Origin of the sequence: Vitiosangium sp. GDMCC 1.1324 (genome assembly GCF_003044305.1) — a bacterium.
In the GTDB taxonomy this organism is placed as follows: Bacteria; Myxococcota; Myxococcia; order Myxococcales; family Myxococcaceae; genus Archangium.
On record NZ_PZOX01000016.1, the window covers coordinates 227,140 to 283,832 of the forward strand.

49 protein-coding genes (2 of these 49 only partly in view) are annotated in these 56,693 nt (G+C 67.1%); 29 read left to right on the forward strand and 20 right to left on the reverse strand.

Annotated features, from left to right (window positions below; genetic code table 11):
• A protein-coding gene (locus tag DAT35_RS37680; RefSeq protein ID WP_146210060.1) for a Calx-beta domain-containing protein crosses the window boundary here: on the reverse strand, positions 1–3,113 show its 5' portion. The gene continues 613 nt to the left of window position 1, outside the view; the window shows 3,113 of its 3,726 coding nt (coding positions 1–3,113); it begins with the start codon at positions 3,111–3,113; its stop codon lies off the left edge, out of view.
• Between the two features lie 365 nt (positions 3,114–3,478).
• Between DAT35_RS37680 and DAT35_RS37685 the strand changes: the two genes are divergently transcribed.
• Both DAT35_RS37685 and DAT35_RS37690 read left to right on the forward strand, forming a co-directional pair.
• The gene (locus DAT35_RS37685) at positions 3,479–4,345 is read left to right on the forward strand and encodes a DUF3455 domain-containing protein (RefSeq protein WP_108074108.1); all 867 of its coding nucleotides are present in this window, start codon (positions 3,479–3,481) and stop codon (positions 4,343–4,345) included.
• A gap of 190 nt (positions 4,346–4,535) precedes the next feature.
• Positions 4,536–4,901: a VOC family protein gene (locus tag DAT35_RS37690; RefSeq protein ID WP_108074109.1), complete on the forward strand. Its 366-nt coding sequence runs from the start codon at positions 4,536–4,538 to the stop codon at positions 4,899–4,901.
• Positions 4,902–4,914: 13 nt separating this feature from the next.
• Here the strand turns inward: DAT35_RS37690 and DAT35_RS37695 are convergent, their stop codons facing one another.
• Together DAT35_RS37695 and DAT35_RS37700 are read right to left on the reverse strand one after the other, a co-directional pair.
• A complete protein-coding gene (locus tag DAT35_RS37695) occupies positions 4,915–5,790 on the reverse strand; it encodes an NAD-dependent epimerase/dehydratase family protein (protein ID WP_108074110.1) in 876 nt (291 codons plus the stop codon).
• Positions 5,791–5,829: 39 nt separating this feature from the next.
• Entirely contained in the window at positions 5,830–6,417 is a 588-nt protein-coding gene (locus DAT35_RS37700; RefSeq protein WP_108074111.1) for a luciferase family protein, read from the reverse strand.
• A 114-nt stretch (positions 6,418–6,531) separates the two neighbouring features.
• Between DAT35_RS37700 and DAT35_RS37705 the strand changes: the two genes are divergently transcribed.
• Positions 6,532–7,428 (forward strand): LysR family transcriptional regulator, encoded by an 897-nt coding sequence (locus DAT35_RS37705; protein WP_108074112.1) that lies wholly within the window; start codon positions 6,532–6,534, stop codon positions 7,426–7,428.
• 58 nt (positions 7,429–7,486) lie between these two features.
• Positions 7,487–8,485: a quinone oxidoreductase gene (locus DAT35_RS37710; protein WP_199243112.1), complete on the forward strand. Its 999-nt coding sequence runs from the start codon at positions 7,487–7,489 to the stop codon at positions 8,483–8,485.
• Here DAT35_RS37710 and DAT35_RS37715 read toward each other — a convergent pair.
• A complete protein-coding gene (locus DAT35_RS37715; protein ID WP_108074113.1) occupies positions 8,482–9,765 on the reverse strand; it encodes a hypothetical protein in 1,284 nt (427 codons plus the stop codon). The genes DAT35_RS37710 and DAT35_RS37715 overlap by 4 nt on opposite strands.
• A 148-nt stretch (positions 9,766–9,913) precedes the next feature.
• Between DAT35_RS37715 and DAT35_RS37720 the strand changes: the two genes are divergently transcribed.
• The gene (locus tag DAT35_RS37720; RefSeq protein WP_108074114.1) at positions 9,914–10,102 is read left to right on the forward strand and encodes a hypothetical protein; all 189 of its coding nucleotides are present in this window, start codon (positions 9,914–9,916) and stop codon (positions 10,100–10,102) included.
• Between the two features lie 20 nt (positions 10,103–10,122).
• A complete protein-coding gene (locus tag DAT35_RS37725) occupies positions 10,123–11,388 on the forward strand; it encodes a trans-acting enoyl reductase family protein (protein ID WP_108074115.1) in 1,266 nt (421 codons plus the stop codon).
• Positions 11,389–11,460: 72 nt separating this feature from the next.
• Here DAT35_RS37725 and DAT35_RS37730 read toward each other — a convergent pair whose 3' ends face one another.
• Entirely contained in the window at positions 11,461–12,444 is a 984-nt protein-coding gene (locus tag DAT35_RS37730) for an MBL fold metallo-hydrolase (RefSeq protein ID WP_233261954.1), read from the reverse strand.
• Positions 12,445–12,695: 251 nt separating this feature from the next.
• Here DAT35_RS37730 and DAT35_RS37735 point away from each other — a divergent pair, with 251 nt between their 5' ends.
• Positions 12,696–13,199 (forward strand): gamma-glutamylcyclotransferase, encoded by a 504-nt coding sequence (locus tag DAT35_RS37735; RefSeq protein WP_108074116.1) that lies wholly within the window; start codon positions 12,696–12,698, stop codon positions 13,197–13,199.
• Here the strand turns inward: DAT35_RS37735 and DAT35_RS37740 are convergent, their stop codons facing one another.
• On the reverse strand, positions 13,200–13,802 hold the full coding sequence (locus DAT35_RS37740; RefSeq protein ID WP_108074117.1) for a hypothetical protein: 603 nt from the start codon (positions 13,800–13,802) through the stop codon (positions 13,200–13,202). It lies immediately after the preceding gene.
• A gap of 258 nt (positions 13,803–14,060) precedes the next feature.
• A complete protein-coding gene (locus tag DAT35_RS37745) occupies positions 14,061–14,747 on the reverse strand; it encodes a M35 family metallo-endopeptidase (protein WP_158502075.1) in 687 nt (228 codons plus the stop codon).
• 229 nt (positions 14,748–14,976) lie between these two features.
• On the opposite strand from DAT35_RS37745, the gene DAT35_RS37750 reads away from it, so the two are divergent.
• A complete protein-coding gene (locus DAT35_RS37750; RefSeq protein ID WP_108074119.1) occupies positions 14,977–16,392 on the forward strand; it encodes an amidase family protein in 1,416 nt (471 codons plus the stop codon).
• Positions 16,392–17,030, forward strand: a complete 639-nt coding sequence (locus DAT35_RS37755; RefSeq protein WP_108074120.1) for a TetR/AcrR family transcriptional regulator — start codon at positions 16,392–16,394, stop codon at positions 17,028–17,030. Before DAT35_RS37750 ends, DAT35_RS37755 begins: the two co-directional genes overlap by 1 nt.
• Here DAT35_RS37755 and DAT35_RS37760 read toward each other — a convergent pair.
• The gene (locus DAT35_RS37760) at positions 17,006–17,761 is read right to left on the reverse strand and encodes a hypothetical protein (protein WP_108074121.1); all 756 of its coding nucleotides are present in this window, start codon (positions 17,759–17,761) and stop codon (positions 17,006–17,008) included. The genes DAT35_RS37755 and DAT35_RS37760 overlap by 25 nt on opposite strands.
• A 199-nt stretch (positions 17,762–17,960) precedes the next feature.
• Complete coding sequence (locus DAT35_RS37765; RefSeq protein WP_108074122.1) at positions 17,961–19,997, reverse strand: secreted glycosyl hydrolase; 2,037 nt, start codon at positions 19,995–19,997, stop codon at positions 17,961–17,963.
• Positions 19,998–20,439: 442 nt separating this feature from the next.
• Between DAT35_RS37765 and DAT35_RS37775 the strand changes: the two genes are divergently transcribed.
• On the forward strand, positions 20,440–21,219 hold the full coding sequence (locus DAT35_RS37775) for a hypothetical protein (RefSeq protein ID WP_108074124.1): 780 nt from the start codon (positions 20,440–20,442) through the stop codon (positions 21,217–21,219).
• 87 nt (positions 21,220–21,306) lie between these two features.
• Here DAT35_RS37775 and DAT35_RS37780 read toward each other — a convergent pair whose 3' ends face one another.
• On the reverse strand, positions 21,307–21,846 hold the full coding sequence (locus DAT35_RS37780) for a hypothetical protein (RefSeq protein WP_108074125.1): 540 nt from the start codon (positions 21,844–21,846) through the stop codon (positions 21,307–21,309).
• Positions 21,847–22,037: 191 nt separating this feature from the next.
• Between DAT35_RS37780 and DAT35_RS37785 the strand changes: the two genes are divergently transcribed.
• On the forward strand, positions 22,038–22,301 hold the full coding sequence (locus DAT35_RS37785; RefSeq protein WP_108074126.1) for a hypothetical protein: 264 nt from the start codon (positions 22,038–22,040) through the stop codon (positions 22,299–22,301).
• Positions 22,302–22,466: 165 nt separating this feature from the next.
• Here the strand turns inward: DAT35_RS37785 and DAT35_RS37790 are convergent, their stop codons facing one another.
• Positions 22,467–24,395: a hypothetical protein gene (locus DAT35_RS37790; protein WP_158502076.1), complete on the reverse strand. Its 1,929-nt coding sequence runs from the start codon at positions 24,393–24,395 to the stop codon at positions 22,467–22,469.
• Between the two features lie 494 nt (positions 24,396–24,889).
• Positions 24,890–25,102, reverse strand: a complete 213-nt coding sequence (locus tag DAT35_RS37800) for a hypothetical protein (protein ID WP_108074129.1) — start codon at positions 25,100–25,102, stop codon at positions 24,890–24,892.
• A 134-nt stretch (positions 25,103–25,236) separates the two neighbouring features.
• On the opposite strand from DAT35_RS37800, the gene DAT35_RS59445 reads away from it, so the two are divergent.
• Entirely contained in the window at positions 25,237–25,419 is a 183-nt protein-coding gene (locus DAT35_RS59445; protein ID WP_108074130.1) for a hypothetical protein, read from the forward strand.
• A 133-nt stretch (positions 25,420–25,552) separates the two neighbouring features.
• On the opposite strand, the gene DAT35_RS37810 is transcribed toward DAT35_RS59445, so the two are convergent.
• Both DAT35_RS37810 and DAT35_RS37815 read right to left on the reverse strand, forming a co-directional pair.
• Positions 25,553–26,881: a cytochrome P450 gene (locus tag DAT35_RS37810; protein ID WP_108074209.1), complete on the reverse strand. Its 1,329-nt coding sequence runs from the start codon at positions 26,879–26,881 to the stop codon at positions 25,553–25,555.
• 15 nt (positions 26,882–26,896) lie between these two features.
• Positions 26,897–27,475 carry a MarR family winged helix-turn-helix transcriptional regulator gene (locus DAT35_RS37815; protein ID WP_108074131.1) on the reverse strand — a complete coding sequence of 193 codons (579 nt, stop codon included), beginning with the start codon at positions 27,473–27,475 and terminating at the stop codon, positions 26,897–26,899.
• 439 nt (positions 27,476–27,914) lie between these two features.
• Here DAT35_RS37815 and DAT35_RS37820 point away from each other — a divergent pair, with 439 nt between their 5' ends.
• The gene (locus DAT35_RS37820) at positions 27,915–28,367 is read left to right on the forward strand and encodes an SRPBCC family protein (protein ID WP_108074132.1); all 453 of its coding nucleotides are present in this window, start codon (positions 27,915–27,917) and stop codon (positions 28,365–28,367) included.
• 333 nt (positions 28,368–28,700) lie between these two features.
• On the opposite strand, the gene DAT35_RS37825 is transcribed toward DAT35_RS37820, so the two are convergent.
• Entirely contained in the window at positions 28,701–29,297 is a 597-nt protein-coding gene (locus DAT35_RS37825) for a hypothetical protein (RefSeq protein WP_108074133.1), read from the reverse strand.
• A gap of 240 nt (positions 29,298–29,537) precedes the next feature.
• On the reverse strand, positions 29,538–31,292 hold the full coding sequence (locus tag DAT35_RS37830; RefSeq protein WP_108074134.1) for a M1 family metallopeptidase: 1,755 nt from the start codon (positions 31,290–31,292) through the stop codon (positions 29,538–29,540).
• A 120-nt stretch (positions 31,293–31,412) separates the two neighbouring features.
• Between DAT35_RS37830 and DAT35_RS37835 the strand changes: the two genes are divergently transcribed.
• From DAT35_RS37835 to DAT35_RS37855, 5 genes are all read left to right on the forward strand, one after another.
• Positions 31,413–33,803 carry a 3-hydroxyacyl-CoA dehydrogenase/enoyl-CoA hydratase family protein gene (locus DAT35_RS37835; RefSeq protein ID WP_108074135.1) on the forward strand — a complete coding sequence of 797 codons (2,391 nt, stop codon included), beginning with the start codon at positions 31,413–31,415 and terminating at the stop codon, positions 33,801–33,803.
• Between the two features lie 88 nt (positions 33,804–33,891).
• Positions 33,892–35,064: a thiolase family protein gene (locus DAT35_RS37840; protein ID WP_108074136.1), complete on the forward strand. Its 1,173-nt coding sequence runs from the start codon at positions 33,892–33,894 to the stop codon at positions 35,062–35,064.
• Positions 35,065–35,202: 138 nt separating this feature from the next.
• A complete protein-coding gene (locus DAT35_RS37845; RefSeq protein WP_108074137.1) occupies positions 35,203–36,495 on the forward strand; it encodes a P1 family peptidase in 1,293 nt (430 codons plus the stop codon).
• 73 nt (positions 36,496–36,568) lie between these two features.
• On the forward strand, positions 36,569–38,254 hold the full coding sequence (locus DAT35_RS37850; protein WP_108074138.1) for an amidase: 1,686 nt from the start codon (positions 36,569–36,571) through the stop codon (positions 38,252–38,254).
• Positions 38,255–38,317: 63 nt separating this feature from the next.
• Positions 38,318–40,726 carry an ATP-binding protein gene (locus DAT35_RS37855; RefSeq protein ID WP_108074139.1) on the forward strand — a complete coding sequence of 803 codons (2,409 nt, stop codon included), beginning with the start codon at positions 38,318–38,320 and terminating at the stop codon, positions 40,724–40,726.
• Between the two features lie 19 nt (positions 40,727–40,745).
• Here the strand turns inward: DAT35_RS37855 and DAT35_RS37860 are convergent, their stop codons facing one another.
• The 4 genes from DAT35_RS37860 to DAT35_RS37875 form a co-directional block, all read right to left on the reverse strand.
• Positions 40,746–42,596 carry a DNA mismatch repair protein MutS gene (locus tag DAT35_RS37860; protein WP_199243113.1) on the reverse strand — a complete coding sequence of 617 codons (1,851 nt, stop codon included), beginning with the start codon at positions 42,594–42,596 and terminating at the stop codon, positions 40,746–40,748.
• A 248-nt stretch (positions 42,597–42,844) separates the two neighbouring features.
• Positions 42,845–43,591, reverse strand: a complete 747-nt coding sequence (mrpC, locus tag DAT35_RS37865; protein WP_108074140.1) for a Crp/Fnr family transcriptional regulator MrpC — start codon at positions 43,589–43,591, stop codon at positions 42,845–42,847.
• A 274-nt stretch (positions 43,592–43,865) separates the two neighbouring features.
• Positions 43,866–45,335 carry a sigma-54 dependent transcriptional regulator gene (locus DAT35_RS37870; RefSeq protein ID WP_108074141.1) on the reverse strand — a complete coding sequence of 490 codons (1,470 nt, stop codon included), beginning with the start codon at positions 45,333–45,335 and terminating at the stop codon, positions 43,866–43,868.
• 5 nt (positions 45,336–45,340) lie between these two features.
• A complete protein-coding gene (locus DAT35_RS37875; RefSeq protein WP_233261955.1) occupies positions 45,341–46,345 on the reverse strand; it encodes a sensor histidine kinase KdpD in 1,005 nt (334 codons plus the stop codon).
• A gap of 270 nt (positions 46,346–46,615) precedes the next feature.
• Here DAT35_RS37875 and DAT35_RS37880 point away from each other — a divergent pair, with 270 nt between their 5' ends.
• The 11 genes from DAT35_RS37880 to DAT35_RS37935 form a co-directional block, all read left to right on the forward strand.
• A complete protein-coding gene (locus tag DAT35_RS37880) occupies positions 46,616–46,876 on the forward strand; it encodes a hypothetical protein (protein WP_108074143.1) in 261 nt (86 codons plus the stop codon).
• A 146-nt stretch (positions 46,877–47,022) separates the two neighbouring features.
• Positions 47,023–47,253, forward strand: a complete 231-nt coding sequence (locus tag DAT35_RS37885) for a hypothetical protein (RefSeq protein ID WP_108074144.1) — start codon at positions 47,023–47,025, stop codon at positions 47,251–47,253.
• Between the two features lie 117 nt (positions 47,254–47,370).
• Positions 47,371–47,958 carry an HdeD family acid-resistance protein gene (locus DAT35_RS37890; RefSeq protein WP_108074145.1) on the forward strand — a complete coding sequence of 196 codons (588 nt, stop codon included), beginning with the start codon at positions 47,371–47,373 and terminating at the stop codon, positions 47,956–47,958.
• A 52-nt stretch (positions 47,959–48,010) separates the two neighbouring features.
• Positions 48,011–48,667 carry an isochorismatase family cysteine hydrolase gene (locus DAT35_RS37895; RefSeq protein ID WP_108074146.1) on the forward strand — a complete coding sequence of 219 codons (657 nt, stop codon included), beginning with the start codon at positions 48,011–48,013 and terminating at the stop codon, positions 48,665–48,667.
• An 88-nt stretch (positions 48,668–48,755) separates the two neighbouring features.
• Positions 48,756–49,430 carry a VOC family protein gene (locus DAT35_RS37900; RefSeq protein WP_108074147.1) on the forward strand — a complete coding sequence of 225 codons (675 nt, stop codon included), beginning with the start codon at positions 48,756–48,758 and terminating at the stop codon, positions 49,428–49,430.
• Between the two features lie 286 nt (positions 49,431–49,716).
• Positions 49,717–50,286: a 2Fe-2S iron-sulfur cluster-binding protein gene (locus DAT35_RS37905; protein WP_108074148.1), complete on the forward strand. Its 570-nt coding sequence runs from the start codon at positions 49,717–49,719 to the stop codon at positions 50,284–50,286.
• Positions 50,283–51,266 (forward strand): xanthine dehydrogenase family protein subunit M, encoded by a 984-nt coding sequence (locus tag DAT35_RS37910; protein ID WP_108074149.1) that lies wholly within the window; start codon positions 50,283–50,285, stop codon positions 51,264–51,266. The genes DAT35_RS37905 and DAT35_RS37910 overlap by 4 nt, the downstream gene beginning before the upstream one ends.
• Positions 51,267–51,275: 9 nt before the next feature.
• The gene (locus DAT35_RS37915; RefSeq protein ID WP_199243114.1) at positions 51,276–53,510 is read left to right on the forward strand and encodes a xanthine dehydrogenase family protein molybdopterin-binding subunit; all 2,235 of its coding nucleotides are present in this window, start codon (positions 51,276–51,278) and stop codon (positions 53,508–53,510) included.
• Positions 53,511–53,874: 364 nt separating this feature from the next.
• Entirely contained in the window at positions 53,875–54,276 is a 402-nt protein-coding gene (locus tag DAT35_RS37925) for a cupin domain-containing protein (protein ID WP_108074151.1), read from the forward strand.
• Between the two features lie 93 nt (positions 54,277–54,369).
• Positions 54,370–56,004, forward strand: coding sequence for a GMC family oxidoreductase (locus tag DAT35_RS37930; protein ID WP_108074152.1), 1,635 nt, complete (start codon positions 54,370–54,372; stop codon positions 56,002–56,004).
• Positions 56,005–56,278: 274 nt separating this feature from the next.
• Positions 56,279–56,693, forward strand: partial view of an epoxide hydrolase family protein gene (locus DAT35_RS37935; protein WP_108074153.1) — the 5' end (the start) only. 968 nt of this gene lie beyond the right edge of the window; the window shows 415 of its 1,383 coding nt (coding positions 1–415); it begins with the start codon at positions 56,279–56,281; the stop codon falls past the right edge of the window.

A 56,693-nucleotide genomic window follows, 5' to 3' on the forward strand; every position in this document is an offset into this window, starting at 1 on the left:
GCCGGCTCGGCGGCTTCCGCGTCGCTCGCCGTCACGGTGACCACGGGAAGCTCGTCGTCCAGGAGCGACACGGTGGCCGACGTGGAGGTGTGGAGCTGGTACGTGGAGTCTTCCTGCAACGTCACGACGAGCGTCTCCTTCCCCTCGGTGAGGGCATCATCCAGGGCGGTGATGACGATGGACGCCGAGGCCGCTCCGGCCGGAATCGTCACGGAGCCGGGAAGGTCGGCGTAGTCCGCGCCCGCCGTCGCGGTCCCGCCCAGGGCATAACGGACCGTGAGCGCCGAGGTGGTGGCTCCCGTGCGCGTCACGGTGAGCTTCGCCGTGTCAGCGGCCCCTGGCTCGGAGGCCAGCCCGTCGGAGGCGGAGAGGGTGACGACTGGCAACTCATTGTCCAGCAGGGCCACGGTCCCACTCACCGTGGTGCCGAGCTTGTAGGTCGGGTCCGGCGAGAGGGTGAGCACCACCGTCTCCTTGCCCTCGATGGCCGCATCATCGATGGGGCTCACATCGAGGTTCACGGACGTGACGCCCGCGCCCAGCGTGACCGAGCCCGGGAGGGAGACGAAGTCGACGCCATTGGCCGCGGTTCCGGAGAGGGTGTACTGGACCGTGAGCACCTGGCCGGAGACGCCCCCCGAGCGGCTGATGACGAATCGGCCGGTGTCGGAGCCCGGCTCCGCGGCCGTGCTGTCCGAGGCCGAGACACTGAGCGTGGGTGCCAGGACATTGACGGTGATGGACGTGGACGAGGAGACGAGGCCGGCGGAGTCATAGGCCTTCGCGCTGAAGCCATAGCTGCCAGCCGCGAGCCCCTCCAGGGCGAACGAGAAGGGGGCACTGGTGACCTCGCCCACCTTCGTGCTGCCCTGGTAGAGCTCGACGCGGGCAATCGGGCCCTCGACGTCCGAGGCGGCCACCTCGAACGCAACCCTCGCCGGAGCGGCGAAGCTCGAGCCATGGGCCGGGGAGGTGATGCGCACCGAGGGGGCATCGTTCACCGGGGTGACGGTGAGGGTGATGGCAGCCAGGGGAGAGTCCTCCATGCCATCGTTCGCCTGGAACGTGAAGCTATCGGGCCCTGCGTAGTTCGCCTCCGGCAGGTAGAGCGGGCTGGGCAGGGAGCCCGTGAGCGAGCCATGTGCCGGCGGATCCACCAGCCTCAGCGAGAGCGCGTCGCCGTCGGCATCGAAGGCGGTGAGAGGGATGGATTTGGAGGAGTCCTCGGTCAGCGTGATGCTCTGGCTGTTGGCGAGGGGTCTGGCATTGAGGGCCACGTTCCAGTGCTGGAAGACGACGCCGCCGAGCCCATCCGAGACGGCAACTCGCACCGAGTGAGGCCCCACGGCCACCGGCGTGTAGAGGAGCGAAGACGTGTTGCCCTCCACGGGGGCGCCATCCACGGTCCACGAGAACGACAGCGGATGGCCATCCGCGTCCGTCGCCTCGACCTGCAATGGCACCGAGCCGCCCGGCCCGAGTTTGACGCGTCCAGCGGGACTGGCGCTGGTGATGACGGGAGGATGATTCGTCAGGGAGTAGTCGATGTGGGCCTCCCCGGTCGTGGCGTCGACCGAGAGCGGGGCGTCCATGCTGGAGACAGTCGTGCCTCCATTCGTGAGGTCCACGAGGCGGAACGCCTTCAGCGTGGCGGAGTCGCCGACGGTGTTGTCGCCGAGCCTGACGAGGAAGCGCTTCGCCTCGAGCGTGGAAGGGGCGATGTCCGTGAAGTCGAACACGAACGTGCCATCCACCGCCGAGGTGGTGGAGCCATTGAAGGCACGGGGTCCTCCGGCAAGCCAGAGGGACGTGATGTTCCAGACCGGCTTCGGGGTGCCACCGTTCCCCCCCGTGCCACCACCCTCGCTGCCTGCTGGCACACTGGTGCTCACATCCGAGAGGCCGAGGGAGAGGTTGATCTGATTGCGACGCGCATGATTGAGCGTCACCTCCGCCAGGAGCTTCGGTGTGTAGGAGGGCCGGACGGTGACGTGGTAGACCATGTCGCCGTGGAAGGCCGGGATGCGGCCCGTGCTGGGGCCACCGGCGACGGCCGACACCGACCGCAGCGCGTCATAGGCCAGCCACGTGAAGCCGGCCTCGTTCCAGCCGGTTCCCCAGGAGTTGGCGATGCGCAGTGCTCCCTTCTCGCCCGGGTCGACCACGTTGTTCTTGTTGATGTCGGTCCAGACCTCGTCGTCGTAGCCGACGATGGTCATCGCGTGCGAGCCGTTCGTGCCGTTGAGCCAGTAGTACACGGACTTGCCGGCGTACGCGTCATCATTGGGCGTGGCCGGATCGTTCTTGAGCGTGGTGGCCTGCCAGGAATTGACGTAGGTGCCATAGACGAGGACGTAGCCATTGGCCAGCAGCTCCCGGACGCGTTGCAGGCCATCGGCCGAGCTCACGCTGGAGATGTATTGGACTGGCTTCGTCCGGAACGTGAGGGCGCCGCGCCACACGGCCGGGTCGAGCGGCCAGGAGGTGTAGTTGGAGTCGTAGGGAATGCTGGCCCAGGTTGCCGCGCCCTGGTTCCCCAGAAGGCCGTATGCGCTGGTGATGTAGCTGCCCTGGTCGACGCCGGAGTTGATGAAGTTATAGGTCCACTTCGGGGAGAACAGCCGGCTGTTGTCGGTGTTGTGTTTGGCGTCCCAGCCATACTGGAGGGCGACGGTGTGGCTGAGCTGGTAGTAGGTCGTGGCCCAGGCGACGCAGGAGCCAATCGAGCCCTGGCTGCGGATGGGGGGGAAGAAGTCCAGGGTGCTGTTGTCGACGTGGGTGGGCAGTGCGCTCGCGGTGAAGGTCGCGACACCTCCAGGCGCGCGCTCGCCCGTCCCGAGAGTCTCCTGGCCCACCGCCACGGTGGCCGACGTGTCCAGCGTCCTCAGTCCCCTGGCTCGCCGGTGCTCGTTCATCCGCTCCAGGGCGATGCGGTTGGGCAGGACCTGGCGAACCTCCTGGCCCTGCTTCCGCAGCCGGTCGAACTCCTCTTGCGTGGGGGGTTTCAGGCCGGTGGCATGCACTTCGTTGGATGACTGGGCCCAGGCAGGTGTCCCGCTCGCGGCGAGTACTCCGCTGAGCAGCAATGCCTGCAATCGATTTCCGGATGACAAGGACTTCCTCCACGAAAGAATGATTTGAAAACAAAGCGAGCCGCGGAACTGTCTGGCGGCGCGCGGGAAGGCAAGCGCCGAGCCAGGGCCGGGTTCGGGACTCTTGTCTCGGGGACGCGGGGCGCGAGCCTCGTGAGACACCGTCCGGGTGTGGACATTCCTCCACAGATTGTGGGGGCGCGAGTCCACGGTCTGGGGTGCTCGAGGTCTTTCCTGTCGAATGAGAATGCAGGAGCGGCCCCGATTCGTCTGAGCAGGAGCGAACCGGGCCGAAGGGCAATGGACGCATCGCTTTCAAACGGTCAGCGGTTTCGTCCTTGTTTCCCTCCCGGCGTGGAAGCAAACCCGCCTCGAGGAGGTGGACCATGAAAGCCTTTTACGTCGGTGTCGTGCTCGCGGCGTCTGTACTCACAGGGTGCGACGATGCGCCGGAGACGCCATCGGACTCGGAGCGTGCCACCCAGGCCTTGGAGCAGATTGTCCGGTACGCTCCCACCAGCCTGCCAGCCAGTGCGCCGGATGAGTTGCTGCGGGTGACGCTCGGAGGCGTGTCGTACAACCTTCGCGAGCTGCTCAGCCGTCCCTCCGACTCGCGGCCCTCCGCACGCATCGTCGCTGCCTTTCACACCGTCGAGACTCCGTCGGACCCGCCGCCCTTTGGCACCAGCGCCACGGCGGTCTCACCGGACTACACGCGCTCGGCGCCAGCGGCCCAGGTCTACGAGTGCCGTCAGAACGGTGGCAGCTTCGCCTGGGTCCTCCTCCAGCCCGAGGCGGGCCTCGAGCCCATCACCACCCAGCCCGTCTCGGGACTGGAGACGCTCGTCTTCGATCACTTCCGCTACCCGGGAGGCATCGACTACGGCCCACCAGCGGGCACGCCCCCGGCTGGCCCCTCGTGGCGTGTCTCCGCTCCAGCGCTCAACCAGGGCTCACCCACCCTCGGGCAGACCCTCTTCGTCGGAGTGCTCGATGCCTCGGTCCCCAACGGTTCGGACAACGTCGCGCTGCTGCGTCTGGCCCAGGCCGCGCGCATCGACCAGGGTCTCCCATCCGATGTGTTCTCGAGGACCGTGTCTGACGGCACCCAGACGGGCTACGTGCTCCGGCTCGACACAGTGGGTGGTATTGCGCCAACCACGGGCTGCGATGGTTCCGGGGACGTGGGGAGCCGACAGCGGTCGCCGTACACCGCTGACTACTACTTCATCAACGTCTTCACGTCTCCGTAGCGGCTCCGCACGCTCCAATCACTTTCGAGTTGCAATACGGGGTGGTCTGCTCTAGTTTGCGCCCCGGTCGAAAAACGGCAGACCGGTTCGGTGAGCCCCGGTCACTCCCAGTGTGGGAGCCCTTGTTCCACCCTCACGGGCGAGAACCCACGGCCATCTCGAGGCACTCGTGTGTCTCCGGAGGCTCACCATGAAGCTCAATCATATCGATCTGCAGGTTCCCGACGTTCAGCGCACGGTTCTGTTCTTCGAGCGCTACTTCGACTTCGAGCTGCAATCGAATCGTGCGTCACCGGCCATCGCCATCCTCTCGGATCGCCAGGGCCTGGTCCTCGTCCTCCAGCGGCTCAAGAACAAGACAGACGCCTATCCCGAGGGGTTCCACGTCGGTTTCATCGTCGACAGGGAAGACCTCGTGCACGGGTTCCGCGAGCGCGCGAGCAGTGATGGATTGGAAGTCTCCGAGGTGATTCGCAACAACCGTGGTGTGATGGTGTATTGCAAAGCACCCGGAGACTTCCTGGTCGAGGTGAACTGCCGGCCCAGCGCTGGATGACGGGCGTCTGGGTTCAGCGTTGCGCGTAGGACCCGCGGCTGAGCTCGTCCAGAATGCCAGGCCCTTTGGGCACCCAGCCCAGGAGTTGCTCTGCCCGGCGGGCGGAGCACTTCTGGTCGAGCGCCAGCGCATCCGCGAACCCACCGAACTGATTCCGGGCCTCCTCCAGGGGCCAGGAGGCAGTCTTGCCTCCCTTGCCAGCTCCCTGGCTCGCCGCGGCGGCGATGTCCTTCAGCTTCACCGAGGATCCCTGCACGGCGAGGAGGACCGTGCCCGCGGGCGCCCGCTCGATGGCGCGCAGGTACAGGTCCGCCAGATCCTCGATGAACACCACGGGCCAGTGGTTCTCTCCGGGGCCCACGAAGCGAGCCGCACCTCCCTCGCGGGCGGAGGACACCAGCATCGCCGGGATGCCACTCGCGCGCCCGTAGACGATACCGGGACGGAGGACGATGCCTCGGATGCCCGGTGTGGAGAGCACCCGCTGCTCCACCGCCGGACGCCAGGCCACGAGCTTCGCCGGGTTCAGCGGGCGGGTCTCGTCCGCCACGGTTCCTCCCGTCTCGCCGTGCACCCAGACGCCGCTCGTGTACAGGAAGGCCTTTCCCGACCCCGCCATCCGCTCCAGCATCGCCGCGACGGCGGGCGCGTCCACGTCCTCTCTGTTGGCGGTCGCGGTCCAGATGACCGCGTCGACGCCCTGGACGAGCGCCGCGATCGTGGTGGTGTTCGCGAGGTCTCCGCGCACGGGCTGGATGCCGTGCGACCGGAGCTTCTGCTCCGCCTCATCCGAGCGGGCCAGCCCCTGGACCTGATGGCCGGCGCGAGTCAGGGACTCCGCTACGGCCGAACCGATGTACCCCGTTGCTCCAGTGACAAGGATCTTCATGATGACCTTCTTCTCTCCATGTTCAGGGTGATTCATCCATCAAAGCTGTGCCCCGGGCGCGCCGCGTGCCCACGCATGGGAGCGCAGAAGCAGTTGCCACACGACTTCCAGCTCGGCCGGGTCACGCGGCCCATAGACCAGGGGCGTTCCGGAGCGGGGATGGGGGACGCCCCAGCCTTCCTGGTACACCTGCTCGGCCAGTGCCGGAGGAAGCTTCATGTGCAAGCTGCCATCGTCCGCCGGGTGGATGTGGGCGAACTCGGTTCCGGCCTGGAAGGCCTCTCGGGGTCCTCTGGCCGCCTCCGGCCGGAGGACGAAGGCTCGAGCACCCGGGACGGAGACGAGGCTGGGGGCCACTTCCACATCCGGCAGGGCCGAGGCCCGGGTGAAGAGCTCCTCCTGGAGCGTGGGTGGTGCCTGCTGGGTCAGTTGCCTCTGCGCGAGCTGCGTCCCGGGAGGTGCATCGCTGACGCCCGGCGCGGATCCCTGCCTCCGGGACAGGCGGAAGGCCGGCTCCAGGCCCGGCACCTGGGCGCCGTGAGGGGGCTCGCTCCGGGCCGGGGTACAGGCAACCGCCTGGAGTAGCAGCGCGGTGAGCATCGTGAACGTCGGGCTCCTGGAGGGCATGGGCGTCGTCTTCTTTGAGGGGCGCTTCGTGCGCCTTCACGGAGTTTTTATGGGTGTTTCTCCTGGTGGACACAATCCGCTGAATCGAAAAGGATTGTTTCCAGGAGCGTACCAATGGAGGACGTCGGTCTCTATTTCGCCTTCGCCGAGGTGGTGCGGACCGGGAGCTTCACCGCCGCGGCCCGCTCGCTGGGTGTATCCAAGGCGACAGTCAGCAAGCAGGTCATGCATTTGGAAGACACCCTCGGCGTGCGGCTCCTTCACCGCACGACGCGCAAGCTGTCCCTGTCATCCGAGGGGGAAGCGCTGTACGTGCGGTGCCGGCGCATGGCCGACGAGCTCGAGGCGGCCAAGGCGGAGGTCCTGCGGCTGAGGGGCAAGCCACGCGGCCGGCTGCGCGTGAGTGTGCCCATGACCTTCGGGCTCCTGCATGTGGTCCCCGCCGTCCCGGAGTTCCTCGAGCGCTATCCGGAGATCTCCCTCGATCTCCAGTTCGATGACCGCATCGTGGATCTCGTCGAGCACGGCTTCGATGTCTCCGTCCGCATCGCGGAGCTCCCAGACTCGTCGCTCGTCGCGAGGAAGCTCACGTCCGTGCGGCGCGTGGTGTGCGCGACGCCCGAGTACCTGAAGCGGCACGGCACCCCCCGTGGACCCGAGGAGCTGCGCCAACACCGGTGCGTGCAGTATTCGTATCTGTCCACGGGGGCGACCTGGCGGCTGCGCGGGGCCGAGGGGGAGTTCCTCGTCCAGGTCACGGGTCCCCTGCAGGCCAACAGCAGTCTGGCCCTCAAGGCCGCGGTGCTCGCGCACATGGGGCTCGGGCAGTTTCCCCTGTTCGTGGTGTCCGAGGAGCTGCGGAGCGGCCGGCTGGTGACGGTGCTCGATGAGTATGCGCTTCCCGACATGACCATCTGGGCCATCCACGCGCCCGGGCGCACCGTGGCTCCGAAGATTCGTGCGTGGATCGACTTCCTGGTCCGCCGCTTCGCCAGGGAGATGGCGGGCTAGAGAACGCGGGCGGAGAAGGCCGGGCGGAGCCACACGTGTCCCGCTATATGAGCGCGCCATGAGAGCGATCCGCTACCACCGGACGGGTGGGCCCGAGGTGTTGAGTCTCGATGAGGTGCCGGAACCCGAGCCAGGACCGGGTGAAGTCCTGCTCCAGGTCCACGCGGCAGGCGTGAACTTCGCGGACACGGAGCGGCGGCGTGGGCTTTATGACTCCCAGGTGCCATTGCCGCGCATCCTGGGGAGCGAGGCCGCGGGCGTCGTCTCGGCGGTGGGTCCGGGCGTGGGCAAGGTCCTCATGGGGCGACGGGCCGTCGCGCTGACCACTGGCAGCTACGCCGAGTGCGTGAAGGCTCCGGCGAGCGAGCTCGTCCTCCTCCCCGATGGCGTGTCCTTCGAGGCCGCGGCCGCGGTGCCGGTGCAGGGGCTGACGGCGTACCACCTGGTCCGCACGGTGGGGCAGGTGCGCGAGGGTCAGTCGGTGCTCGTCCATGCCGCGGCGGGAGGCGTGGGCGTGCTGGCGGTGCAGCTCGCGAAGGCGGCGGGAGCGCGCGTCTTCGGCACGGTGTCGAGTGAATCGAAGGCCCGGCTCGTCCGGGAGCTGGGCGCGGACGAGGTCATCCGCTACGACCACGAGAACGTGGTGGCGGAGGTCCACCGGCGCACGGGAGGCCGGGGCGTGGACCTCGTCCTGGACGCGGTGGGGGCGAGCACGTGGGCCGGGAGTCTCCAGGTCCTGGCGCCCTTCGGGCACCTGGTGAGCTATGGCTCCGCGAGCGGTTCCCCGCCACCGGTGGACGTGGAGGCGCTCTTCGAGAAGTCCCTGAAGGTGAGCGCGTACTGGCTGCGTACCCCGCATCCTCCCGGGCTGAATTACCAGGCCCTGGAGTCGTTGATCCGGGACGTCTCCGAGGGAAGGCTGCGGATCCTCATCGGCTTGAAGCTGCCGCTGGCCGAGGCCGCCGAGGCGCACCGGCGGCTGGAAGGCCGCGAGACGGTGGGCAAGGTGGTGCTGTCCGTGTTGGACGAGGGGGAGGGCCCCGGCACGTCCGCCTAGTTGTCGCCCCAGGTGAGGCCGGTCCCCACGGTGAAGGCGACGCCGTGGGCCCAGGGGGACGTGGCGGGAGTGAGCGCCCGGTACTGCGCCTCCGCACTGACGGAGATCCTCCGGTTGAGCAGCGCGTGGACACGCAGTCCGACCGGCAGCTCCGGGTAGTGCGTTCCATTCAGGGAGCACAGGCCCGCACCAGCCGTGGCTCGCAGGTCGAGCCCTCCCGAGTAGCCGAGCCGCGCCGTCAGCAGTGGGGGAGAGTGCAGCGCCAGCGACCAGGCGCCTCCACTTGCTCCCTGGAGCGGATTGCCCAGGGCCCGTGCGTAGCCCGCGGAGAGCCCCATCGCCCAGGGCAGGGGGAACAGGGCTCGCAAGCCCGCCACCGGTGTGGCGCCGCGCATCGAGGTGATGGCGCCTCCCAGCAATTCCAGGGCGAGCGCGGGAGAAGGTTTCCAGTTCGGCCGCATGGCCTGGTTGCGAGCTGATGCCAGCTCGGCGAGCCGCGCCGTGGCCCAGACGAGGAATGCGCGGGAGTAGGCCACGGCCGATTCGACACGCGCATCCACGAAGTCGTCATACGCCGAGGGGTCCACCTTCCACGTCCGCCCCTGCCAGCGCACTTCCGTCGAATCGAAGGCGTTGCCCACCACGCCGTAGCTGCCAAACGCCCCCGGCTTGTTCGTGGTGGGCTCCGCCCAGAACGCGCTCCAGGGAATGGCTCCTCCCTGCACGGGCAGCGAGCTCGTGCGAATCACCTCCAGCGTCTCCCGGGCCAGCGCGAGCTGTGCCTCTTCGCCAGAGAGCGGTGCGATCTCCCTCCCGAGGGAGGCCTGCCCCGCGGCGTGTTGCTCGAAGCGGTCCGAGAGCCCGTGCATCACCGGCACCACGTGCATGGGCACGGCCATGTCCTGGATGTGGTGCACCAGGTGGCCGACGCGATCGAAGGCCTGTGCCAGGTCACCATGGCTCGCGGCCTCCTCGGCCTCCTGCCAGAGGACGCGGACGCGCGCTCCGGAGTCCTTGCGGACGGAAGAGTCGAGCGAGGTGCCCGGGTGGAAGAAGTGGTGATAGCCGGCCCACTTGACGGGGAGGTTCAGGTCCTCTGCCCGGCTGCCCTCCACCACGACCGCTTCGTGCGCCGCGAGCTCGGGGTAGTGGCCCGATGCGAGCACCGCGTCGATGGACGCCCGGGTCATCATCTCGTGGTCCGGTACCGAGAAGGCGCTCGCTCGCAGGGGCAGGGCGAGGGCGACCAGGAGCAGCAGGAGGGAGCGCAGGGTGGGCATGGGGCGGAGCCATCGTAACCAGTGGCTCGCCAAACGCTTCCCGCTCCGGCCCGGAGGAGGGGGGCGTCTGTCCGGATGCCAGGTTCCATCATCGGATTCAGGACGCTCGGTCCCTCGCCCGGCCGTTCTGCGCTAGAATGCGGGCGCCATGAGCGACTCCAAGGGCGACCAGTTCGGACAGAAGCCGGAAGAGACGAAGAAGAACCCGAAGGTGTTCGGGCTCCGGGTGAAGATCGAGCCGTACGTGTCCGTCCAGCGCGAGCAGAAGAAGCGCAAGGAGGAGACGTTCGACCCCTTCGCCGTCACCTACCAGGGCCCCAAGCCCGAGGATTTCTGACGTCCGCCCCCCCTTGGCCCATGCCCGATTCCTCGAAAGCCGAGTTCGACGTCGTCCTGTGGGGCGCCACCGGTTTCACCGGCCGCCTCGTCGCTGAGTACCTCGCCCGGAACCAGGACACCCACCGTGCACGCTGGGCCCTCGCTGGCCGCGACCGGGCTCGGCTCGAGCAGGTCCGCTCGGGGCTGGCCGCGCTCAACCCCGCCTGCGCCGGGCTTCCCGTGCTGCTCGGGGACGCGCGAGACACGGCCTCGCTGGACGCCCTGGTGGCTCGCACGCGCGTCATCATCTCCACGGTCGGTCCCTACGCGCGCTACGGCAACGAGCTGGTGGCCGCCTGCGCTCGCGGCGGCACGGACTACTGCGATCTGACCGGCGAGGTGCAGTGGATGCGCCGGATGATCGACGCCCACCACGCCCAGGCGCGCGAGACGGGGGCGCGCATCGTCCACACCTGTGGCTTCGACTCCATCCCCTCGGACCTGGGCATGCTCACGCTCCAGGAGCACATGCGTGAGCACCACGGAGGCCACTGCTCGCGCGTGCGCTTCCATGTGACGAAGATGCGGGGCGGCTTCAGCGGGGGCACCGTGGCGAGCCTCCTGCAGTCCGTGGACGAGTCCATGGCGAACCGCGACGTGCGCCGTGTGCTGGGCAACCCCCACGCGCTCGACCCCGAGCCGCGCCGCGGCAGCCCCGAGGAGCGCGACCAGCTCGGCGTGCGCTACAGCCGGGAGCTCGGCCGGTGGACGGGGCCCTTCGTGATGGCGGCCGTCAACACGCGCGTGGTGCGGCGCTCCAATGCATTGCTGGGCTACCCCTGGGGCCGGGAGTTCGTCTACTCCGAGGTGTCCAGCTTCGCCCCCGGCGTGAAGGGGATGCTCAATGCCGCCGGTCTGTCCGCGGGGCTCGGCGCCTTCATGGTGGCCACGACCGTGCCCGCGGTACGGCGCCTGCTCGAGCGGAAGGTGCTGCCCGCTCCCGGCGAGGGCCCCTCCGCCGAGGAGCGCGAGCGCGGTCACTTCGAGGTGCGGCTCGTGGGCGAGGGCACCTCCGGGAAGAGCGGACGCCCCGTGAGGCTGGAGGCGAAGGTGGCAGCGAGCGGAGACCCCGGCTACGCGGCGACGTCGCGGATGCTCGCCGAGTCGGCCCTGTGCCTGGCCTTCGACGAGGTGCCCGCCCAGGGTGGAGTCCTCACCCCCGCCTCGAGCATGGGGCTGCGGCTCGTCGAGCGCCTGCGGCGCGCGGGCATGACGTTCGAGGTGCGGGAACTCCAGACGCCGTAGCCGACGAAGCGTGGGCGGCGTCTCGAGACAACGAGGGGAGCCGGAACTGCTGCCGACTCCCCTGCTGCCGTATCAATGACCAGTCGTGCTGTAGTTGGGCGGCAGCCAGGTGTAACCCTTGCCATCGGCGCGCACGTGGCCAAGGCCAGGGAACGAGACGTGTGCCACGCCCACCCAGTAGCCCTGCTTCGCGGCGTCGGCATAGGCCTTCTTGCGCTGGGCCGCAGCCTCCTTGGAGTCGGAGTCGAACTGGATGGTCACCGACGGCTGGGGGAACTGCACCGCGGCCACGTGCATCACGTCACCCCACAACACCAGCTTCTGGCCGTTGCTCTCCACGGCGTAGAAGCTGTGTCCGGGAGTGTGGCCCGGGGTCGGGATGGCGCGGATGCCAGGGAACAGCTCGGTGTCGCCCTCGAACGTCTTGAGCTTGTCCGCCGCGATATAGGGATTCAGCGAAGCCATCGCACCCTGAAACAGGCTCTTCTTGTCGGCCGGAGCCTTGTCCATGTTGGCGGTGCTCAGCCAGTAGTCGGCATCGCGCTTGTCCACGTGAACCGTGGCGTTCGGGAAGATCAGCTTGCCGCCCACCGTCAGCCCGCCCACGTGATCGCTATGGAGGTGGGTGATCAGCACCGCGTCGATCTGCTCTGGCTGGTAGCCAGCCGCGCGCAGGTTGGGGACCAGCTTATTGAGGCTCGGTCCGAACAGCTCACCGGCGCCACAGTCCACCAGCACCAGCTTGGAGCCGGTGTTGATGAGGAAGGCGTTGATCGAGGTCTCTACCGGCACATCGATGTACGACTGGGCCAGCACCTTCTTGGCCTGACCGGGAGCGATGTTGGTCAGCAACTGGTCCATCGGCAGGGGCACGGTTCCGTCGGAGAGGGCCGTGACTTCGAAGTCGCCCAGCATCATGCGGTAGAAGCCAGGGGCCTGGGTCTTGACCTGCGGCGCGGCGGCTTGGGCAGCGGGAGGCACCAGCACAGCCGCGGTCGCGGTCGTGAAGGACGCGGCGAGTGTGGCGCGCAAAAGGAAGGTGCGTAGCGTCATCATCGGAATGCTCCGGAGGTGGGGTGGGATGGGGAGGCTGGCTCGCGGCCCCGCCGGGGAATATTCCCCTCGCGAGGACCCCGTTCGCGGGGTGTTGCTTGAACGTCCACGGAGGCGCCGAGGCCCATACGCAACGGCCGACAACGACTCCGCTGGAGGAATGTTTTCCTGATACCGGCCGGTCTCGTGATGCCGACCGGGCGCTTGTATGGTGCCGAGCGGTATTGTCGTCAAGGGAGAATGAGGACGTTCCCATGTGGATATTCGGCTATGGCTCGCTCATCTTCCGTCCCTCCTTCGCGTACGAGGAGCGCCGTGAGGCGTGGCTGAGGAACTGGGGGCGGCGCTTCTGGCAGGGCTCGACGGACCACCGGGGCGTGCCGGAGGCGCCCGGGCGGGTGGTGACGCTGGTGCCCGAGCCCGGCGCGCGCTGCTGGGGCGTGGCGTACCGGATTGCCTCCGAGCGGGTGGAGGAGGTGTTGACCCACCTGGATTGGAGAGAGCAGGGCGGTTACGAGCGGCACCAGGTGATGCTGGAGACGCGCGAGCCCCCGCCGCTGGAGGCGCTGGTGTACGTGGCCGGTCCTTCCAATCCCCACTACGTGGGGCCCTCGACGCTGGAGGAGATCGCTGCGGTGGTGCGCTCCGCCCACGGTCCCAGCGGTTCGAACCGGGACTACGTGCAGCGGCTGGCGGAGGCGCTGGCCCAGGCCGGCGAGCATGACGCGCATGTGATGGAGCTGGCGCGGCTGCTGTAGCTACTGCCGCATGTCCAGGAGGGCGAACGACTCGAGCAGTGCGGCCGGATCGTCCAGGACCTGCTCCGCGCGCAGGTAGTCCTCGCCCGTGCTGAGCATCAACCTCGGCGTCCCCTTCAGCGACGGCACGAGCGTCGCCACCACCGTGACGTGCTTGCCGTCCGCCTGTAGCTCGAACGAGAGGGTGCGCCCGCTCCGGCTGGGGCCTCTCATGCCGAGCCGCAGGTCTCGCGTGAACACGCGCGTTTCGCCCCACAACTCCAGTGCGAGCGAGACGAGCTCCAACGTGTCCGGCTCGCCGCGCAGGAGCACCGCGCGCATCCGCCGCGTTGCGGGCTCGCCCTGGGTGGCCAGCAGCACCTCGCGCAGTCGCTCCAGGGCCGGCCGGGTGAGCTGCCCGGGGAAGTGCGACGAGAGGAATGCCTTGCCCTTGAGCCCCATGGCTTCGGCCAGTGGCGTCACCTCCCGGAGCACCACCGGGCGCACCTCCGGTGTCTCGGACGGGCCTTGGTTCAGCACGTGCATCCGCGCGGTCGTATACGACTCGCCCGTCTTCTCCTGGCGCTCACGGATACGCTTCTTCAGATCCTTCTTGACGGTCATCGCCCACCTCTGGCGGTGCGAGAAGCCCCATGCGCTGGTCGCCCGCTCGAGAAGCGAGTGCGATGCGGACACCTGCCCGAGGAGAAGGCTCCCCTTTGCCCTCCTGGCGCGCCAGGCATGGGCTGGCGAACGAGGGTTGCGCGCGGGCCGGCGCGCTCATCGGCAAAGATAGGAATCTGGTTCCCGGGTCGTCAACTCCACGCCCCGCCCGGCGCCTTCGGGCAGCTCACGAGTGATAGCGTGAGCTCTCCCGTCACCTCACTGGCGGAGCGACGCGCAGAACAGGCCCCAGTTCTCCGCGTTGTCGAACGCCTTGGCGGGGTCCTCGGCCACCAGCGCGATGGCATTCGCACGGCCATAGGCCGCCGTGTGGTTGGCCAGCACCTGATCCTTCGTCCCGGCGATGGCGTGGGACATCTCGTGGATGAGCGTCTCGATGCGGTCCTGCTGGTGCGCGCTCACGGCGAGGTGCGCGCCGTCCAGCGGCATGTTGAGGAAGTTGTTGTAGACGGTGATGGCGAAGCGCGCGTCCTGGGGCATGAGGCTGTCTCCGCCCGGCAGGTCCACCTTCTGAGAGCCGCCCTTGGCCGCCACCGCCTGGATGATGACCCAGCTCTGCTCCTGCCGGCCCAACTTCGTGATGAACACCGGCTGGAAACACGCCGCGTTCGTGTTCGGGTCCGCGCCACCCGAGGTGATGCTCACGTTCCACGAGTTGAGGCAGGCGCGCATGGTTCGGATGTTGCTGCGCAGCTTCTCGATGCGGTCGCTCTTGGTGGCGATGCCTCCGCCGAACCATGTCGCCAGGGCCGCGGCCGCCGGCCCTGCCGTCGGGTTGGCCAGGGCATTGTCCGCATCCTGGAGCGCCTTCATCGCCGCCGTGACGGTCGTGGAGGTGGTGTTCTTGGAAGTCTCGTCTGCGCCAAAGAACCAGGTAATTGCCATGCTCGTTGTCCTCTCTGTGAAAGGGGGTGTCCGGAGGACGCGCGGAGCGCACGGGCTGTGACGGCTACTGCCCGCTGTCCACGCGCCACGCCCGCGGAGACCGACCCGTCCAACATCGCCCGCCGCCCCCTCGACAGCCCGCTCATCCGCCCTCTGCGTGCTCTTGACGCCGGTGCGAAACGGGAACATGGTGTTCGCGTTTCGTGTTCGAGGAACAGGAGGTCGTCCCATGGCAAGGTTGGGAGGTCTCGCCCGTCTCGACGGCGTGGCGCAGGCGGAGTTGGTGGCCCGCGGCGAGCTCAGTGCGGCGGAGCTGCTCGAGGCGTGCGCGGAGCGGATCGACGCGCTGAACCCGCTGCTGAATGCAATCCCCGCGCTGGACCTCGAGCGCGCCCGCGCGGTGAGGCCCGCGGCGGGCCCGTTCTCGGGGGTGCCATTCCTGGTGAAGGACGTGACGCCCTACCCGGGCCTGCGTTGGTCGATCGGCTCGAGGCTGTTCGCGGCCAACGTCGCCCCGCAGGGCACGCCGTACAGCACGCGGCTGGACGAGGCGGGGCTGGTCACGGTGGGCAAGAGCGCCACCTCCGAGTTCGGCCTGCTCGGCAGCACCGAGACGCTCCTGGACGGCGTCACCCACAACCCGTGGGACCTCTCGGTCTCGGCCTCGGGCTCGTCTGGAGGCTCGGCCGCGGCCGTGGCCGCCGGACTGGTGCCGCTCGCGCACGCGAGCGACGGGGGCGGATCCGTGCGCATCCCCGCCTCGGTGTGCGGGCTGTTCGGGTTCAAGCCGAGCCGCGGGCGGTGCGTGCCGGCCAGCCTGGACACCTCGGATTTCGGCGCGCTCGTCAGCGAGCACTGCATCAGCCGCTCGGTGCGTGACAGCGCGCTGCTCCTGTCCCTCACCGAGGCGCGAGACGCCGGCCTTCCTCCCGTCGGCTATGTCCGGGAGCCGATCTCCCGGCGCCTGCGCATCGGGACGTGGACCCGCACGATGGTGGGGGAGGAGCCCGAGCCCGCGGTGCGCCGCGCCTACGACGAGGCGGTGGCGCTCTGCGTGTCGCTCGGACACGACGTGGAGCCGGTGGCACCGTCCGCGCTCGATGGACCCGCGCTGGGGGACGCGTTCTTCCTGGTGGCGGGCGCCGCGGTCGCTGGGGCGGTCGGGATGATGGGGCAGCTGCGCGGACGGCCGGTGGAGCGCCGCGAACTCGAGCCGTTCAGCTGGGCGCTCGCCGAGGAGTTCCAGCGCCGCGGGCCCGGAGCTCTCGCAGGGGCGCGCGCGCAGTTCGCGGCCAGCGCGGAGCGCTACCTGGCGGCCGTGGCCCGCTACGACGTGGTGCTCACGCCCACGCTCGCCACCGTTCCGTGGCGGCTCGGGCACCTCTCGCCTGTCCTCCCGCGGGAGGAGCTGCTGCGCCGCACGGCGCACGCCGTGGGGTACACGCCCATCCACAACATCGCGGGTTGCCCGGCCATGTCGGTCCCCCTCCACTGGTCAGACGAGGGGCTTCCGATCGGCATCCACTTCGCCGCGGCCCCGGGGGCGGAGACCCTGCTGCTCGGGCTCGCCTACCAGCTCGAGGCCGCGCGGCCGTGGCATCATCGGTGGGCACCCTACTCGTATCCCCGGCTGTTCGACGCCTGATGCCCCAGGTCCTCAAAGACGATGTACGCGAGCGCATCCTCGCCTCCGCGCTCCAGGTGTTCGCGGCGCACGGCTACGTCGGCGCGACGATGACGGCCATCGCGGAAGGCGCCGGGCTCGGGACCGCGAGCCTGTACCGCTACTACGCGAGCAAGGGGGAGCTGTTCGACGCGGTCGTGACGCCCACCCTGGCGGAGCGCTTCGAGTCGCTGCTCGAGCACCGCGTGCGCGCGCTCGCGCAGGTGGCGCTGAGCGACGCACCACGGCGCGAGGAGGACCATGGCGAGGAGATGCTCCGCTTCTGGGTGGAGAACCGGCTTGCCGTGGTGGTGCTGCTCGACCGCGCCGAGGGCACGGCCTATGCGCACTACGGCGAGCGCTTCGTCGAGCAACTGGTCTCCGCCACGCTCGAGCAGATCCGCACCACCCACCCGGGCGTGCGCGTGAGCTCGGCCGCGCGCTTCGTGCTCACCCGCATCTTCGAGAACACCCGGCGCATGCTGGCCGCCATCCTCGTGGAGCACGAGAGCGAGCGTGCGTTGCGCGAGGCCATCGAGGGTTTCTGGAGCTACCAGATCCCGGGCCTCCGCGGCTTCGCGGCGTGGCTGGGCCGTCAATGCACTCCGGCGCGCTTGTAGAGGTCTTTCACATTCGCCACGGCGGACGCCTCGTCGAACTCCCGGAAGACAAAGGTCATCTTGGTGGCCTTGAAGGGGTCGAGTTTCCTCTTCTTGTCGCCGTCGTTGATGGAGAACACCTCGATGAGCACGTCCTTGTAGGGAGCCTGGACTGCTTTCGAGTCCCAGATGGAGGTGAGCAGCTTGTAGTGCTTCTCCATCGACAGCTCGAGGAACGCTTTCTTGCTATTCATCCATTCCTGGAGCGTGAACTGGGTCATGCATTTGGCGATGTTTCCCTGCATGAGATAGGCGCTGTCCTTGGAGGGGGGAAGATAGAGCACATAGCTGTGCGAGTCGCAGTCAACGCGCAGGAGGTGCGACTGTTTTTCGTCCCGCTTGCCGAGCGCATTGCCGAGCGTCATCAGGTCCTTGTAGTAGCCCTTATCCTTGCTTCGATTCTCGAAGTCGAATCGGTAGTTGAACTTCTGGGTGTCGAGGAAGATCTGGCAGAGCACGGTCGACACCGTGCCGCACACGCTGAGAATCCTGAAGTCAGTCGAGCCCGTCATTTCGCGGATCTGCTCGTCGGGCGTACCCGTGAGTTTGAGCATGTCTCTCACTTCCTTCAGGTCGGCTTTCTGCTTCTTCACGGCCTCCGTTGCATCGCCATACATGTCGCCGTTCACCAGCGCGTTCAGCTCCAGGCTCTTCATCATGTCGTTGGCGAGTTGCTGGATGTACTTGACCATCGTTCACCTCGGAGAGCGGGTCCAACCCAGTTCGATCCATTAGACCCGCCAGGGCGACGGATGGGCAACGCGAGGTGCATACGGTGTGACCACTTTGCTGCTGCCTCCCGAAAAACCGAGTCGCTTCCAGGGGATACAGAGTGGAGATACGCTTCAGGCAGCCGCTGCTGGTGCCGCCTGAAGCGCGCGAAACCCGAAGCTACCGATCACCCGTCCAGGTGTTCCCGCCGCCGTCCTTGAACGAGAACGTCGCGGTGGAGACCTCGTCTTTCGAGAACAGGTTTCCGGAGTTGGCCCGGGGGCCGGTGATGCTCGAGTTCTTGAGGGTGATCGAGCCCGTGGTGGCGATCTTCCCGCTGAACGGGCTGGGCGGTGCCTTGTGCGAGTCATTGGCCACCATTCCAAAGTCGCCTGATTGGTCCATGACGATATGGACGCCGTCGAACTCGGTGTCGTCGATCCGCTGCCCCTGCGTGGTCTGAACCAGGACCCCGTAATGAACGGGATCGATGATGTCGATGTCTTTCAACCGGATGCCCTGGAAGCGGATGAAGGAGTACGGCTCGGCCGGAGAGTACGGGTTGGCGGCAAACAACCAGACCGCGCCATACTTCCGCCGCGTGGTTTCGTCTCCCTGCACTCCGTCGTCGTCCCACCACATGCGGCCTCCGCAGCGCTCGACCGTCATGTTCTGAAGGGTGGTGAGTCCGGAGAACTCATGCTGGGGCGCGAATTCGTTATCCACGGTAATGCCCGGGTAGCGCAGGGTGTCGTAGACAACCGAGTCCTTGATCACGTTGTCGTGGCCGCCGTAAACCGCGAAGCCGGCTGCCCGCCAGATCAGACCCGCGGTGCAGTGCTCGATGACGTTGCCCTGGTTGGGGCCCTCGGGCTGGTGAACCCACGGCGTGTTTCCAATGGGCGTCTTGTCCCAGGTAATGGCAGACCACATGGCGAAGGCATCGTCGCCGTTGTTTCGCGCGGTGCAGTTCACGATCCGCGAGTTGGTGGTTCCGTTGCAGAAGTTGATGCCGTCCGCCATGGTGTTGCGGAACCGAGAGTCCTCCCACAGCAGGTTGTTGCCGCCCTCGACCCAGCCACCCACGATCATCCGCTCGATCCAGAGCCGCTTGAAGACCGCGTTGTTGTGCATGTAGCGATCGAAGGCGCGCCCGATCCCGTCATAGCTGTCCCACGGCCAGTTGCCGAGAGCAGCCGCGTCCGTGTTGTAGCGAGCCGCCCGGTTGCGCCAGGTTCCAAAGATCGCGAAGTCCTGGAAGGTGATGTTGTCACCGCTCAGACGGAACCCGAACTCGTAGTTGTAGCCAACTAGCTCCGGGGGAGGGGGCACGAATCGCGTGTACCACATGCCGGCGCCCTGGACGGTCAGGCCGGCGGGAACGTAGACCTTGGGGAGCGCCGGGCTCGCGTGCGACATCACGTAATCGCCAGGCGGGAGGAAGATGCCAGGTTTGCCGCCAGCCACGGCGTCTTGAAGGGCTCGCACCACCGCTGCTTCGGTGAATTCACTCACGACGACGTAGTTCGCCGGGGCGGAGAGGGGCTCCGGCACGAGCTCGAGGTCCATGAAGTCGAGGGTGACGGGGAGCTCCGCGGAGGCATCCGGCGAGATGATCTTCACCACATCGCCCGCGTTGATGGTTGCCCTGCCGTAGGTCGCCAGCAGCACGTGCGCCTCGTCGTAGATGTGGTGCGCGGCGCTCCAAGGCAGCCGCAGGCCAAAGTTCTCGTCGTTGGTGCTCGGGCTCTGGGGGAGCTCATCCACCTGCTGGCGCGGAAAGGCGTTGTGCGACTCGGTGTTGTTCGGGCCGGTGTAGAGCCAGGTGAAGTCCGAGTTCACGGTGAGCGTGGCGACCTTCGCGTCATTCACGTAGACATCCAGATGGGCCTCTCTCTCGTCCGGCACGCTGTAGCGCACCAGGACGGAGTTGGCCTTCACGCGGCTCGTCCACGCGATAGCGTCGGTGGGGCCATGCAGTGTCACCGCCTTGCGGCCCGAGGCCTCGCCGGAGAGCGTGCCCTCCAGCCATGGGCCACTGGTGGTCTGCTCGAGCGTGGCGCCACCGGAGGAAACGCCCGCCTCGGCCTCGTACTCGTCCCAGGGAACGGTGGCGCCGCGGGGGACGGGGGGGTTGCCAGGGTTGTCGTCAGGTTTGTCGCTGCAAGCAGCGAGCAGAAGGCACGCGCAGATCGACACGAGGGTCGGACGAATCATCGGTTGCTGGCTCCTCATTGAGACGTGAAGTTTCAAAGATAGGACGGATGGGGGAGCCAGTGGTGAGTGGTGAATAGAGTGCTGGCGCAGAGAGGGAGGGGAGGGAGGCTGACATTGAGTGTCAACGGAATTGTCCGTGAGAGGCGGACTCGAGCAGGCGGCTGAAACGAAGACATCTCAAGGGGTGGGAGGCGGGCGGGTCGCGCGGAGCCAGCAGCTGCACCTCGCGGCCGAAATGTCTGTCGTCCTGGGTGACGAAACGAATGGCGCTGTGGCGGTGCTGGGAGTTGTACCTGCCAACGAAGGGGGAGGGCGGGCAGAGAATGCACCTGAGCGGTAGGACACCCTGGATGCACCAAGCACCTCCTGGAGTAGGGGCTCGGCTCCATGCGAACAAGAGCCTCGGGCCTCCCCTGGGCGGTGAGGCCAGCGAGGAGCACGCGTGGACGAGAAGAAGAAGCCTCAGGAGAACTGGGAGGAACGGGCGCAGTTGGGGCCCTACCAACTCGAGGAGCAGATGCCGCAGTCGCCTGACAGCCCGGGGGAACTCTACCGGGCAACACACGAGAAGAGCGGGGCCACGGCCCTGGTGCTCAAACCCTCCGCCGAGGAAGACGTGGCGGGGCTGAAGGACTGCCGGGTGCGCTTCATCTGCTCGGTCGCGCCGAGCTACTACGCCCTGGAGGTGGAGGACTCCCGAGGGAGGATCTCGGTGGAATCGCTGTTGGTGCTGTTCGAGGGTGTTCGCGAGGGTGTGCGGCGCATGTCCCGAGCCTTCGACGACCCCCACGAGTCTCGTCACCGGTGGCGCCTGGGGCTGGCGGTGGCGGGCGCCGCCGTGGTGGGTGTCCTGATCCTCTCGCTGGTGCATCTGGCCCACGTGTCCCCACCGCCAGGCGGCTCGAATCCCCTGGCGAACACCTCGCCTGAGCCCATGAGTGACGAGGTCACCACGGCGGCCTGGGAGCAGGCCACCCATGGGGGGCTCGCGGATACCGCAGACGCTGGGGGATTCGTGCTCGCCCGACCGCTGCCGAGCGAGCCCTTCAAGGGGCAGAAGCGTCCTCCCTGCACCCGCTACGCCGAGGTCGAATTGGTCGGCGCATGCTGGGTGCCACACAAGCTCAAGGCCCCGTGCCCGGACGTGCTCTACGAGCACCAAGGGGAATGCTACTTGCCTGCCTTCAGCGCGAAGCCGCCACCTCAGTCGCTCGGACAGTGAGTGGCACGGGCGCCTTTGCTCCTGGTGCCCGGGTGCGCACGTTCTCCGGCGCGCACCCTCCGATTCGTCTGACACCTGTCGGCGGCGTCAGTCCTTCTTCGAGAGGCCGAAGTAGTGGGACAGGTATTCGCCGAAGTCTTTGTACTTCACCCAGAACTCGAACTGGGAAGCGAAGCCGAGGACGGGACACTCGAGGCTCCGGCCCGTGCGGTGGAACACCAAGAAGTGCTCCTGGCTGCCAGAGGGCGGGAGCTTGAGGGCGTGTGCGTCCGCCATGGCAGGGTTGGGAAGATTGCCCGTCCAGCCCTGGACCCACTGCTCCACGGTGCCGGACTCCTCGGGGGCCCCGGAGTTGGCCATGGGCTCGGCCCATTCGCGGAACATGTCGCGGAGGAGGCGGGTGTTGAGGCGGGGCGGTTCGCCGGTGGTCAGCTTGAACCAGCTTGTGTCGAAGCGGAGCCACTCCTCCAGGCTGGGAGGAAGGGGTCGGCCGTCGGGCAGCGGGAGCGAGGCCAGTGTCTTCTCGTCAAGCGGACGTGGATCCTGGTGCTCCCAGTACCAACCCTTGCCGCGCCCGCCGTTGCGGCGCAGGTGCTCGATGACTCTCTGGGTTTCGTTCATGCTCATGGGGGGGGGGACGCTCGGAGGTGGAGTGTGCGGTGCCGTGACCTGCCTGTCCATGGCTGTCTCCGTGCCCCCCGGCGCGGGCGTCTCCCGGTCCAAGCCCGTCGCAGAGAGCCCCTTGTGCGCGAAAGTCAGGTATTCCAAAGCAAGCGGGAATTCGTTAGGGTTTGGGGCGCAACCTCGATGGAGGACGCATGCGAACGAGTGTTTTCGGTGGTCTGTTGGCGATGGCTCTGATGGCGGTGGGCTGTGGCGCGCCCGTTGAGCAGGAAGCGGGACCCGATCTGGCTACGCAGGAGGCCCCGATCCCCGACTGCAGCGGCAGCCCGGACTCCCTGGTAACCTACTGGAGTGACGCTACCTATACGGTGCAGATCGGTGGCCGGGGTTGCCACTGCGGTTGGTGGGAGAGCTGGGGCCAGACGTCGGCCTACAGGCAGTACATCTCCGAGTGCTAGGCCGTCCGCCCAGGACGTCACACGACTGAAACCCGCGCGGCTGTAGCACGCGGCGGACCCGCGGGCCCTGGCCACGGCCACGCGCTTCCACGGCCAGGGGCCGCGGAAGGTGTCAGACACGAATCCCCTGACACCTTTCCGAAGCGATGTCCCTCCTGACGACCTTCAGCGTTGGATTCGAGCGGACGACACTTTGCCGTCGAGGCCGTTATGGTTCCTGAAGGTGACTTTGAGGAACGAATCCTCGAATGAGGACTGGAAGGTTCCGATGACCCTGGGTTGCAGGATGTCCTGCTTGACGTAGATGGTCGTGTAATCGTCGCCGGTGCCTCCATTCGGGTCGTCGTAGACGGTGAGCGTCGTTCCCGCCTTGGCGATCACGATTTTCGCGGACCGCGCCTCGTCATTGTCGCAGCCATAGCTGTCGTTCTTGAAATTGACGAATTGGCTGGTCGTGAGGGGCAGCGTGCAGACGATGTTCTGGGACGCGTTGTTCCCCTCGTACAGGACGACCGAGGCGTCCGCGAACATGTCCCCGGCCTGGGGTTCCACCCGGATTCGCGAAACCTTTCCGTCGAGGCCATTGTTTCGCAGGTAGACCGCGCGATAGTTGGAATTGTCCGCGCTCGTCTCGAAACTCGGCACGACCACCCGCTCGTTCATTCCAATGTCGCGCTTGACCTCGAGGAAGTACCAGTCGTCCTCGCGGTTGCCGCTCGGGCTGTCATACAGCGAGATGCGGACGCCTTTCTTCGCGCCGGACAGAACGAGTGAGCGCGCTTCGTCGTTCTCGCACCCCAGCCGCGCGGAGTCGCTCGACTGGAGGTCGATGGTCCGGGCGATAGTGGTCGCAAAGCCGCAGACGATATCCTGGGAGCCGTTGCCGCCTTCGTAAAAGATGACGCCGCCGTTGTTTCGCCACTCGACGTATTCGGTGGCGTCGCCGCGATTGGTCTGATCCAGCGCGATGAAGTTGGGTTCCCGATTCGCATTGGGGCGGCAATACGATTGGTCACGGTCCAGCAACTTGTCGAAACGATTGTCCGCGTCCCCATGCAGTGGGTAGGGGATTTTATGAAAGTGGTTCATCACGAACAGTCGGGGCCAGCCATAATAGGTGGACGACGCCGCCACGGTATTGAGCGGAATGCTGCTCCAGCGTGTGTTGCAGGAGTAATCGTGGCTGGTAACAAGGTCGCCCAGATTATAGGTGTTCTCGACGTTGAGATTCTGGTCGTAGATCAGGTGTACAGTGCCGGAGCTCGTTTGATGGTCGCCCGCATTCTCCGATCTGCTGGTGAAGATGAACAAGCGCTGGTTGGAGTTGATCAACTCGCCGAGCGTGGGCCATTGTCTCCGCGAGGACCACGTCGTCGGCTTGAAGGTGTAGGTCGCCAGGTTGGGGATGCTGCTCAAGGCTCGGGTCAGGTCGTTCCTGTTCGTGTAGTCCTCGAGGAAGACGGTGATGACGGCGTTCCGGTTGGCTGCCAGGGTCGGCATCACGCTGATTTTGAATTCATCCGCGAGGCTCCGGCTACCGGGGTAGCAGACTCCGTGGCACAGCAGGACGCCGGATTCATGGATGTCGAACATCAGCCCGCGCACGCCGTACATCAATTGGTAGATCGGGGACACCTCCTGGTTGGAACCGATTCCGCCGGAATGCTGGCCCCAGGAGAAGGCATTGTGGCTCGTCAGCCATACGTATTCGTTGAAGGGCCGGCTCGTGTCGGCAATGAGACCCGGCTGGGCTGCCCGAGAGAGGTCCTCGGAAGTGGGGTTCGCGGCCCGTTCGATTTCATCGGGCGTGATAGGCTTCTCGTCCGGTGACGGAATGGCACTCCGTGGATCTTGCCCTGGTCCCTGGTCCGCCTCGGGAGGCTGTTCGACGTTCGAGGGGTGGAGTGTCGTTTGTTGCGGCGCGGGCGGTGGAGCGGAGGCTTCTTTTGTTTGCGAGGCACATCCGGAGCCCGCCGCTGTCATGAGGCATGTCAACGCTCCGACGATGAACTTTTCAATGGAACTTCGCTTCGGTATGGTTTGCATATGATCTCCTTGAATTGAAATGCGCGCGGTGCTGATCATGAAATGCATTCGTCATTTCGTTGCGCGTCATAATTCTGATGGAGGTTCGAGGGCATGTCTCAATGCGCCATCTGTCAGGGGGTGAACAGAAGGCAAAGCTCATACGGTCGCGACCGTCAGCGGCGCCGTATCAGGGGCGTCAAAAGGGTCAAGGAGATCAAGCCTCGCAATACCGCGACGAAGGCACGATACTGCTCGTGCAACTCCCTCAGAGACTGGTGTGTGGGCGGCGCATGGAGCGCGGGCGGCGCTCCTGTCCACCAGTCCCTCATCCACTCTCGAGCCAGCACGTAGCGCAGCCGTCCCACCAGCGCTGTATCGTCCACCAGCAGATGGAAGATGGTGGCCGGCCTGCTGTTTGCTGTTCCTCCGCCGATGTCAGCAGGGCGGCGCATAGACAGACGGGATAGGTACAGCCTCCACGCTCGCGTCAATATGTACGCCCGCCCATGGAGTGGGCGACCGTCAGGAGGAGGGCAGCGCCAGAGGCTCCTCGATGTTGCCTACACAGCCACGTTTTCAGGATCAGTCGCGAAGAGCGCATGAAAGAGCGTGGTTGCAGGCGGATCCAGTAGGTCCACGATGAGCGGGATTCGAGTCTCGGCGATCTCGCCGACGATGGTGGTGAATTGGAAGTGGCTGGGTTGGTACTGATTGATGCTGCATCCCGAGAGAACTGGCAGAAACACTCCCAGGAACCGCAGGATCGCGGGCATCCGCGCGAGTTGCCTTGAAATGCCCACAATACCACCTTGGATCAAAAGGGTTGGCCAAGCGCCCGGCACATTATCCAGATGGATTTGGAGGCGGCGGGAATCGAACCCACCGCCCCTGCGCGCTTTGGAGGACTATGCTCCAGGTCGGTGTCGGTGCGAACACCCCCGGCGCCCAGATCACCTTCAATTTCATGGAGCAGAAGAGTGACCTGCCTGTCTGCTCACACACGGTGGCACTCGAGGCGAAGAACATCACCACGGGTGGTGCCGGGAGCTGCTACTTCCAGCGCGCTCGCCTCCTCCTGACCGCACGCTGAGGCCCGGCGCTTATCATCTCCCCCAAAAGCAACCCGCTGAGCTGGGTGGGCGAGGGCCTGGCTTCGCCGCTCAAGGACGAGCTGGCCGACGCCATTGCCCTGGCGGTGCGAACGCCCGCACCCGTTCACCGTCTCAGAACAGGACAGGCAGCTTCGCGAACCCACGCAGGAAGGAGTTGCTCCAACGCAGCTCCTCGCTGGGGATCGCGAGCCGCAGCTCCGGCATGCGCCGGAACAGCGTCTCGAAGGCGATCTGCCCCTCCATCCGCGCCAGCGGAGCGCCGATGCAGATGTGGATGCCCTTGCCGAATGCCACGTGCTTGTCCGCGTCCGGCCGGGTGATGTCGAAAACGTCCGGATGGGAGAAGCGCGCGGGATCCCGGTTGGCCGAGGCCAGGCCGACCATCATCGGCTCGCCCTTGGGAATGTGCGTCCCGGCCATGTCGAGGTCCTCCTTGGCGATTCGCCGCGAGATGAAGTCGACCGGGCCCCAGTACCGCAAGGTCTCCTCGACCATGCCCTTCACCAGACCGGGATTCGCCTTCAGCTTCGCGAGCTGCTCCGGGTGGCTCAGCAGCGCATAGACACCGTTGCCGATCAGGTTCACCGTCGTCACGTGCCCGGCGAGGTAGAGGATGAAGACCGTTGACAGCGTCTCCTCCTCGTTCAGCTTGTCGCCGTCCTCCTCGATGCGCAGCAGCTGGCTGATCATGTCGTCCGCCGGCTGCGTTCGCTTGGCCACGAAGAGCCTGCGCAGGTAGTCGGTGAACTCCCGCAGTTTTGCCCGGCTCTCCGGGTCCATCAGCCCGCGGCCCCGGTTGCCCCCGAACAGATCCTCCGTCCAGGCCCGCACCATCTTCCGGTCCTCGCACGGAATGCCGAGCATGTCCGAGATGACCGTGACCGGCAGCGGGTAGGCGAACTCCGCGATGAGCTCCATGTGCCGGTCCGGCCGTGACTCGCCGCGCTCGGCCGCCGCGCGCTCGGCGGCGTCCAGGAGATCCTCCGCGATTCGCTGGATTCGCGCCCGCAGCGGCTCCATCGCGCGCGGGGTGAAGCTCGGCTGGATGAGCTTGCGCAGCCGCGAATGGTCCGGCGGATCCACGGAGATCAGGCTCTTGGAGATGGGACGCAACTCCTCCGGAACCTGGGGTATCTTCTTCTGCTGCTCCGGGGTCATCGCGGTGCGGGGATCCGACGAGATGCGATCATCCAGCAGGGCGGCGATCACATCGTCGTACCGGGTGATGAAGAGGTGCTCGCGCTCGAGGAACTCGCGGAGCTCCGGGTCCGCCCCGGCCTGGCCGGCGTTCTCTCCGAAGGTGAAGGACACCCGGGCGACCCGGTCCTTCTCCCTCACCTTCGCGTAGTCCTCCGGAGAGACCTTCGGATCCAGGGTGAGGGTCATCGGGCCCTCGGGAGAGGTCTGCTCTTTTGCTGCGTTGGCGTCACGTGCTGCCATGTCGTCCTCCTTCACTCATCGAATCACTCGTCGGGAAGGCCGGCGCGGTCGCGCGCCCGCCTCCACATGCCGGGTGGGCCGCCGCCGTCCTGTCTTGTCGAGGTCGGCTCCGGGCCGTTTGTTCCGCGCCGGAGCCGCAACGGCGTCTGGCTCACTCGGGCTGATCGCGCGCTCCAGCATGGCGAGTGTGCGGCCCAGCGCGAGGAGATCCGCGGACGTCGCCACGGCCAGGTGCGCCGCGAGCGCTCCGGTCAGTTTGTCGCCGACCGAGCGACTCATCTCCAATCCCTTCGAGGTGAGCGCCAGGTACAGCCGTCGGCGGTCTCTCGGATCCGCCGCTCGCCGCACCAACCCGCGCCGCTCCAGCCGGTCGATGACCCCGGTGACGACGGCCGGCGTGACTTGCCAGCGCCGCGCCAGGTCCGTTGCCGAGCGGGTGCCCTCCTGGAGGGCACGCAGCGCCGCGTACTGGCGCAGGCTCAGGTCCAGGTCGGCGCTGACCTGGCTCACCAGCTCCCGGGTCCAGCGCGTCAGGTGCGGGAGGAGCTGGAGCAACTGCGCGGCATGTCGGATCGGAAGGTCGTTCGGGGCCATGGGGAGGGCTTTGCGTCGTAGATAATATATGACGTAAATCAATATTCCTGGTCAAGTTATCCGGGTCTGTCAGGTTTTTTGCATGGCGGACACATCCGCCTGGCCGAGGACAGGCCGTGCAGGCTGCGTGTGTCACGAGACGGCTCTCAGTGATTTCGTAGGCCACTGTGCGCAGTGGTGAGCACGATGGAGGTGCTCAGCAACAACTACACCTCCCCATCAACGACAACTACAGCGCACTGCCCTCCTGCACCCGTCAGCGGCCCTCCTCTGCTTCTCCTCTCCAGCCCATTCCCCTCCCAACTGCTCCCCAATCTTTCCTATGCGCCTCGCTCCGCGGGGCCGAGCCGCTGGGCCCCGTTCCCGCCGAGCGCGCCTTGGCGGGTCATCGAGCGAGACGCGATTGCTTCCATGCCGGGCGTGTTGAAGTCTGTCCACCATGCCGACCCTCACCTTCGAACAGTCCTTCGACGTCACCGCCCCTGTGGAGGCGGTACGTGCGTTTCTTGCCGATCCGCACTGCTTTCCGAAGATTCACCCGCTGATCGCGCGCATCACGGTGACCGGCGAACGCCGCGAAGCCGAGGTGCGAGTCGTCGAGTTCGAAGCGCTCGAGCTCGTGCCGATGCTGGGCCTGCAGTTCCGGAACCGGCTGCGCTGCGAGACGTTTGACGACCCAGCGCACCCGAATCGAGTGCGATCACGCGCGTTCAGCGTCCCGGCGGTGACGGTGGACTCGACCTACACACTCTCGTCGGCGCCCATGGGGTGCCGCGCGTCTCAGCGCCTCGCGCTCACCGCCCCCTGGGGCCTCATGTCCTTCGTGCATCGGACCGCAGTGGCGGCGCATACACGGCAGGGCGCAGCCATCCGCGCGTTTTTCGCGCAGTAGGTCCGCAGAAGGTGTCAGAGGATTCGTACAACGCAGCACAGCCGCTGACCGCTTCCTTGAATCTCTTCCATCAGCGTCCTCACCTGGGCATCCGTCGTCCTCACCCGCCCATCCGAACCACCGGAGTCACCGGGTTTCTACCGACGGCTGCCGTCACTCAGGATGGGGAGGTGTAGTTGTCGCTGAGCAGACTCGGCTCCGGTGATTCCTGGCCTTGTTGCCCACTTGCGCGTGCGGCACTGGCGAAGACCGCCTTGAGGCCCTTGCACCCAGGCAACAACCGGTGTGCGCGTCTCCCATCAGACAGGGCCTGCCCCGACTCGTCGACATTGCCTACACGGCCACGTTTTCAGGATCAGTCGCGAAGAGCGCATGAAAAAGCGTGGTAGCAGGCGGCTCCATTAGATCCACGATGAGTGGGATTCGAGTCTCGGCGATCTCGCGAGGGAGGGCCTCAGCCCCGAACATCGCCTCGATCTTCCTGCCAACGACCTCCGCGAGCGCCTGCATCTCGGGCGGAAGCGGATCGAAAAAGACCTTGGCGGCGATCACGTCTTTATCTTTGTAATCGTACCGCAGGCCATACACCATATAGATAGGCGCCAGGATGCTGAGGCAGCCGACAACCCCCCAGCGGCGCTCCCGCGGCCCCTCCTCATGACTCGCCTCCACGGGCTGCCGATCCGTAAACACGGTACAGCGGAAACAGGAAGTAGAGGTGGCCGTGGCATGTCCGATCTCGAATTGCGGAAGCGCCGCCCTGAGCTCATGCATGAGCTCGCGCCATTGATCCAGCTTCTTGAGCTCTTGTTTCCACAAAGCCTGGAACCTCTCTAGCTCGGGGCTCCTTTCCAGCTTGCCAGCAAACTCATGGTCCGAACGCCAGTATTTCCGAACGACAGCAAGCAACTCTTCCGCTGAAATTGGCATGGGCTTAGAAGTCAACTTGGATGGGCTTTGTTTCCTCTTCACACCAGGTTGTCACTCTCGAGCCAAGCACGGCGCGATTCAAAACGACGTTGGAATTGCCTACAGACGAGGCCCGGAAGTGGAGATACGGGGGAGGCGATCACCTCCCTCAAAGCCTCGTTGGCACAATCGGCGGTGATTCGTTGATATGGATTTGGAGGGGCGGGAATCGAACCCGCCGCCCCTGAGTGCATTGGAGGACTATGCGCGGTTGAGGATGGACTCGACCGCGGCCTGGGCGATGGGGTGGTAGCGCTCGGCGTAGCGATTGAACAGGTTGCGCGCGAGCACCTTGCCCTCGGGCGTGGCCGCCAGTGCCCCGTAGAGCGGTTTGAGGTACTTCATGCGTCCCACCTCTCCGAGGAAGGCCTCGGTGCGGCCCAGCGCCGGCTCCCAGCCCGCTCGTAGCGCCGCCGCCAGCCACGACACCAGCACCTCCGAGTTGTGGCTCTTCGTCAGTGCGAAGCGCTCGTCCAACTGACGGAACACGTCGCGCGGCGTCCCCTGCCGCAGCCCCTCGATGTAGAGCTGCCACTCGGCCGGAGTCCAATCCTTCACGTCCTCGGCCGAGGGCACCTTGCCCTTCAGCCGCTCCATCCGCTCCAGCTTCGCCGAGCGCGGTACCGGCGCGCTCTGGGGAATGCCCGGCTTGTTCAGGTACGTGTCCGCGCCCACCTTCGCCAGTGCCCCCGGCAGGTGCTTCTCCACGAAGGTCGTGAACTGCTCCGTGGTGAGCGCCTGGAAGCGGTGCGACCCGATGTAGCGCTTCAGGAAGTCGTCGAAGGTGGGCCGGCCCACCGCGTCCTCGATCGCGCGTAGGAAGAGGAAGCCCTTCTCGTACGGAATCTGTGAGAAGGCCTCGTCCGGATCCACCCCCGCGAGGTGCGTGCGCAGCGCGGTGAGCTGTGGATGCGCCTTGAAGTGGTGCACGGCGTCCTCGAGCGCGCGCCGGCCCAGCGCCGAGTGCAGCGCGGACACTTCCGCTCCGTAGAGGACCTCGAGGATGCGCCGCTCCGCGAAGACGGTGAAGCCCTCGTTCAGCCAGAAGTGCTCGGCCGACGCGTTCGTCACCAGGTTGCCCGTCCACGAGTGCGCCAGCTCATGCGCCACCACGCTCACCAGGCTCTTGTCCCCGGCCAGCAGGCTGGGCGTGAGGAAGGTGAGCCGCGGGTTCTCCATGCCTCCGTAGGGGAACGACGGCGGCATCGTCAGCAAGTCGAACCGCTCCCAGTCGTACGCGCCGAAGAGCGCCTCCGCCGCGCGCAGCATGGCGTCCACGTCCTCGAACTCCTCGGCGGCAGCCTCCAGCACCTCGGGCTCGGCCCACACTCGCGAGCGAGGGCCCAGGTCCTTGGCCGCCAGTCTCCCCACCGCGAAGGCCAGCAGGTACGTGGGGATCGGCTGCGGCATCTCGTAGCGCTCCACCGCCTCCACGCCCTGTTCCTCGCGGCCGGCGAAGCCCGCGGCCATCACCGCCTTGAGCTCCTTGGGCACGGTGAGCTCCGCCCGGTAGCGAATGCGGATTCGCGGCGTGTCCTGGAGCGGCACCACGGAGCGTGCGTGGATGGCCTGGCATTGGCTGAAGAGGTACGGGTACTGGCCTCCCGCCGTCTGGGCCGGCGTCAGCCACTGGAGGGCGCTCGCCTGGGGAGACGTCCGGTAGCGGATGGTCAGCTGCTTCGTCCCCGGGCGCAGCTCCACCCGCAGGCGGCTGCCGAGGATGGGTTCGGGCGGCGACAGCAGGAAGGGCAGGGGCTTGCCCTCCGCGTCCATTACCGAGCGGATTTCCAGATCTCTCGTGTCCAGATCCAGCGGCCCCGCCGAGGCCTCCTTCATCGTGAGGGTCGCCTCCGCGTGCAGCCGGCGCGTGTGGAAGTCCACACGGGCCTTCCAGGTGAGGGTCTCGGTCTCGGGTTGGGTGTCGTCGTTGTACGAGTGAGGATCGAGTCGGGCCATATGGAGGGACGCACCTTACCCTCCACCGGTCGACATAGGGGGTTCAAGAGCCGGTTGACTTTTGAATCAACCGGCGCAATGTCTGGTGCCACCCCTTTTTCAGATCGGGAGCCTCTTTCGATGACGACGCGGATCCGCAAAGTGGCAGTTCTGGGCGCGGGCGTGATGGGCAGCGGGATCGCCGCGCACCTCGCCAATTCGGGCGTGCGCGCGCTCCTCCTGGACATCGTGCCTCCCAAGGCTGCACCCGGTGAGGACACGGCCTCCAAGGCCTTCAAGAACAAGTTCGCCCTCGGGGCGCTGGCGAACATGCGCAAGCAGAAGCCCAGCCCCATCGTGTCCGAGCAGGTGTTCACCTCCATCGAGGTGGGCAACTTCGAGGACGACCTGCCCCGGCTCGCCGAGTGCGACTGGGTCATCGAGGTGGTGAAGGAGGACATGGCCGTCAAGCAGGCCCTGTTCGCCAAGGTGGAGCAGCACGCGCGCAAGGACGCCATCATCAGCTCCAACACCTCGGGCCTGTCCATCAAGGGCATGCTGGAGGGCCGCGGCGCCGACTTCCGCAAGCACTTCCTCGTCACGCACTTCTTCAACCCCGTGCGCTACATGAAGCTCTTGGAGCTGGTGGCCGGCCCGGAGACGGACCCCGAGGTGGTGAAGAGCATCCACCGCTTTGGCGAGGAGGTGCTCGGCAAGGGCATCGTCTACGGCAAGGACACCACCAACTTCATCGCCAACCGCGTGGGCACCTACGGGATGATGCGGACCATCTCGGAGATGCAGAAGGCGGAGCTGTCCATCGAGGAGGTGGACAAGATCTTCGGCCCCGCCATGGGCCGCCCCAAGTCTGCCGTGTTCCGCACCGCGGACATCGTGGGCCTGGACACCTTCTCCCACGTGGCGAAGAACTGTTACGACACGCTCACCCAGGACGAGGAGCGTGAGGTCTTCGCCGCCCCCGAGTTCCTCCAGAAGATGGTGGCCAAGGGGATGCTGGGCGACAAGAGTGGCGGCGGCTTCTACAAGAAGGACAAGAGCGCCGGCGGCAAGGACATCCTCGCGTTGGACCTGAAGACGCTGGAGTACCGGCCGCAGGCCAAGGTGCGCTACGAGTCCCTGGGCAACGCCAAGGAAATCGACGACGTGCGCGAGCGCGTGGCCTCGGTGATGAACGGCCAGGACAAGGCCGCGAAGTTCGCCGAGCGGATTACCCTGGATGTGCTCGCCTACGCCAGCCGCCGGATTCCGGAGATCGCCGATGACGTGGTCAACATCGACCGCGGCATGCGCTGGGGCTTCGCCTGGGACCTGGGGCCCTTCGAGACCTGGGATGCCTTCGGCGTGAAGAAGGGCCTGGAGCGGATGAAGGAGCTGGGCCTCAAGCCCGCCGCCTGGGTGGAGGAGATGCTGGCCAAGGGCCGCACGTCCTTCTACGGCGTGGAGAACGGCAAGGACACCTACTGGGACATCCCCACGAAGTCCGTGAAGGTGGTGCCGGAGAACGCCCGCACCTCGCGCGTGGAGTACCTCAAGCGCGGCAACAAGAAGATCACCGGCAACGACAGCGCCACGCTCTGGGACATGGGCGATGGGGTGACGCTGCTGGAGTTCCACACGAAGATGAACTCCATCGACGACGGCATCATCTCCATGATGAACACGGCCCTCGACGAGACGGAGAAGAACTTCCGCGGCCTGGTCGTCGGCAACGATGGCGCCAACTTCTCGGCGGGCGCCAACATCATGGCGATGCTGTGGGCGGCCAAGAATGGGGAGTTCGACACCCTGCGCCAGATGGCGGGGGCGCTCCAGGCGGCCAACCAGCGCATGCGCTACAGCCCCGTGCCGGTGGTGACGGCGCCCTTCAACCTGACGCTCGGCGGCGGCGCCGAGGTGACCATGGGTGGTAACGCCATCCAGGCCTCGTCCGAGCTGTACATGGGCCTGGTCGAGGTGGGCGTGGGCCTCATCCCCGGTGGCGGCGGCACGATGATGCTGCTGCGCAACGTGTACGGCACCTACGCGGCGGACAAGGACTTCGACGCGTTCCCCTTCATCAAGAAGGTGTTCCTGTCGATTGGCACGGCGAAGGTGGCCACCAGCGCCGAGGAGGCTCGGGAGATGGGCTTCCTGTCGCAGGCGGACGGCATCAGCGCCAACCGCGACTTCCTGCTGTCGGACGCCAAGCAGCGGGTGCTGGGCATGGCCAACGCGGGCTTCCGCGCGCCCCGGCCCACGCGCTTTCGCCTGCCCGGGCCCAGCGGCTACGCCACCATCGACATGATGCTCTACGACATGGAGCTCAACGGGCAGGTCTCCGCGCATGACCGGAAGATCGCCCGGAAGCTGGCTCGGGTGCTCACCGGTGGCGACACCAGCCCGGCCGCGCTCGTCTCCGAGGAGCGGGTGCTGGAGCTGGAGCTGGAGGCGTTCCTCAGCCTGTGCGGCGAGGAGAAGACCCAGGACCGGCTGATGTTCATGCTCGAGAAGGGCAAGCCGCTGCGCAACTGAGGCGGCGGCGTTACGGTTTGTTCCCAAGTCATCCAGTGATTCGAGATTCTAAAGCCCGGGGTCGCTCCCCGGGCGAGGAGACAGACAGATGCCTGGTCGAGTCGTGATTGCCAGCGCGGTGCGCACCCCGTTCACCCGCGCGCACAAGGGAGAGTTCAAGGACACCCGGCCCGACACCCTCGCGGCCCTCGCCATCAAGGAGGCCGTCGCCCGTGTCCCCGGCCTCAAGCCCGAGGAAGTGGAGGACGTCATCCTCGGCTGTGCCATGCCGGAGGCGGAGCAGGGGATGAACGTCGCCCGCAACGCCTCCCTGCTGGCGGGCCTGCCGGACACCGTGCCGGGAATGACCATCAACCGCTTCTGCTCGTCGGGCACGCAGTCCATTGCCCAGGCGGCGCAGGCCATCAAGGCGGGGATGATCCAGGTCGCCGTGGCCGGTGGCACCGAGTCCATGACCATGGTCCCCATGGGTGGCAACAAGGTGAGCGCCAACCCGGAGATCATGGAGAAGCACCCGGAGGTCTACACCTCCATGGGCGTCACCGCGGAGAACATCGCCTCGCGCCACAAGGTGTCGCGCGAGGACGCGGACAAGTTCGCCTACGAGAGCCAGCGCAAGGCGGCCACCGCGCGTGAGCAGGGCAAGTTCAAGGAGGAGATCTTCCCTGTCACGACCACCGTCTATGATGAGGACGGCAAGGCGCAGCAGGTGACGGTCTCGGTGGACACCATCCTGCGTCCGGAGACCACGCTGGAGGGTCTGGCGAAGCTCAAGCCGGCCTTCAACCAGAAGGGCATCGTGACGGCGGGCAACGCGTCGCCCCTGACGGACGGCGCGGCGGCCGCGGTGGTGATGAGCGAGGAGAAGGCCCAGGCGCTCGGCGTGAAGCCGCTCGGCTACTTCCTGGACTACCAGGTGGCCGGCGTGCCGCCGGACATCATGGGCGTGGGCCCCGTGCCCGCGGTGAGGAAGCTGCTGGCGAAGAACAACCTCAAGATCGAGGACATCGACGTCTTCGAGCTGAACGAGGCCTTCGCGGCGCAGGCGCTGTACTGCATCCGCGAGCTGGGCATTCCCCAGGACAAGGTGAACCCGAACGGCGGCGCCATCGCCCTGGGTCACCCGCTGGGCGTGTCCGGTGCGCGTCTGGTGGCCACCATCCTGCGCGAGCTGAAGCGCCGCAACGGCCGCTACGGCGTGGTGACGATGTGCATCGGCGGCGGCATGGGCGCCGCGGCGCTCGTCGAGCTGGCGAAGTAGTCTCCACCCCCTCGGGGTGACGTCTTCACGCGGCCCCTTCCGGTACTCCGGGAGGGGCCGTCGTGTTCCTGGCTCGAAGCGCGTAGGCTGCCCGGCTCCAGGTCCTTCCCAACCCGCGGCCTGGGGAGCTTTCGGGCCATGGACTCCTTCGCTTCCTCCCGCATCCTCGTCGCGTTGCTCCTCCTGTTTCTCTCCGGCGTGAGCAGTGCTCAGGTCACCCGGACGGCGAAGCCCGCCCCGGCGAAGCCGCGTGCGCGCGAGCTGGGCATTACCTTCGGTGGTACGTCCGGCCCGCTCAACGCCATCACGGACGTGCCCGGGGTGGCGGTGGGCCACACGACGCTCGTCTCGGGCGAGGGCAAGCTCTCGGTGGGCAAGGGGCCGGTGCGTACCGGCGTCACCGCGGTGTTTCCTCGCGGGCGCGACCAGGTGGCCGAGCCCGTCTTCGCGGCCACCTATGCCCTCAATGGCAATGGCGAGATGACGGGCACCACGTGGGTGAACGAGTCCGGTCTGCTCTCCGGACCCGTCATGCTGACGAACACCAACAGTGTGGGCGTCGTGCGTGACGCGGTGGTGGCCTGGGGGGCCCGGAGGAATCTCGCGTGGGAGCTCGCCCTGCCCGTGGTGGCCGAGACCTATGACGGCATCCTCAACGACATCAATGGCTTCCACGTCAAGCAGGAGCACGCCACGCGTGCACTCGAGGAGGCTCGGGGTGGTCCGGTGCCCGAGGGCAACGTGGGTGGCGGGACGGGGATGATCTGCCACGGCTTCAAGGGTGGCATCGGCACGGCCTCGCGCAAGCTGCCCGAGGCGTTGGGGGGTTACACCCTCGGGGTGTTGGTGCAGTGCAACTACGGCAGCCGCCGGCTCTTCTCGGTGGAGGGCGTCCCGGTGGGCGAGGAGATCCGCGACCTCCAGTCCTGCTACACGGGAAGTGAGACGCCCTCGTCGCCGTTCCTCCGCGCCATGCGCCCGTGCGCCCAGAGCGCCAGCCTCACCACGTCCACCATCCCCGAGGGGATGGGTTCCATCATCGTGCTGGTGGCCACCGATGCGCCGCTGCTGCCGCACCAACTGGCGCGCATCGCCCGCCGGGTCCCGCTCGCCATCGGCAAGATGGGTGGGTTGGGCGAGGACTCCTCGGGCGACATCTTCCTCGCCCTCTCCACCCAGCCCACCCGCCCTCCCGCCGACAGTCCGGTGGCGCGGGTCTCTTCGCTGGACAACGAGCACCTCAACCCGCTCTTCGAGGCGACGGTGCAGGCCACCCAGGAGTCCATCCTCAACGCGATGCTCGCCGCCGACACCCAGACGGGGGCGGATGGTGTCCGCGTCTTCGCCTTGCCGCAGGACCGGCTCGTGCAGGCGCTGCGCAAGTACGGCCGGCTCTCCGCGGCCACCCCCGCCAGGACTCCGGCGGAGTGAGGCCCGGCCTGGGAGTCAAGAGGCAAGCCGGGTTGCGGCCTTTGGCTCAACACTGCTGTAGTCGGAGCCATCCATGAAGAAGCCCCTTCCTCCTCCTGGGAATCCGCGGGAGCTGAGCCGCCGGACGTTCCTCGGTGGCGCGGCTGCCGCCAGCACGCTCGTCGCCCTGGAGGTCCAGGCCGAGCCCTCTTCCGGCAATGTCCCCCGTGCTCCTACTCCCGAGCCGCGCGGCAAGCCCTTCGAGCTCGAGGAGGCCACCATCTCCGAGCTGCAGGCCGCCATGACCTCGGGGAAGTCGACCGCGCAGGGCCTCGCCGCGCTCTACCTCGCGCGCATCCAGGAGCTGGATCGCTCCGGGGACTCGCCCCTCCTCTCGGTCATCGAGCTCAACCCGGACGCCCTCGCCATCGCCTCGGCGCTCGATGAGGAGCGCAAGGCCAAGGGGCCTCGGGGCCCGCTTCACGGCATCCCCGTCCTCATCAAGGACAACATCGCGACCGCGGACAAGATGCAGACCACCGCCGGCTCGCTCGCCCTCGTCGGCTCCGTGCCCTCGCGCGATGCGTTCGTGGTGGAGCGTCTGCGGGCCGCGGGCGCGGTCATCCTCGGAAAGACGAACCTCAGCGAGTGGGCCAACTTCCGCTCGACGCACTCCGCCAGTGGGTGGAGCGGGCGCGGTGGCCAGTGCCGCAATCCCTATGCTCTCGACCGGACGCCGTCGGGCTCGAGCTCGGGCTCCGGAGCGGCCACCGCCGCGAACTTCTGCGCGGTGTCGGTGGGCACCGAGACCGATGGCTCCATCGTCTCGCCCTCGGCGGCGAGCTCGCTCGTCGGGCTCAAGCCGACCGTCGGGCTGGTGAGCCGCTCGGGCATCATCCCCATCTCGCACACCCAGGACACGGCCGGCCCCATGGCGCGCACGGTGGCGGATGCCGCCGCGCTCCTCGGAATCCTGGCTGGCGTCGACCCGGGTGACGCCATCACCGCCACGAGTCAGGGCCATGCCCAGGCGGACTACACGCGCTTCCTGGACCCCAACGGGTTGAAGGGGGCGCGCATCGGCGTGCCGCGCGAGCGGTTCTTCGGCTACCACCCGGCCACCGACGCGCTCATCGAGCAGTCGCTCGAGCTCATGAAGGCACAGGGCGCCACCATCGTCGACCCGGCCCCCATCTCCACGGCCGCGAAGCTGGACGAGCCGGAGCTGGAGGTGCTGCTCTTCGAGTTCAAGGCGGACGTCGAGGCGTACCTCGCCGGGCTCGGAGAGCGCACGCACCTGCGCTCGCTCGCGGACCTCATCCGGTTCAACGAGGAGAACCGCGGTACCGAGCTGCCCTGGTTCGGCCAGGAGCTCTTCCACCAGGCGCAGGCGAAGGGGCCCCTCACCGACAAGAAGTACCGCAAGGCGCTCGAGGCCTGCCGCAAGCTGTCGCGCGAGCAGGGCATCGACGCGGTGATGACGAAGCACAAGCTGGATGCGCTCGTCGCTCCGACACAGGCCCCGCCGGGTCTCATCGACGTGGTGAACGGCGACCACTGGCTGGGCAGCAGCTCCACGCCGGCCGCCGTCGCGGGCTACCCCAGCATCACCGTCCCGGCGGGGTACGTGGCCGGTCTTCCGGTGGGCCTCTCCTTCATCGGCCGCGCGTGGAGCGAGCAGACACTCCTGCGCCTCGCCTTCGCCTACGAGCAGTCCTCGAAGCACCGGCGCCCACCCCGTTTCGCCCCGACGGCGGATCTGCATCGGGCCACCACGTAGCCTCGGGTCCTGGCAGGGGCTCGGCCCTCAGCTTGTCTTTCCTGGAGGCCGCGTGCTGGAACAATGGAACGCCCCGACGCGGCGCTCGTCATGAAACTGCTCCTCGTCAGTCCAGAAGCCTCCTGCTTCCTGGTTCCGTTCCTCACGGACTGGGGGCACGAGGTGCGCCATGCCGTGGGCATCGAGCAGGCGGGGGCCATGCTGCGCGGAGTGGAAGGCGTGCTGGTGGCGTGCGCGAGCGCTGCGTCGGTCGAGGACATCGCCCGGCTGAGCACGCCGGAGATGAGGCCCCGGCCCTTCCTCCTGGCGGTCGTGCCCGCTCCGGTGGAACAGATGCCCCTGGATGCGCTGCTGGCCGCGGCGGTGGATGACTTCCTGGTGATGCCCTTCGAGCCGGCGCAGCTCCGGATGCGGCTGGAGTGGCTCGCGCGCCGCAGGACGGCCGGGATGCAGGCCACCCAGGAGGGGCCTTCCTCGCGTGGCGCGCTCGAGCGGCTGTCGGCCATCATCCAGACGCAGAACGAGGTCGCGAGCGCCGGGCTCGAGCTCGACAAGATGATGTGGCTCATCGCGGAGCGGGCCCGTCAGCTGTGCGGCGCGTCCGGCGCGTCGGTGGCCCTGGCCGAGGGTGATGAGCTGGTCTACCAGGCGAATACCGGAAGCTCGGCTGCCCACCGTGGCTTCCGGTTGAAGCTCTCCCAGAGCCTCACGGGGATGAGCATCCTGCGCGGCGAGGTGCTCCACACCCGGGACACGGAGAATGATCCCCGGGTGAACGTGGCGGCCACTCGCGCCACGAACATCCGCTCGATGATCATCGTCCCGTTGCAGCGGGTCGGCAGCACCGTGGGGGCCATCAACGTCAGCTACGATGATCCCAACGCCTACGATGATCTGGACGTCCGGACGCTCGAGCTGATGGGCCGCCTGCTCGGCGCGGCGATGAGCAACGCCGCCGACTTCGAGTCCAAGCACGCCCTGGTGTCCGAGTTCGCCTCGGCGCTCTCCGCGCTCCAGCAGAGTCAGCAGCTGTTCCACTCGTTCATGAACCACAGCCCGGTGCTGGCCTTCATGAAGGACGAGGAGGGCCGACGGGTCTGGGTCAACGAGCCCTACGCCCGCTTCTTCCATCGCGATGTGGAATCCATCCTGGGGCGCGCGGACACCGAGCTGTTGCCCACGGAGGTGGCCGAGCGGCTGCGGAAAGAGGACCTGCACGTACTGTCCTCCGGCAAGCCCTACCATTCCGAGCAGATGGTTCCCTCGCTGGAGGGGACGACGTACTACTGGCTCAATCACAAGTTCACCCTGCGCGATGCGGCTGGCCGCAAGTTGCTCGGAGGAGTGATCCTCGACATCACCGCGCGCAAGCAGGCCGAGGAGTCCCTGCGCCGCTCCGAGGAGAGCTTCCGCGCCCTCATCGAGGGGCTGCCAGAGGCCGTCTTCGTGCACCGGGAAGGCTGCCTGCTCTACGTCAATCCGGCGGGGCTCGACTTCCTGGATCAGCGCTCGGCGGAGGGGCTCACGGGCACCTCGCTGCTCGAGCTCATCCACCCGGAGGATCGCCGTGCCGCCGCTCCCGTGCTCGAGGGCTCGCTCGCGGGCAGCCGGACCAGCATGCGGGAGGTGCGCTTCCTGCGCGCGGGAGGGCAGGCGAGGACGGCGGAGCTCAGCGCCATCCGGGTGCTCTTCAATGGGGAGGCGGCCACGGTGGTGAGCGCGCGGGACATCACCGAGCGCAAGCAGATGCAGGCGCGCCTGTTGCTCGCCGACCGGCTGTCGAGCCTGGGCACGTTGGCGGCCGGCGTGGCGCATGAGATCAACAACCCGCTCGCCTTCGTTCTCTCCAACCTCGGGTTCCTCCAGGAGGAGTGCCAGTTGCTCGCGAAGGAGCTCCCGGGGGAGCGGCTGCGCGAGGTGGAGGACGTGCTGCGCGAGACCCGCCATGGGGCCGATCGGGTGCGGCACATCGTGAGGGATCTGCGGACGCTCTCGCGTGACGAAGGCGAGCAGCTCTCGGACGTGGATGTGTGCGGGGTGGTCGAATCGAGCCTGGGCCTGGTGCGCAACGAGCTGCGCTACAAGGCACGGTTGGTGAAGGACCTGGAGCCGGTGCCGCGGGTGAGGGCGAGTGAGGGACGGTTGGGACAGGTGCTGCTCAACCTGCTCATCAACGCGGCGCAGGCGCTTCCCGTCGGGCAGCCCGAGCGGAACGAGGTCTGCGTCCGCGTGCGTGCCGTCGCCGAGCGGGTCGTCATCGAGGTGCGGGACTCCGGGAGTGGTATCGCCCCCGAGGTTCGAGATCGGATCTTCGATCCCTTCTTCACCACCAAGCCGGTGGGGATGGGGACGGGGCTGGGCCTGTCCATCTGTCACGGCATCGTGACGGGTATGGGCGGAGAGATCTCGGTGGAGAGCGAGCTGGGACGGGGCTCCACCTTTCGTATCTCCCTGCCTGTCGCCCGGGTGTAGCCACGGTCCCGTTTCCCGCCTACCGCTGTTCGGCGCTCGCGGAGTCCGGGTCCTCCACCGGGACTCCGGCCATCTTCAGCACGCGCAGCGCGTTCGTGGTGTCCACCACGCCCATGCGCAGCCGGTAGTCGAACACCATCTTCCCGTTCTCCAGGTGGTCGCGGAAGTGCATGTTCAACACCCTCCCGCTGTACTCCTCCGCGAGGCTCGCCAGGGACAGGTCGTGCGTCGTCACCCCGCCGCACGCCCCCGTGGCCAGCAGCAGGCGCAGCACCTCGCGTGAGGCGATCTGCCGCTCCCGCGTGTTCGTCCCGAGGAGGATTTCGTCCAGCAGGAACAGCGCCTGTCCCTTCGCCGCCGCCGCCGCATCCAGCACTGCCTTGATGCGCTGTACCTCCGCATAGAAGTACGACACCCCGCGCTCCAACGAGTCCTTCACCCGCATGCTCGTCAGCACCTGCAGCGGTGTCAGCGAGAAGGTCTGCGCGCACACCGGTGCCCCCGCCAGCGCGAGCACCGCGTTGAGTCCCAGCGCTCGCAGCAGCGTCGTCTTCCCCGACATGTTGGAGCCCGTGAGCAACAGGGCCGTCCCCGGGCCCGGCAACTCCGCGTCGTTCAGCACCGGCGTGTCCAGCAGCGGGTGGCCCACCCCCTTCGCCTTCACCTTCGGCCCGTCCTCCTCCAGCGTGGGCCAGGTGAAATTCGGACGGTCGTACGAAAGTCCCGCCAGGCACGAGAGCGCCTCCAGCTCCGCCAGCGCGTCGAACCAGCCGCGCACCTGCGCCCCGTACCGCTCCCTCCACCGCTCCAGCGCGAACAGCGCGTGCACGTCCCACAGCGTGAAGAGGTGCACGAAGGGGTGGAACTGGTGCCGTTTGAATTCCACGAACGAGTAGAGCCAGCTGAAGCGCTTGAGGTGCGACGACACCGGCGGCTCACCCTCGCGCTGCAGGCCCGACTGCACCCGCCGCAGCTCCGGGTGCTCGAAACGCTCCCGCTCCACCCGCTCGAAGACGGGGGCATAGCGCACGAAGCCTCGCTCGCCCGCGCTCATCTTCTCCTCCATCTCCCGCAGCGGACGCCGCGTCACCACCGCCACCGCGAGCTGCGCCAGCAACCCGCCGTACCACAGCGGCCGGGGCACCACATCGAAGCGTCCCAACACGAAGAGGGTCAGCGTCACCAGCGGCAGCACCATCGCCAGCGGCCTCGCCCATCGGATTCCCGTGAGGGACGGCCCGCTCTCCGCCCAGTGGATGAAGAGGCCCGGGTCCGCCTTCTCCTTCGCCACCGTGCGCGCCTCCACGCACATGTCCTGGCGGAAGTCCAACCGCGGCACCAGCTCGCGCGCCGCTCCCTGCCTCGCCCGCACCTCCTCCGCCCGCGCCGGCCAGGACAGCCATGCCGCGAGCCGCTCCTCGCCCGCCCGCGTCGCCGTCTCGTTCATGAGCTGGAAGACGCTGCCCTGGCCGAAGACGTCCAGGTCCGCCGCGTACAGGTGCGAGCCCGTCAGGAATCGCTCCCCCCGCTCGGTGAAGTCGTGCCAGCCCCGCGTCAGCCTCGCCAGGCCCCGCTCGTTGAGCTGCACGTACAGCCGCTGCCGCTCCTCGCGCAGGAACACCTGGTGGTGCAACACCGCCAGCACGCCGTACACGAGCAACGCCGCTCCGGCCGCCCACCACCACGTCCTCGGCAGCCGGCTGAACAGAACGAGCAGGGCCACCGCGGCGCCCGCGATGAACACCAGGGCTCGCAGGTTGGCGTAACGGGCACTGACCGCATCCAGCCGCTTCAGCTCCGCCTCGGCGGCGGCGCGGCGCTCGGTGTACGTGCGGTTCGGAGAGGAGGGCTCGAGAGGTGGAGTCGTCACGGCGCGCGCATGCTGGTTCCGCCGGGCGGGCAGGGCAAGCCCGGAGACACGCGCGGTGCTCGAAAATGGCGAACCCCGGCGCCAGACCCGTGGAATGGGTGGCGGCCGGGGCTCTCGGGTGTCGTGCCCGTCAACCGGGACACGTGGGGGCGGCACTTCGGGTGCTCACCTCATGGACTCGGCAGCGAGCACCCCCACCCCCAGTCCCTCTCCCGTCGGAGAGGGAGGGCGCCCGTCTCACATCCGGGTCACTTCTCCTTGGAGGCGATCTTCCGCAGCGCCTTCTGGTCGCGGATGCAGAGGATGCGGCCCACGTTGCCCAGCACGCCGTCGCGCTTCATCTCGTTGATGAGCGTGGACACGAACGAGCGCGAGGCGCCCACCAGGTCCGCCAGGTCCTGCTGGGTGATGCCACGCAGGTCCGTCTCGCCGCCGTGCGGGCAGCGCTCGCCATGGGCCTCGGCCAGCGTCAGCAGGGTGTCCGCCAGCCGGGCCGGCACTTCCTTGAAGGTCAGGCCCAGCACCCGCTTGCGCAGGGCACGCACGCGCTCGGCGTAGGCGCGCACCACGTCCACCGCCAGGGCCGGCCGGGCCTCGAGCTGCGCGCGGAAGTCGCGGCCCTCGATGCTCCACACCTCGGCCTCACCGGAGGCGATCGCCATCTCCTCCACAGGCGTGCCCTCGGGGCGGAAGAGCTCGCCGAACAGGTCGCCCGGGCGAAGGATGCTCACCACCGAGCGCGAGCTGTTCTTGCCCAGCCGCATCAGCCGCACGCGGCCCGTCTTGAGCAGATAGACGCGGTCCGTGGTGTCACCAGGGCGGTAGATGACGGAGTTGTGCGGGAAGGACTCGACCTTGAAGTAGCCCTTGAAGTCGATGGCCTCCTGGCCGGGGATCAGCTTGTTCGCCGTGACCAGCATGCCGGAGCTGGTGGTCTGGATGGGGGCGACGACGTTGGAGCCGATGGGACCGAGGGGGCGATTGAAACCGTGCATGGCGGGCACTCCTGCAGGCGGTTGGAAGTTGGGTTGCTGTGCTGCGGACGGAACAGTCCCTTTCCAAGCTTTGTGCCAACGCCAACGCTTTTACCGAGTCATGAAAAACCCTGGAATGACGGCTACTTGGCGCTACAGCCCCTGTTTCTCACCTTCCGAGTGTCCGAAACCTGAAACAGAACGTTCAAACAGTCTGATCAAGTTGAACGATTCGTTCAATCCGGGCGGGGAGTTGTCGGACGTGTGACAGTGTCCGAAACGCGGCCTTCGGCGCCTACTGCTGCTGATCTTGTCGGACGCCGTACTTCTGGAGCTTGCGCTCCAGGGTGGGACGACTGATGCCGAGGATCTGGCACGTCTTCCCCTTGTGGCCCTTGGTCACGTTCATGGTCAGCTCGATGAGCATCCGTTCCGCTTCCTCGAGGGTGGGGATGCGGCTGGGGTCATCGATGGGGGCGACCAGGAAGTTGGGCAGGAGGGGGCCGCTGGGGCCGTGGGTGCCGTTGACGTGGTGGCCATTGGTGGGCTGGCCGTTGATGGGCTGGCCGGGCTCGGGAAACGCGGGCTCCAGGGCGGGGAGGTTCTCCGACAGCAGCACCTCGCCCGGGGCGAGCACCACCGCGCGCGTCAGCACGTTCTCCAACTCGCGCACGTTGCCCCGCCAGGGCAGGCGCGTGAGGTGGTCGAGCACCTCGGGGGGCACCCGGGTGACGCGCTTGTGCACCTTCTCGTTGATGCGCTCGAGCAGGTGCTGCACCAGCAGGGGGATGTCCTCGCGCCGCTCGCGCAGGGCGGGCAGCTGGAGCGTAATCACCTTGAGGCGCTGGTAGAGGTCCTCGCGGAAGCGCCCGGCGGCCACCTCGTCGGAGAGGTGGCGGTGGGTGGCGGCGATGACGCGGGCGCGCAGTTTGATGCGCTTGACGCCGCCCACGCGCTCGAACTCGCGCTCCTGGAGCACGCGCAGCAGCTTGGCCTGGAGCATCAGCGACATGTCGCCGATCTCATCCAGGAAGATGGTGCCGTCCTCGGCCAGCTCGAACTTGCCGGGCTTGACGGCGTTGGCGCCGGTGAAGGCCCCCTTCTCGTGGCCGAACAGCTCGCTCTCCAGCAGCGTGTCCACGATGGCCGAGCAGTTGATGCCGATGAAGGGCTTGGGCTCGTCGTAGGAGTAGTTGTGGATGACGCGGGCGATGAGCTCCTTGCCCGTGCCGCTCTCGCCGTTGATGAGGACGGTGGCGCGGCTGGCGGCCACCTTTCCAATCTCCTTGACGAGCTGTTGGATGAGGGGGCTGGTGCCGACGATGTCGCCCAGGCGCGCCGCCGCGCTCTCCACGCTCACGGTGGCCGCGCGGCGCGACAGCTGCCGGTACTCCAGGGCGCGCGCCACCACGATGTCCAGGGCCGCCAGGTCGGGGAAGGGCTTGTGGATGTAGTCGAAAGCCCCGGCCTTCATGGCCCGGATGGTGGTCTCCATGTCATGGAAGGCCGTCACGAGGATGATGCGCGCGTCCCCGCACAGGCTCTTCATCTCCTCGATGATGTCCAGGCCCGTGCGGTCCGGCAGCTTCATGTCGAGGATGACGACGCTGGGCATGACCTCCTGGGCGATCCGCAGGGCCCCGGCGGCGCTGGTGGCCGTCACCACCTGGTAGCGCGGAGCCCCGTCGTGTTCGATGTCCTCGAAGTGCATCTTCAAGGACTCGAGCAGCGAGAGATCGTCGTCGACGATGAGAAGCGTCTCCATGTTCCTCAGGCGGCAAAGGTGAGCGTGAGCACCGCGGCCGTCTCAGGGCCTGTCTCGGCGGACACATCGCCCCCCTGGTGCACCAGTACGCGGCGCAAGGCCGCCAGAGTCAGTCCCGCCCCCCGCGCCAGGCGGCACTCGAAGGGCTCGAAGAGCGAGTCGCGTTCCTCGTCGGGCAGGGCGCCGGAGGGATCCTTCAGCAGCATCAGCACCCGTCCCTGGGGGCCCTGGCGGATGGACACCTCCACGTTGCCCCCCTCCGCCAGCCCCATGGCCACGTTGAGCAGCGCCTGGGCGAGCACCGGCCGCAGCCTGCCCGCGTCCACCTTCACCCTCGGCACGTCCGGTGCCTCGTCCACGCGCACCTCCACGCGGCGCTCGGTCAGCTCCGGGGCCACCATGGCCATGGCCTCCTGCACCAGCGTGCGAGGCGCATGCGGCTCCAGGTTGGGCGAGCTGTCCCGGCCGTACTCGGACAGCAGCCACAGCATCCGCTCCATGGTGCGGATCTCCCGGTTGGCGATGGTCAGCCGGCGCTGATCCCTCTCCGACAGGCCCGTGTTGCGCGCCAGCGTCTGCACCGCCATCTTCACCGAGCTGAGCGGGTTGCGCAGCTCATGGCTCAGCTGCGAGGCGAGCCCGGAGAGCTGCAGGGGAGGTGCTCCGGCCAGCAGGGCACGCAGGTCCACCACCGCGGCGCTGGGCTCGCCTTCGTCCAGCCCGAGCGTCAGCCGCAACGGCACCGCATCTCCCGAGCCGAGCGCGGCATAGAAGAACTCCGCCGTCCGGGAGTCCTGGCGCGCCAGGGCGTCCAGCTCGCGGGCCTTGTCGGCGGTGGTTCCCAGCACCACGTGCAGCGGGCGATCCATCACTTCCGAGGCCGGACGGTGCAGCACGCTCTCACAGTCCCCTTCGGCGCGAGTCACTCGCAGCTGGGGTGACCATGAGAGCTGGACGGCTTGCAGCAGGTGGAGGTTCATGGGCAGGTGCGAAAGATAACGGGTCGCCATCCCGGATGTCCCCCCACATGGGATGTGGTTTCCCTTTAGAATCCGATACTTGGCGCCCTGGCCACCCCTGGAACGGCCCTGTCGGGCGCCCGTTTGTCCGCCAGGAGACGTTTGGGGCTCCCACGGAGGCCCGCCAGGCGCCAGGTCCGCGAAATCCCAGGGAAGTGCGATCATCCTCCCGATGACGGATGGAGGACGACCAGGGAGGCGGGTACCTTACACATCGTCGCGGGTAGTCATCCGTCACCCACCACCCCCCGGAGCAATCACATGAACGCCAACAAGAAGAACCTGAAGAAGCTGGCCCGCCGTCGTGGTCAGGGTATGACCGAGTACATCATCATCGTGGCCCTGATCGCCATCGCGGCCATCGGCGTCATCACCCTGTTCGGCAACAACATCCGCAAGCTGTTCGGCGCCTCCGCCGAGGCCCTCGCGGGTAACGAGGACGTGTCCAACACGGGCCAGACCGCCAGCCGCCAGCTGCAGCGCAAGTCGCTGAAGACCTTCGGCGAGAACTCGGCCGACTGAAGCAGCGCGCCGCTCACGCGGTGGCTGTGCCCGAGGGCGATCTCCTGACGGAGGTCGCCTTTCGTGCTTTTTGAGGCTCCGAGAGGCCGATGTGAAGGAAGCGGGTTCCGCAGCGTGCGCGGCGCGGAAGCGTACGTGAAGGAAGTGTGAGGGGGCGCGCGATTCTGGAGCACCTGGGCCTCCCACGGCAGGTGCGCGCCCGACCCCGGCACGAGGGCGACACCACTGGCCAGGTGCTCAAGCGCATGGTGGGCGCCAGCGACGAGGACTGGGGGCAGCTGCGACAGCAGTACGAAAACACCTGGAAGGAGCTGAATGAGCATGCGGACCGCATCCGCTCCAGCAGCGTGCAGGAGCAGCCCACGTCGTGCATGTGAGTCGAGCCGCGCGCGCCGTAGCCGCAGGCTGGGGGCATGACGTCTGCGATCTTGTCGCCCCTGCGAACAGTCCCCAGCTTCGAAGTGCAGGAGCGTACACTCTCAGGGAGGAGTGGCATGGCCATCGGCACACCGGGTTCCAACGTGAGTTCGCCGCGAGGGACGCGGCTTGGTTCGAGTATCTGGGGAGGCCCCTTCATCGTGGGCCTGCTGATCAGCCTGCTCGGTTGCTTTGCGCTGATCTCCGTGGGGATCGCCAGCCTGGCCACGACCTTCTTCTATGGGGCGCTGCTGGTCTGCATGGGCATTGGGGAGATCGTCCACGCCTTTGGCGTCCGGAAGACCGGACCCTTCCTCCTCTACCTGCTGGGAGGAGTGCTCTCCATCGTCGTTGGAGTGCTGGTGCTGACCCGGCCCGACGCGGGGTTGGCGGCGCTGACACTCATGCTGGCCGGCTACTTCTTCGCCACCGGCCTGTTCCGCACCATCGCCTCGCTGATGGACCGCTATCCTCGCTGGGGCTGGGACTGCGTCGACGGCATCGTCAGCATGGTGCTGGGCTCCTTCATCACGGCCCAGTGGCCAAACTCCACCATCTGGGCCGTGGGCACCGTCGTGGGGGTGAGCCTGCTCAGCCGAGGGCTCGCCCTCATGGCGGACTCCCTGGCGGCACGGAGCGTGATGCGCGAGGCCACCAGCCCCTGAGTGCTTTCGAGACCAGCACTTCGACTGAATTCGCCCCAAATGAGGGGGCATCATGGCAAGACACATATATGACAAGGAGATCACCGCGCTTCTGGTGGTCGATCCGTATAACGACTTTATTTCCGAGGGAGGCAAGGTATGGGACCGCATTCGGGCTGTTGCAGAAGCGAATGACTGCGTTCCTCATATGCTGCAGGTTCTGAATGCCGCGCGGAATGCGAAGTTGCGGGTATTCTATGTACTGCATCGTCGATACCGTCCGGGCGACTACGAGACCTGGAAGTACATTGCGCCCATTCAGAAGGCAGCGTGGGTGCGAAAGACCTTCGAATACGGCAAGTGGGGTGGCGAGCTCCATCCCGGGTTTGAGCCCAGGCCAGGCGAGATTGTCGCCACGGAGCATTGGTGTTCCAGTGGCTTCGCCAACACAGATTTGGATTTGCAGCTCAAGAGGCACGGCATCCATCAACTCGTCGTCGTTGGACTCATCGCACATACCTGCATCGAAGCGACCGTGCGGTTTGCCGCTGAGCTCGGCTACGAGGTCACGCTGGTAAGAGACGCGACGGCGGATTACTCAGACGAGGAGATGCACGCCGCTCTCGACGTCAATATCCCGAACTACGCCAGTGCCATTGTGACCACCCATGAACTCGTCGACTTGATCTCTTCTGTCCAAACCGAGGGAATGGGTGCGCGGTCGCGGTAGTTCTCCGTGAGGGGAGTCAAGGGACGAGTCTTTCCGCGCCTGGGCGCATGGCGCCAAGCTCGAGCCACCAGACGCCGAGGAGCCAGACATGAGCAGTCCTCAAGTGCGCAGCGAAGCTGTCATGGAGACCCCGAGAGCGCAGAGGGCCGACCTGAAGCTCGAGGTCGTCGTCATCCCAGTTTCGGACGTCGATCGCGCCAAGCGCTTCTATGGCAACCTGGGTTGGAGGCTCGACGCCGACTTCGTCAGGGATGACGGGTTTCGGGTCATCCAGTTCACGCCGCCAGGCTCGCCGTGCTCGATCATCTTCGGCAAAGGAATCACGTCGGCCGTGCCGGGCTCGGCACAGGGACTCCATCTCATCGTGTCCGACATCGAGGCCGCGCGCGCCGAGCTCGTCGATCGCGGAGTCGGGGTGAGCGAAACGTTCCACGACGCCGGCGGTGTGTTCCACCACGCCGGCAGGGAAGGTCGTCTCGGCGGCCTGGATCCGCAGCGACGAAGTTACGCCTCGTTCGCCTCGTTCAGTGATCCCGACGGCAACGGCTGGCTGCTTCAGGAGGTCACCGTGCGATTGCCGGGACGCGTGGACGCGAACGACACGACATTCACCTCGCCGACGGAGCTCGCGAGCGCGCTCCGCCGTGCGGAGGCCGCGCACAGCGAGCACGAGAAGCGGACCGGCCAGCGAGATGCGGACTGGCCCAACTGGTACGCCGAGTACATCGCCCGCGAGCAGGCGGGCAATCCGCTGCCGTCATGAGCAGTGGCTACGACATCATCGTCATCGGCGGTGGCTCGTCGGGGGTTCCACATGAAGACGACTTGATTCATGGCGGTCGCGGTGCCGAGCGTCGTAAGCGCTTTGGCGCTGCACGTGGCGCAGGCGCAGCAGCCGGGAATCAAGCGCACTGAGGTGGAGCGCTGGAGGTGGAGTGTCCATTCCTCCTCGGCCTTTGAGCTTCGGAGCGGGTCGTGTTCATCGTATGCATCTCGATCGCCCCACGGGACCATGGCTGCACTGCGGAGCCTGGCGGTAGAGAGGTCCGATGCCGCCGACCTCCGAGCAGTCAAACGCCCCCGATGCCGTCGAAGAGACAGCGAGCATTCCGGTGCAGTTGGACATCAACGGAAGTCGCCGGACGCTCCGGCTCGACCCTCGTACATCCCTGCTCGACGCCCTGCGCGAACATCTCCACCTGACGGGCACCAAGAAAGGCTGCGACCACGGGCAGTGCGGTGCCTGCACTGTGATGATCAATGGCCGGCGCATCAACTCGTGCCTGACCCTCGCTGTCATGCACGAGGACGACGCCATCGTGACGATCGAAGGGCTGGGCTCGCCGGGCGCCCTTCATCCCATGCAAGCCGCCTTCGTCGAGCGTGACGGGTTCCAATGCGGCTATTGCACTCCCGGCCAGATCTGTTCGGCCATCGGCATGCTCGCCGAGGTGAGGGCGGGTTGGCCCAGCCATGTCACCGCCGACGTGGCGAGTCCGCGGATCGCGTTGACCGACGCGGAGATACGCGAGCGGATGAGCGGCAACCTCTGCCGGTGCGCCGCCTATCCCAACATCCTCGCCGCCATTCGCGATGCTTCGGGAGGAACCCAGGGATGAGGCCCTTCACCTACGAGCGAGCAACGGACCCACGGACTGCGGTAGCCGCGGCCTCCCGGGCCGGCGCGAAGTTCATCAGCGGCGGCACCAATCTGCTCGATCTGATGAAGCTCGGGATCGAGCAGCCGACCCATCTGGTCGACATCAGCCGGCTTCCCTTCAAGGACATCGAAGAACTGCCGGACGGCGGACTGCGGATCGGCGCCCAGGCGACGAACTCCGACGTGGCCGCCGACCACCGCGTGCGTACCCGTTACCCGGCGGTGACCGAGTCGCTGGTCTCTGGCGCCACAGGACAACTGCGCAACAAGGCATCCATCGGCGGCAACCTCCTGCAGCGCACCCGTTGCCCGTATTTCTATGACACGGACGCGGACTGCAATAAGCGGGCTCCGGGCTCGGGCTGCGCGGCAATCGGCGGTTTCAACCGGGGGCACGCCATCCTCGGCGCGAGCGAATGCTGCATCGCCACCCACCCCTCGGACATGGCCGTCGCACTGGTCGCGCTGGAGGCCCAGATCGAGATTCTCGGGACGGACCAGACCGTTCGCCGGGTCGCGCTCGGCGAGTTCCACCGCCTGCCGGGTGACACGCCGCACATCGAGACCGTACTCGGGCCGGGGGAGATGATCACGGCAGTGAGCCTGCCGCCCGCGCCGCCGGGCCGGCAGATCTACCGCAAGGTGCGTGATCGCGCTTCGTACGCGTTCGCGCTGGTATCCGTGGCGGCCATCGTCGCGACGGACCGGGGGACGATCACCTCGGCCCGGGTGGCGTTCGGTGGGGTGGCGCATAAGCCCTGGCGCTCGGGGGAGGCAGAGGCCGCCCTGACGGGCCGCCCGGCCACCATGGCCACCTTCCGGGCCGCCGCCGACGCAGCCATGGCGCACGCCGTGGGCCGGGGGCACAACGATTTCAAGATCGATCTCGCCAGGCGGACGCTCTGCCGCACCCTGGAGCACGCCGTATCCGCGGGGTGAGGAGCCCAGATGACGATGATCGGACAGCCCATCAACCGCGTCGACGGCCCGTTGAAGGTGACGGGCCGGGCCACCTACGCCTACGAGCAATGGGACGTTGGCCAACCGTTGTATGGATTCATCGTCGGTGCGACGATCGGCCGGGGCCGCATTGCTCGAATCGACACCTCCCGCGCCGAGCGCTCCTCCGGGGTACGCTTGGTGATGACGTATCGGAATGCGCCGCCACAAGGCCGCCCCGATACGACCCTGTTCTCGTCCTACGCGCGCGCCCGTCCGACGCTGAGCGGACCCGACCTCCATCACTACGGCGAGCCGGTGGCTCTCGTCGTGGCCGAGACCTTCGAGCAGGCCCGAGCGGCGGCGAAGTTCGTGAAAGTCGACTACGCCCTCGAGCCGGGACACTACGACTTCGCCGCGCGTCAGGAGCAGGCATACGCCCCCAAGAACGTGAGGGGCCTCTGGCCAACCGACACCGCGGTGGGCGACTTCGACTCCGCGTTCAATGCCGCCGCGGTCAAAGTCGATCAGCACTACACGACGCCGTATGTCTTCTCCCAACCGTTGGAACCCCACGCCTGCGTGGCGGCATGGCGTGGCGATGAGCTGACGGTCTACGTCTGTACCCAGGTCGTCGATGCGGCCCGTACCGCGCTCGCCAGCACGCTCCAGATCGACTCACAACGGGTCCACGTCGTCAGTCCGTTCATCGGCGGGGGGTTCGGTTCCAAGCTGGGCATCCATTCCGAAACCATCCTGGCGGCACTCGCGGCCCGGCAGTTGAAACAGCCGGTCAAGGTCGCGATGACGCGGCAGCAGATCTTTCATCTCGTTGGCATGCGCCCCACGTCGAGTCAGCGGGTTCGTCTGGGCGCGGATCGGGACGGCCGATTGGTCGCGATCGCGCACGAGGTGAACATGAGCACCAGTCCAGTCGAGGAGTACACGGAGCAGACCGCCATCACGACTCGAAGTCTGTACGCCGCGCCCCACCGGGTGACCCGCCATCGGCTGACGCCGGTCGATTTTCAGCCCGCGGAGGACGTCCGCGCCCCTGGCGAAGCCCCGGGTCTGTTGGCGGTCGAGTCGGCAATGGATGAGCTCGCTGATGCTCTCGCCATGGATCCCATCGAGCTGCGGATCCGGAACGAGCCCACCCTCGATCCCGAGCGAGGCGTTCCGTTCTCCGATCGCCGGCTGGTCGAGTGCATGCGCGAAGGGGCTCGGAGATTTGGTTGGGAGCACCGTCCAACTCGACCGGCGAGCCGGCGCGACGGCCGGTGGCTGGTCGGTTACGGAATGGCGGCGGCCATCCGCATGCACTTCCAGGGACAGACGAAGGTGAAGGTCCGGCTGGCTCCGAACGGAACCGCCGCCGTCTGCACGGACATGACCGACATCGGGACCGGCACCTATACGATCCTGACGCAGGTCGCCGCCGAGAGACTCGGTCTGCCGATCGACCGCGTGCAGGTGGAGCTTGGGCGTTCGGGGTTTCCGGTCAGCAGCGGCTCCGGAGGCTCCTGGGGCGCCGGTAACTCGAGCGTCGCGACCCACCGGGCCTGTGAAGTCCTGCGCGACCAGCTGCGAGTCTCCGCGCGGAATGATCCTCGCTCCCCGTTGCACGGCCTGGACCCCGCGGGGGCGGTGTTCTCGGGCGGCTGCCTGACCATCGGCGGCGCCTCCGAGGCTCTGACCGAACTCCTCGCGCGGAACCATCCTGAAGGGCTGGAGGCCGAAGGCGAGATCGGCTCGATGAGGGATGATCCGAACTACCTTGCGCACTCGATACACACCTACGGCGCCCACTTCGCCGAAGTCGGCGTCGACGCCGACACGGGAGAGATCCGGCTGCGGCGAATGCTGGGCGTGTTCTCGGCAGGCCGCATCCTGAACGCCAAGACGGCGCGCTCACAGTTGATTGGTGCGATGAGCTGGGGAGTGAGCGCGGCCTTGCACGAGCAAGCCGTGGTCGACACGCGTTCCGGTGCCTTCGTGAATCGGGATCTCGCTGAATACCTGGTACCGGTGCACGCCGACATTCCCCAGCTCGACGCAATCGTGCTGGACGGGTTCGACGACAAGGCGAACGTGCTCGGCGTGAAGGGCCTTGGTGAGTTGGGTATCTGCGGAGCCGGAGCGGCGATTGCGAATGCGGTGTTCAACGCCACCGGGGTTCGCGTGCGCGATTTTCCCATCACGCTCGACAAGGTGCTGCCCGGTTTGCCGCTCCTGGACGGATGAACTGGCATCGCCGCACCTGAGCGCGTAGGGCAGATGAAGGGTGTCGGCGGCGCCGAGGACCATCAGTCGCCCGTGCGGGGCGAGGCCGCTGACCGTCGTGCTCATCGCCGGGCCGTGGGTGACGGTGGCGAGGACGACCTTCGCGCCGCCCAACTCCTCGGGGGGCCGGCTCGACTACTCGCGGCTCAGCGCTTGAGCGGCGGAGGGTCGCCAGGAATGTCGCGCTTCCACGAAGCCGACAGGGGCGGCTACTTCGGGGCGTGGGAGCACCCGGAGCTGTTCGCGGCCGAACTCCGTTACCGCCTTGAGTGCACTTCCCGGCACAGTGAGCAGGTTTCAATTTGAGGACAAGAGGAGGTTCCACATGAAGACGACTCGCTCCATGGCGGTAGCGGTGCTGAGCGTCGTAAGCGCTTTGGCGCTGCACGTGGCGCAGGCGCAGCAGCCGGGAACCAAGCGCACTGAGCTCCAGCGGCACGATCTGAGCGTCCCTGGACGCGAGGTGGTTCAAGTGCGCGTCGATATTGCCCCCGCAGTGGTGGCCCCCAAGCACAGCCATCCGGGCGAAGAGATCGTCTATGTCATCGAAGGCTCGTTGGAGTATCAGCTCGAGGGCAAACCGCCGGTGATGCTCAAGGCCGGCGAGGTCTTGTTCATCCCGGCCGGAACGATCCACGCGGTGAAGAACGTCGGCAGCGGCAATGCGGCGGAGCTCGCCACGTATATCGTCGAAAAAGGGAAGCCGCTCGTCGTGCCGGTCAAGTGAGCGCAGTGAGGTAACGTCTCGCATCCCGCGGCCCCTGTGCCTCGTGGCCGCGGGCTTGCTCGGCGCTATCCTCATCCTGAAGGGAGGCGTGAGATGCCGACGAACTCCGCGACGGACGCAACAGGCGCCGCTCCACCCGACTTCGCCGAGCGCGTTCGCATCAATCAGCGCAGGCTCAGCACTCCGCTGAAGCCGCGGTACGACTTCATCGTCTGCGGCTCAGGCTCTTCTGGGTCGGTCGTCGCGCGTCGTCTCGCCGAGAGCCCTGACGTCAGCGTTCTGCTGCTCGAGGCGGGGGGCGACGACGATGTCCCGGCCGTGACCGACGCGCTCCAGTGGCCCTTCAACGTGGGGAGCGAGCGTGACTGGAGCTTCCAGGACCAACCGAACCCGAGACTCAACGGGCGCTCAATCCCTTTCTCCATGGGCAAGGTCCTGGGCGGCGGCTCGAGCATCAACGTCATGGTCTGGGCGCGTGGGCACAGGACGGACTGGGATTTCTTCGCGTCGGAGGCGGGAGACCCGGCATGGAACTACGAATCGATATTGAAGCTCTATCACCGCCTCGAAGACTGGCATGGCGTCCCGGATCCGCGGTATCGCGGCACGGGAGGCCCCGTCTACGTCGAGCCCGCGCCTGACCCCAACCCGATCGCTCCAGCCACGCTCGAGGGAGCGCGGTCGGTGGGGATTCCGACGTTCGAGAATCAGAATGGCCGCATGATGGAGAGCGCCGACGGCGCCGCCATCGTCGACGTGCGCGCGCGCGCTGGAAAGCGCCAATCCGTCTTCCGTTCGTATGCCTTTCCGTACATGGACCGGCCGAACCTGACCGTGCTCACGCACGCACTCGTCACGCGCTTGCTCTTCGAAGGGAAGCGAGTCACGGCCGTCGAGTTCTTGCGTGACGGCAAGACCCAGCGCGTGGGCGCCGGGCTCGAGGTGGTGCTATCGCTCGGCGCGATCAATACGCCGAAGGTGCTGATGCAATCCGGGATCGGCGATCGGGCCGAGTTGCAGCGACTCGGCATCCCCGTCGTGCAGCACCTGCCGGGCGTCGGTCAGAACTTTCAAGACCACGTTGCGTTCGACTGTGTCTGGGAATATCGGGACGCGCTGCCGCCGCGCAACACCATGTGCGAGGCGACCTTCTTCGGGAGGAGTCGTGCCGGCCTGAGCAGCCCAGACTTGCAGGTTTGCGTCGCGGAAGTTCCCAAGTCGAGCGCGGAGAATGCGGCCCGATTCCAGCTGCCCGCGGCTGGCTGGACCATGTTCGGCGGCGTCCTACGGCCGAAGAGCTGCGGTTCCGTCCGCCTGACGGGGCCCGGCCCGCTCGACCCGGTTCGGATCGAGGCCAACACGTTCGAGCACCCGGACGATCTGAAGGCCGCGCTCGCCTGCGTGGAGCTGTGCCGCGAAGTTGGCAACTCGGCTGCACTTCGTCCATTTGCCAGGCGCGAAGTCATGCCAGGAAACCTGACCGGGGCCGACCTCGAAGACTTCATCCGCAACGCCGCCACGAGCTACTGGCACGAGAGCTGTACGGCCAAGATGGGCCAGGATTCCATGTCCGTGGTCGACGGCAACCTCGCGGTCTACGGAATCGAGCACCTGCGGATCGCGGATGGGTCTGTCATGCCGCGTATCACCACGGGTAACACCATGGCGCCCTGTGTGATCATCGGCGAGCGAGCGGCCGAGATCCTGCGCGGTGCGCACAAGCTGTAACGGACGGTAGTTCATGGGAGCGTCGCACGCCGTCGCGGTCTCTCGCCCCGCTGAGGTCGCGAAAATCATCGCGGACGCAGCCACCGCGAAGGAGCCGCGCTGACGGATACCGGACATCCACTGAGCCCCCTCGTCCAGTGGTGGGGCCGCCCCCCCTGGATGAATGTACGCCCTGTCAGCTTCAGCGCTCCCCTCACGCCCCCGCTTCCGGCTCCGCCCCGAGAGAAACCCATTCGCCTCCGGCCAGGCGCCTCGTTCCACCAGGAGAATGCTCATGCCCACAGCATCGTCATCGCTCGCACGGCGCAGCCTGGGTACCAGCCCGGCCGCCGCGGGCGCCATTGTCCTCGTCCTGCTCGCCGGCCTCGGCTGCCACTACACCCGTTCGGCCGCCGCCTATGCTCAGGCCTCCGGCGGCCAGGCCCCGGGCACCGGCACCGCACCCGCGAATGGCTCAGGCGGGAGTATGAGCACGTCCGCGGCGACCGAAGACACCGCCATCCGCCCCTTCCGCATCCATATTCCGGAGGCGGCGCTCGTCGACCTCCGCCGACGCCTGGAGGCGACACGGTGGCCGGATCGGGAGACGGTCACCGACCGTTCCCAGGGCGTGCAGCTGGCGAAGATGCAGGAACTCGTACGTTACTGGGCGACAGACTACGACTGGCGGAAGGTGGAGGCGAAGCTGA

Excerpts from the sequence above, each read along its gene's own strand:
- DAT35_RS37685 (WP_108074108.1), top strand. The coding sequence starts at position 3,479 with ATGAAAGCCTTTTACGTCGGTGTCGTGCTCGCGGCGTCTGTACTCACA.
- DAT35_RS37690 (WP_108074109.1), top strand. The coding sequence starts at position 4,536 with ATGAAGCTCAATCATATCGATCTGCAGGTTCCCGACGTTCAGCGCACG.
- DAT35_RS37695 (WP_108074110.1), bottom strand. The coding sequence starts at position 5,790 with ATGAAGATCCTTGTCACTGGAGCAACGGGGTACATCGGTTCGGCCGTA.
- DAT35_RS37700 (WP_108074111.1), bottom strand. The coding sequence starts at position 6,417 with ATGCCCTCCAGGAGCCCGACGTTCACGATGCTCACCGCGCTGCTACTC.
- DAT35_RS37705 (WP_108074112.1), top strand. The coding sequence starts at position 6,532 with ATGGAGGACGTCGGTCTCTATTTCGCCTTCGCCGAGGTGGTGCGGACC.
- DAT35_RS37710 (WP_199243112.1), top strand. The coding sequence starts at position 7,487 with ATGAGAGCGATCCGCTACCACCGGACGGGTGGGCCCGAGGTGTTGAGT.
- DAT35_RS37715 (WP_108074113.1), bottom strand. The coding sequence starts at position 9,765 with ATGCCCACCCTGCGCTCCCTCCTGCTGCTCCTGGTCGCCCTCGCCCTG.
- DAT35_RS37720 (WP_108074114.1), top strand. The coding sequence starts at position 9,914 with ATGAGCGACTCCAAGGGCGACCAGTTCGGACAGAAGCCGGAAGAGACG.
- DAT35_RS37725 (WP_108074115.1), top strand. The coding sequence starts at position 10,123 with ATGCCCGATTCCTCGAAAGCCGAGTTCGACGTCGTCCTGTGGGGCGCC.
- DAT35_RS37730 (WP_233261954.1), bottom strand. The coding sequence starts at position 12,444 with ATGATGACGCTACGCACCTTCCTTTTGCGCGCCACACTCGCCGCGTCC.
- DAT35_RS37735 (WP_108074116.1), top strand. The coding sequence starts at position 12,696 with ATGTGGATATTCGGCTATGGCTCGCTCATCTTCCGTCCCTCCTTCGCG.
- DAT35_RS37740 (WP_108074117.1), bottom strand. The coding sequence starts at position 13,802 with ATGACCGTCAAGAAGGATCTGAAGAAGCGTATCCGTGAGCGCCAGGAG.
- DAT35_RS37745 (WP_158502075.1), bottom strand. The coding sequence starts at position 14,747 with ATGGCAATTACCTGGTTCTTTGGCGCAGACGAGACTTCCAAGAACACC.
- DAT35_RS37750 (WP_108074119.1), top strand. The coding sequence starts at position 14,977 with ATGGCAAGGTTGGGAGGTCTCGCCCGTCTCGACGGCGTGGCGCAGGCG.
- DAT35_RS37755 (WP_108074120.1), top strand. The coding sequence starts at position 16,392 with ATGCCCCAGGTCCTCAAAGACGATGTACGCGAGCGCATCCTCGCCTCC.
- DAT35_RS37760 (WP_108074121.1), bottom strand. The coding sequence starts at position 17,761 with ATGGTCAAGTACATCCAGCAACTCGCCAACGACATGATGAAGAGCCTG.
- DAT35_RS37765 (WP_108074122.1), bottom strand. The coding sequence starts at position 19,997 with ATGATTCGTCCGACCCTCGTGTCGATCTGCGCGTGCCTTCTGCTCGCT.
- DAT35_RS37780 (WP_108074125.1), bottom strand. The coding sequence starts at position 21,846 with ATGAGCATGAACGAAACCCAGAGAGTCATCGAGCACCTGCGCCGCAAC.
- DAT35_RS37785 (WP_108074126.1), top strand. The coding sequence starts at position 22,038 with ATGCGAACGAGTGTTTTCGGTGGTCTGTTGGCGATGGCTCTGATGGCG.
- DAT35_RS37790 (WP_158502076.1), bottom strand. The coding sequence starts at position 24,395 with ATGCATTTCATGATCAGCACCGCGCGCATTTCAATTCAAGGAGATCAT.
- DAT35_RS37800 (WP_108074129.1), bottom strand. The coding sequence starts at position 25,102 with ATGCCCGCGATCCTGCGGTTCCTGGGAGTGTTTCTGCCAGTTCTCTCG.
- DAT35_RS59445 (WP_108074130.1), top strand. The coding sequence starts at position 25,237 with ATGCTCCAGGTCGGTGTCGGTGCGAACACCCCCGGCGCCCAGATCACC.
- DAT35_RS37810 (WP_108074209.1), bottom strand. The coding sequence starts at position 26,881 with ATGGCAGCACGTGACGCCAACGCAGCAAAAGAGCAGACCTCTCCCGAG.
- DAT35_RS37815 (WP_108074131.1), bottom strand. The coding sequence starts at position 27,475 with ATGGCCCCGAACGACCTTCCGATCCGACATGCCGCGCAGTTGCTCCAG.
- DAT35_RS37820 (WP_108074132.1), top strand. The coding sequence starts at position 27,915 with ATGCCGACCCTCACCTTCGAACAGTCCTTCGACGTCACCGCCCCTGTG.
- DAT35_RS37825 (WP_108074133.1), bottom strand. The coding sequence starts at position 29,297 with ATGCCAATTTCAGCGGAAGAGTTGCTTGCTGTCGTTCGGAAATACTGG.
- DAT35_RS37830 (WP_108074134.1), bottom strand. The coding sequence starts at position 31,292 with ATGGCCCGACTCGATCCTCACTCGTACAACGACGACACCCAACCCGAG.
- DAT35_RS37835 (WP_108074135.1), top strand. The coding sequence starts at position 31,413 with ATGACGACGCGGATCCGCAAAGTGGCAGTTCTGGGCGCGGGCGTGATG.
- DAT35_RS37840 (WP_108074136.1), top strand. The coding sequence starts at position 33,892 with ATGCCTGGTCGAGTCGTGATTGCCAGCGCGGTGCGCACCCCGTTCACC.
- DAT35_RS37845 (WP_108074137.1), top strand. The coding sequence starts at position 35,203 with ATGGACTCCTTCGCTTCCTCCCGCATCCTCGTCGCGTTGCTCCTCCTG.
- DAT35_RS37850 (WP_108074138.1), top strand. The coding sequence starts at position 36,569 with ATGAAGAAGCCCCTTCCTCCTCCTGGGAATCCGCGGGAGCTGAGCCGC.
- DAT35_RS37855 (WP_108074139.1), top strand. The coding sequence starts at position 38,318 with ATGGAACGCCCCGACGCGGCGCTCGTCATGAAACTGCTCCTCGTCAGT.
- mrpC (WP_108074140.1), bottom strand. The coding sequence starts at position 43,591 with ATGCACGGTTTCAATCGCCCCCTCGGTCCCATCGGCTCCAACGTCGTC.
- DAT35_RS37870 (WP_108074141.1), bottom strand. The coding sequence starts at position 45,335 with ATGGAGACGCTTCTCATCGTCGACGACGATCTCTCGCTGCTCGAGTCC.
- DAT35_RS37875 (WP_233261955.1), bottom strand. The coding sequence starts at position 46,345 with ATGGCGACCCGTTATCTTTCGCACCTGCCCATGAACCTCCACCTGCTG.
- DAT35_RS37880 (WP_108074143.1), top strand. The coding sequence starts at position 46,616 with ATGAACGCCAACAAGAAGAACCTGAAGAAGCTGGCCCGCCGTCGTGGT.
- DAT35_RS37890 (WP_108074145.1), top strand. The coding sequence starts at position 47,371 with ATGGCCATCGGCACACCGGGTTCCAACGTGAGTTCGCCGCGAGGGACG.
- DAT35_RS37895 (WP_108074146.1), top strand. The coding sequence starts at position 48,011 with ATGGCAAGACACATATATGACAAGGAGATCACCGCGCTTCTGGTGGTC.
- DAT35_RS37900 (WP_108074147.1), top strand. The coding sequence starts at position 48,756 with ATGAGCAGTCCTCAAGTGCGCAGCGAAGCTGTCATGGAGACCCCGAGA.
- DAT35_RS37905 (WP_108074148.1), top strand. The coding sequence starts at position 49,717 with ATGCCGCCGACCTCCGAGCAGTCAAACGCCCCCGATGCCGTCGAAGAG.
- DAT35_RS37910 (WP_108074149.1), top strand. The coding sequence starts at position 50,283 with ATGAGGCCCTTCACCTACGAGCGAGCAACGGACCCACGGACTGCGGTA.
- DAT35_RS37915 (WP_199243114.1), top strand. The coding sequence starts at position 51,276 with ATGACGATGATCGGACAGCCCATCAACCGCGTCGACGGCCCGTTGAAG.
- DAT35_RS37925 (WP_108074151.1), top strand. The coding sequence starts at position 53,875 with ATGAAGACGACTCGCTCCATGGCGGTAGCGGTGCTGAGCGTCGTAAGC.
- DAT35_RS37930 (WP_108074152.1), top strand. The coding sequence starts at position 54,370 with ATGCCGACGAACTCCGCGACGGACGCAACAGGCGCCGCTCCACCCGAC.